Source organism: Streptomyces sp. ADI95-16 (genome assembly GCF_003721495.1).
GTDB lineage: Bacteria > Actinomycetota > Actinomycetes > Streptomycetales > Streptomycetaceae > Streptomyces > Streptomyces goshikiensis.
Map to the genome: position 1 here is coordinate 3,405,001 of NZ_CP033581.1, position 57,059 is coordinate 3,462,059.

At 72.7% G+C, this 57,059-nt stretch carries 50 protein-coding genes (2 of these 50 only partly in view); 20 read left to right on the plus strand and 30 right to left on the minus strand.

Annotation, left to right across the window (positions count from 1 at the left end):
- Positions 1 to 771, minus strand: partial view of a stage II sporulation protein M gene (locus EES41_RS14910; RefSeq protein WP_123078726.1) — the 5' portion only. The gene continues 237 nt to the left of window position 1, outside the view; only the first 771 of its 1,008 coding nucleotides appear in the window; its start codon is at positions 769 to 771; the stop codon falls past the left edge of the window.
- Between the two features lie 114 nt (positions 772 to 885).
- Between EES41_RS14910 and EES41_RS14915 the strand changes: the two genes are divergently transcribed.
- The gene (locus EES41_RS14915; RefSeq protein ID WP_123078728.1) at positions 886 to 1,806 is read left to right on the plus strand and encodes an RDD family protein; all 921 of its coding nucleotides are present in this window, start codon (positions 886 to 888) and stop codon (positions 1,804 to 1,806) included.
- Between the two features lies 1 nt (position 1,807).
- On the opposite strand, the gene EES41_RS14920 is transcribed toward EES41_RS14915, so the two are convergent.
- The 8 genes from EES41_RS14920 to EES41_RS14955 all read right to left on the minus strand — a co-directional run bounded on the left by EES41_RS14920 (position 1,808) and on the right by EES41_RS14955 (position 9,802).
- Entirely contained in the window at positions 1,808 to 2,428 is a 621-nt protein-coding gene (locus tag EES41_RS14920) for a hypothetical protein (RefSeq protein WP_123078730.1), read from the minus strand.
- Positions 2,429 to 2,517: 89 nt separating this feature from the next.
- A complete protein-coding gene (gene ahcY / locus EES41_RS14925; protein ID WP_123078732.1) occupies positions 2,518 to 3,954 on the minus strand; it encodes an adenosylhomocysteinase in 1,437 nt (478 codons plus the stop codon).
- Between the two features lie 255 nt (positions 3,955 to 4,209).
- The gene (locus EES41_RS14930; protein ID WP_037797705.1) at positions 4,210 to 5,145 is read right to left on the minus strand and encodes a cation diffusion facilitator family transporter; all 936 of its coding nucleotides are present in this window, start codon (positions 5,143 to 5,145) and stop codon (positions 4,210 to 4,212) included.
- A 93-nt stretch (positions 5,146 to 5,238) separates the two neighbouring features.
- A complete protein-coding gene (gene manA / locus EES41_RS14935) occupies positions 5,239 to 6,396 on the minus strand; it encodes a mannose-6-phosphate isomerase, class I (RefSeq protein WP_123078734.1) in 1,158 nt (385 codons plus the stop codon).
- Positions 6,397 to 6,447: 51 nt separating this feature from the next.
- Positions 6,448 to 7,581, minus strand: a complete 1,134-nt coding sequence (locus EES41_RS14940) for an SIS domain-containing protein (protein ID WP_123078736.1) — start codon at positions 7,579 to 7,581, stop codon at positions 6,448 to 6,450.
- 57 nt (positions 7,582 to 7,638) lie between these two features.
- Positions 7,639 to 7,824, minus strand: coding sequence for a Trm112 family protein (locus EES41_RS14945; protein ID WP_037797711.1), 186 nt, complete (start codon positions 7,822 to 7,824; stop codon positions 7,639 to 7,641).
- 86 nt (positions 7,825 to 7,910) lie between these two features.
- Positions 7,911 to 9,281, minus strand: coding sequence for a phosphomannomutase/phosphoglucomutase (locus EES41_RS14950; RefSeq protein ID WP_123078738.1), 1,371 nt, complete (start codon positions 9,279 to 9,281; stop codon positions 7,911 to 7,913).
- A 77-nt stretch (positions 9,282 to 9,358) separates the two neighbouring features.
- Positions 9,359 to 9,802 (minus strand): DUF3499 domain-containing protein, encoded by a 444-nt coding sequence (locus tag EES41_RS14955; protein ID WP_214352746.1) that lies wholly within the window; start codon positions 9,800 to 9,802, stop codon positions 9,359 to 9,361.
- A 287-nt stretch (positions 9,803 to 10,089) separates the two neighbouring features.
- On the opposite strand from EES41_RS14955, the gene EES41_RS14960 reads away from it, so the two are divergent.
- Positions 10,090 to 10,473 (plus strand): metallopeptidase family protein, encoded by a 384-nt coding sequence (locus EES41_RS14960; protein WP_073778638.1) that lies wholly within the window; start codon positions 10,090 to 10,092, stop codon positions 10,471 to 10,473.
- A gap of 87 nt (positions 10,474 to 10,560) precedes the next feature.
- Here EES41_RS14960 and EES41_RS14965 read toward each other — a convergent pair whose 3' ends face one another.
- From EES41_RS14965 to EES41_RS14975, 3 genes are all read right to left on the minus strand, one after another.
- Positions 10,561 to 12,066, minus strand: coding sequence for a DUF5719 family protein (locus EES41_RS14965; protein ID WP_123078742.1), 1,506 nt, complete (start codon positions 12,064 to 12,066; stop codon positions 10,561 to 10,563).
- Positions 12,063 to 15,734, minus strand: a complete 3,672-nt coding sequence (locus EES41_RS14970; RefSeq protein ID WP_123078744.1) for a glycosyltransferase family 2 protein — start codon at positions 15,732 to 15,734, stop codon at positions 12,063 to 12,065. The genes EES41_RS14965 and EES41_RS14970 overlap by 4 nt, the downstream gene beginning before the upstream one ends.
- A 228-nt stretch (positions 15,735 to 15,962) precedes the next feature.
- Entirely contained in the window at positions 15,963 to 16,226 is a 264-nt protein-coding gene (locus tag EES41_RS14975) for a WhiB family transcriptional regulator (protein WP_003983763.1), read from the minus strand.
- A gap of 653 nt (positions 16,227 to 16,879) precedes the next feature.
- Here EES41_RS14975 and EES41_RS14980 point away from each other — a divergent pair.
- Genes EES41_RS14980 through EES41_RS14990 form a run of 3 tightly spaced genes read left to right on the plus strand, consistent with a single transcriptional unit; the run spans position 16,880 to position 19,682 of the window.
- On the plus strand, positions 16,880 to 17,395 hold the full coding sequence (locus EES41_RS14980) for a cysteine dioxygenase family protein (protein WP_123078746.1): 516 nt from the start codon (positions 16,880 to 16,882) through the stop codon (positions 17,393 to 17,395).
- A gap of 23 nt (positions 17,396 to 17,418) precedes the next feature.
- Positions 17,419 to 18,378 (plus strand): 2-phospho-L-lactate transferase, encoded by a 960-nt coding sequence (cofD, locus tag EES41_RS14985; RefSeq protein WP_123078748.1) that lies wholly within the window; start codon positions 17,419 to 17,421, stop codon positions 18,376 to 18,378.
- Positions 18,375 to 19,682 (plus strand): coenzyme F420-0:L-glutamate ligase, encoded by a 1,308-nt coding sequence (locus EES41_RS14990; RefSeq protein ID WP_123078750.1) that lies wholly within the window; start codon positions 18,375 to 18,377, stop codon positions 19,680 to 19,682. Before cofD ends, EES41_RS14990 begins: the two co-directional genes overlap by 4 nt.
- 15 nt (positions 19,683 to 19,697) lie before the next feature.
- On the opposite strand, the gene EES41_RS14995 is transcribed toward EES41_RS14990, so the two are convergent.
- Entirely contained in the window at positions 19,698 to 20,732 is a 1,035-nt protein-coding gene (locus tag EES41_RS14995; RefSeq protein ID WP_123078752.1) for a DNA-3-methyladenine glycosylase, read from the minus strand.
- Between the two features lie 51 nt (positions 20,733 to 20,783).
- Positions 20,784 to 22,193: a peptidoglycan recognition protein gene (locus tag EES41_RS15000; RefSeq protein ID WP_123082466.1), complete on the minus strand. Its 1,410-nt coding sequence runs from the start codon at positions 22,191 to 22,193 to the stop codon at positions 20,784 to 20,786.
- Between the two features lie 140 nt (positions 22,194 to 22,333).
- On the opposite strand from EES41_RS15000, the gene EES41_RS15005 reads away from it, so the two are divergent.
- From EES41_RS15005 to EES41_RS15020, 4 genes are all read left to right on the plus strand, one after another.
- Complete coding sequence (locus EES41_RS15005; protein ID WP_123078754.1) at positions 22,334 to 23,083, plus strand: TIGR03089 family protein; 750 nt, start codon at positions 22,334 to 22,336, stop codon at positions 23,081 to 23,083.
- 168 nt (positions 23,084 to 23,251) lie between these two features.
- A complete protein-coding gene (locus tag EES41_RS15010) occupies positions 23,252 to 24,460 on the plus strand; it encodes an LCP family protein (protein WP_123078756.1) in 1,209 nt (402 codons plus the stop codon).
- A 223-nt stretch (positions 24,461 to 24,683) separates the two neighbouring features.
- The gene (locus tag EES41_RS15015; protein ID WP_123078758.1) at positions 24,684 to 26,420 is read left to right on the plus strand and encodes an LCP family protein; all 1,737 of its coding nucleotides are present in this window, start codon (positions 24,684 to 24,686) and stop codon (positions 26,418 to 26,420) included.
- A gap of 75 nt (positions 26,421 to 26,495) precedes the next feature.
- Positions 26,496 to 28,163 carry an LCP family protein gene (locus tag EES41_RS15020; RefSeq protein ID WP_123078760.1) on the plus strand — a complete coding sequence of 556 codons (1,668 nt, stop codon included), beginning with the start codon at positions 26,496 to 26,498 and terminating at the stop codon, positions 28,161 to 28,163.
- Positions 28,164 to 28,286: 123 nt separating this feature from the next.
- Here EES41_RS15020 and EES41_RS15025 read toward each other — a convergent pair whose 3' ends face one another.
- The gene (locus EES41_RS15025) at positions 28,287 to 29,324 is read right to left on the minus strand and encodes a glycosyltransferase family 2 protein (protein WP_073798125.1); all 1,038 of its coding nucleotides are present in this window, start codon (positions 29,322 to 29,324) and stop codon (positions 28,287 to 28,289) included.
- Between the two features lie 286 nt (positions 29,325 to 29,610).
- On the opposite strand from EES41_RS15025, the gene EES41_RS15030 reads away from it, so the two are divergent.
- On the plus strand, positions 29,611 to 31,005 hold the full coding sequence (locus EES41_RS15030) for an LCP family protein (RefSeq protein ID WP_123078762.1): 1,395 nt from the start codon (positions 29,611 to 29,613) through the stop codon (positions 31,003 to 31,005).
- 35 nt (positions 31,006 to 31,040) lie between these two features.
- Here the strand turns inward: EES41_RS15030 and EES41_RS15035 are convergent, their stop codons facing one another.
- Complete coding sequence (locus tag EES41_RS15035; RefSeq protein WP_123078764.1) at positions 31,041 to 31,577, minus strand: acyl-CoA thioesterase; 537 nt, start codon at positions 31,575 to 31,577, stop codon at positions 31,041 to 31,043.
- Positions 31,578 to 31,684: 107 nt separating this feature from the next.
- On the opposite strand from EES41_RS15035, the gene EES41_RS15040 reads away from it, so the two are divergent.
- Positions 31,685 to 33,043, plus strand: a complete 1,359-nt coding sequence (locus EES41_RS15040) for an LCP family protein (RefSeq protein ID WP_123078766.1) — start codon at positions 31,685 to 31,687, stop codon at positions 33,041 to 33,043.
- A 90-nt stretch (positions 33,044 to 33,133) separates the two neighbouring features.
- Here the strand turns inward: EES41_RS15040 and EES41_RS15045 are convergent, their stop codons facing one another.
- Positions 33,134 to 34,216, minus strand: a complete 1,083-nt coding sequence (locus EES41_RS15045; protein ID WP_123078768.1) for an NDP-sugar synthase — start codon at positions 34,214 to 34,216, stop codon at positions 33,134 to 33,136.
- A gap of 328 nt (positions 34,217 to 34,544) precedes the next feature.
- On the opposite strand from EES41_RS15045, the gene EES41_RS15050 reads away from it, so the two are divergent.
- The 4 genes from EES41_RS15050 to EES41_RS15065 all read left to right on the plus strand — a co-directional run bounded on the left by EES41_RS15050 (position 34,545) and on the right by EES41_RS15065 (position 36,422).
- Entirely contained in the window at positions 34,545 to 34,736 is a 192-nt protein-coding gene (locus tag EES41_RS15050) for a hypothetical protein (RefSeq protein WP_123078771.1), read from the plus strand.
- Entirely contained in the window at positions 34,720 to 35,244 is a 525-nt protein-coding gene (locus tag EES41_RS15055) for a DUF6879 family protein (RefSeq protein ID WP_123078773.1), read from the plus strand. The genes EES41_RS15050 and EES41_RS15055 overlap by 17 nt, the downstream gene beginning before the upstream one ends.
- The gene (locus EES41_RS15060; protein WP_164495837.1) at positions 35,241 to 36,071 is read left to right on the plus strand and encodes a helix-turn-helix transcriptional regulator; all 831 of its coding nucleotides are present in this window, start codon (positions 35,241 to 35,243) and stop codon (positions 36,069 to 36,071) included. The genes EES41_RS15055 and EES41_RS15060 overlap by 4 nt, the downstream gene beginning before the upstream one ends.
- An 87-nt stretch (positions 36,072 to 36,158) precedes the next feature.
- Complete coding sequence (locus tag EES41_RS15065; protein WP_254211451.1) at positions 36,159 to 36,422, plus strand: hypothetical protein; 264 nt, start codon at positions 36,159 to 36,161, stop codon at positions 36,420 to 36,422.
- Between the two features lie 228 nt (positions 36,423 to 36,650).
- On the opposite strand, the gene EES41_RS15070 is transcribed toward EES41_RS15065, so the two are convergent.
- Positions 36,651 to 37,823, minus strand: coding sequence for an acyl-CoA dehydrogenase (locus EES41_RS15070; RefSeq protein ID WP_008741779.1), 1,173 nt, complete (start codon positions 37,821 to 37,823; stop codon positions 36,651 to 36,653).
- A gap of 216 nt (positions 37,824 to 38,039) precedes the next feature.
- Here EES41_RS15070 and EES41_RS15075 point away from each other — a divergent pair, with 216 nt between their 5' ends.
- The 3 genes from EES41_RS15075 to EES41_RS15085 all read left to right on the plus strand — a co-directional run bounded on the left by EES41_RS15075 (position 38,040) and on the right by EES41_RS15085 (position 41,157).
- Positions 38,040 to 39,383, plus strand: a complete 1,344-nt coding sequence (locus EES41_RS15075) for a UDP-glucose/GDP-mannose dehydrogenase family protein (RefSeq protein ID WP_123078785.1) — start codon at positions 38,040 to 38,042, stop codon at positions 39,381 to 39,383.
- Between the two features lie 127 nt (positions 39,384 to 39,510).
- Complete coding sequence (locus tag EES41_RS15080) at positions 39,511 to 39,873, plus strand: VOC family protein (RefSeq protein WP_123078787.1); 363 nt, start codon at positions 39,511 to 39,513, stop codon at positions 39,871 to 39,873.
- Positions 39,874 to 39,897: 24 nt separating this feature from the next.
- Complete coding sequence (locus EES41_RS15085) at positions 39,898 to 41,157, plus strand: glycosyltransferase family 87 protein (RefSeq protein ID WP_123078789.1); 1,260 nt, start codon at positions 39,898 to 39,900, stop codon at positions 41,155 to 41,157.
- On the opposite strand, the gene EES41_RS15090 is transcribed toward EES41_RS15085, so the two are convergent.
- The 4 genes from EES41_RS15090 to EES41_RS15105 all read right to left on the minus strand — a co-directional run bounded on the left by EES41_RS15090 (position 41,154) and on the right by EES41_RS15105 (position 45,401).
- Positions 41,154 to 42,275 (minus strand): membrane dipeptidase, encoded by a 1,122-nt coding sequence (locus tag EES41_RS15090; RefSeq protein WP_123078791.1) that lies wholly within the window; start codon positions 42,273 to 42,275, stop codon positions 41,154 to 41,156. The two genes, EES41_RS15085 and EES41_RS15090, sit on opposite strands and share 4 nt — an antisense overlap.
- Before the next feature lie 251 nt (positions 42,276 to 42,526).
- A complete protein-coding gene (locus tag EES41_RS15095; protein WP_123078793.1) occupies positions 42,527 to 43,717 on the minus strand; it encodes a dipeptidase in 1,191 nt (396 codons plus the stop codon).
- Positions 43,714 to 44,265: a 5-(carboxyamino)imidazole ribonucleotide mutase gene (gene purE, locus EES41_RS15100; RefSeq protein ID WP_073778595.1), complete on the minus strand. Its 552-nt coding sequence runs from the start codon at positions 44,263 to 44,265 to the stop codon at positions 43,714 to 43,716. Before purE ends, EES41_RS15095 begins: the two co-directional genes overlap by 4 nt.
- Complete coding sequence (locus EES41_RS15105) at positions 44,262 to 45,401, minus strand: 5-(carboxyamino)imidazole ribonucleotide synthase (RefSeq protein WP_123078795.1); 1,140 nt, start codon at positions 45,399 to 45,401, stop codon at positions 44,262 to 44,264. Before EES41_RS15105 ends, purE begins: the two co-directional genes overlap by 4 nt.
- Positions 45,402 to 45,611: 210 nt before the next feature.
- Here EES41_RS15105 and EES41_RS15110 point away from each other — a divergent pair, with 210 nt between their 5' ends.
- Positions 45,612 to 46,166: a GtrA family protein gene (locus EES41_RS15110; protein WP_123078797.1), complete on the plus strand. Its 555-nt coding sequence runs from the start codon at positions 45,612 to 45,614 to the stop codon at positions 46,164 to 46,166.
- Positions 46,167 to 46,188: 22 nt separating this feature from the next.
- On the opposite strand, the gene EES41_RS15115 is transcribed toward EES41_RS15110, so the two are convergent.
- Positions 46,189 to 47,457, minus strand: a complete 1,269-nt coding sequence (locus EES41_RS15115; protein ID WP_123078799.1) for an ATP-binding protein — start codon at positions 47,455 to 47,457, stop codon at positions 46,189 to 46,191.
- A gap of 13 nt (positions 47,458 to 47,470) precedes the next feature.
- A complete protein-coding gene (locus EES41_RS15120; RefSeq protein ID WP_008741769.1) occupies positions 47,471 to 48,148 on the minus strand; it encodes a response regulator transcription factor in 678 nt (225 codons plus the stop codon).
- A gap of 445 nt (positions 48,149 to 48,593) precedes the next feature.
- Between EES41_RS15120 and EES41_RS15125 the strand changes: the two genes are divergently transcribed.
- Positions 48,594 to 50,108, plus strand: a complete 1,515-nt coding sequence (locus tag EES41_RS15125) for a peptide MFS transporter (protein WP_123078801.1) — start codon at positions 48,594 to 48,596, stop codon at positions 50,106 to 50,108.
- 99 nt (positions 50,109 to 50,207) lie between these two features.
- Here EES41_RS15125 and EES41_RS15130 read toward each other — a convergent pair whose 3' ends face one another.
- From EES41_RS15130 to EES41_RS15155, 6 genes are all read right to left on the minus strand, one after another.
- Positions 50,208 to 51,626 carry a hypothetical protein gene (locus tag EES41_RS15130; protein ID WP_164495838.1) on the minus strand — a complete coding sequence of 473 codons (1,419 nt, stop codon included), beginning with the start codon at positions 51,624 to 51,626 and terminating at the stop codon, positions 50,208 to 50,210.
- Complete coding sequence (locus EES41_RS15135) at positions 51,623 to 52,720, minus strand: hypothetical protein (protein ID WP_123082469.1); 1,098 nt, start codon at positions 52,718 to 52,720, stop codon at positions 51,623 to 51,625. The genes EES41_RS15130 and EES41_RS15135 overlap by 4 nt, the downstream gene beginning before the upstream one ends.
- 77 nt (positions 52,721 to 52,797) lie before the next feature.
- The gene (locus EES41_RS15140) at positions 52,798 to 53,853 is read right to left on the minus strand and encodes a hypothetical protein (protein ID WP_302186158.1); all 1,056 of its coding nucleotides are present in this window, start codon (positions 53,851 to 53,853) and stop codon (positions 52,798 to 52,800) included.
- Positions 53,854 to 53,870: 17 nt separating this feature from the next.
- Positions 53,871 to 54,560 (minus strand): LPXTG cell wall anchor domain-containing protein, encoded by a 690-nt coding sequence (locus tag EES41_RS15145; protein WP_123078803.1) that lies wholly within the window; start codon positions 54,558 to 54,560, stop codon positions 53,871 to 53,873.
- A 157-nt stretch (positions 54,561 to 54,717) separates the two neighbouring features.
- Complete coding sequence (gene hutI / locus EES41_RS15150; protein ID WP_123078805.1) at positions 54,718 to 55,896, minus strand: imidazolonepropionase; 1,179 nt, start codon at positions 55,894 to 55,896, stop codon at positions 54,718 to 54,720.
- A 174-nt stretch (positions 55,897 to 56,070) separates the two neighbouring features.
- Positions 56,071 to 57,059, minus strand: partial view of a formimidoylglutamate deiminase gene (locus EES41_RS15155; RefSeq protein ID WP_123078807.1) — the 3' portion only. Its footprint extends 352 nt past the window's final position; only the last 989 of its 1,341 coding nucleotides appear in the window; its start codon lies off the right edge, out of view — the gene reads right to left on this strand; its stop codon occupies positions 56,071 to 56,073.

Here is a 57,059-nt window from a genome sequence, read left to right on the forward strand (position 1 = left end):
GCCCTGTTCGGCGAGGGCGGCGCGGCGGGTGCGGGGGCCCGGGTCGATGACGGTCCAGCCCAGGCGCAGGCCCGTACCGGCCGCGACGAAGACCGCCGTCAGTTCGAGCAGGCCGTGCGGAAGGATCAGGCCGAGGAAGACGTCGAGGCGGCCGGCCGAGGCCATCAGGCCGATGCCGACGCCGAGGTTGGCCATGTTCAGGAACAGGATCCAGAGCACCGGCAGCCCGAGGAACGCGCCCAGTACCAGGCACATCGCCGCCGCCTGGGCGTTGTTCGTCCAGACCTTGGCCGCGAAGGAGGCCGCGGGGTGGCTGGAGTAGTACGTCTCGTACTCGCCTCCGGGCTTCGTCAGCTGCTTCAGCTCCTGGGGAGCCGCGATGGCCGACTGGACCTCGGGGTGGGTGGCGATCCACCAGCCGATCAGCACGCCGACCGCCACCGAGAGCAGCGCCGTCGGTATCCACCAGCGCCGGCTGCGGTAGACGGCGGCGGGGAACCCGGCGGTGAAGAAGCGGGCCGCGTCGCGCCAGCCGGCCCGGCGGGCGCCGGTCACGGTGGCGCGGGCCCGGGCGACGAGCTGGGTCAGACGGCCGGTGAGCATCGGGTCCGGAGCGCTCGACTGGATCAGGGAGAGGTGGGTGGAGGCGCGCTGGTAGAGCGAGACGAGTTCGTCGGCCTCGTCGCCGGTCAGGCGGCGGCCGCGGCCCAGGAGCTGCTCCAGGCGGTCCCATTCCGCCCGGTGGGCCGTGACGAAGACGTCGAGATCCATGCTGGTTGCCGCTCCCCTGCCCCAGGTCCCCCGCGCTGCCTGCGCTTGCCGTGGTCAGCTTGGCAGACTGGACGTCTCAAGGGGCGGGGCAGGTCACGGGAAAGGTGCGCAGCGGTGAGCGATCTGGTGACGGGGGACGCGGTCGTCCTGGGGCTGAGACCGGCGAGGGTGCCGAGCCGCGCGCTGGCGTTCGCGCTCGACCTGTTCGTGTACCTGACCGGGTATTTGGTCGTCTCGGTCGGGCTGCTCGTCGCGACGGCCTCGCTGGACGAGGCGGCGGCCGCGGCGGTGACCGTCGCGAGCTTCGTCCTGGTGCTGGTCGGGGTGCCGATCGCGGTGGAGACGCTGAGCCACGGGAAGTCGCTGGGCAAGCTGGCGTGCGGGCTGCGGGTGGTGCGGGAGGACGGCGGGCCGATCCGGTTCCGGCACGCGCTGGTGCGCGGGGCGATGGGGGTCGTGGAGCTGCTGGCGACCTTCGGGTCGGTGGCGTGCATCGCCTCGCTGGTGTCGGAGCGGGGGCGCCGGCTCGGGGACGTGTTCGCGGGGACGCTGGTGATACGGGAGCGGGTGCCGGGGGCGCGGGTGATGCCGGTGCCTGCGCCGCCGCCGTGGCTGGCAGGCCGGTTCGCGGGGCTGGACCTGTCGGCGGTGCCGGACGGGCTGTGGCTGGCGGTGCGCCAGTACCTGACGCGGATGAACCAGCTGGACCCGGCGATCGGCGCCGCGATGGCGGCGAAGCTGGCGGACGAGCTGGTGCTCCGTACGGGCGCGCCGCCGCCGGCGGGGGTGCCGGCCGCCGCCTATCTGATGGCGGTGGTGCACGAGCGGCAGTCGCGGGACGCCGCCCGGGCGTTCGGCCGCCCCCAGTGGCAGGAGCATCAGCAGCAGGGGGTGGCCGCTTCCCTCCCCTACCCGGCGCCGGTGCCGTACGCCGCGCCCGCCGAGGCCGCAGCACCCGTCGCGCCCGCCGCTCCGCCGCCGGAGGCGGCGCCCGTACGGCCGGCGGGCGGGAGCGGGTTCGCGCCGCCCTCCTGAGTCACGCGTCCTCGAACACCGAGGGCGGGGTCTCCAGGTGTTCGAGCTCGATGCCGGGGGCGGAGAGCACCACGTCCCCCGCGATGTGGACGGTGTGGACCTCGCCGGTGTCGAGGGCGCTGATCCGGTACTCGTCCACCAGGAGCGGGCCGCTGTCCGTGGGGTGCTCTTCGCGCCCCAGGAGGGCCCAGGCCTGGTCGACCGTACGGGGTGCGAGGACCGGGTCGGTGAGGGCGACGAGCCGGACGCGGGTGGCGGGGGCGCCGGGGGTGAGGCGCAGCAGCCGGGCGGTGGCGATGAGGAAGGCCGGGGAGGTCCCGGTGAAGCCGGGGGCCCGGACGTTGCCTTCGGTGGCCTCGGCGCCGGTCGGGTCGGTACGGACCCAGGTGACGCCGTCGATGGCGGCGCCGCGGACCTGCCAGCTCGACGCGTTGGCTTCCAGGCGGATGGGGCGGCCGAGTTCGTCGATCGCCAGGTCGAGGGAGCCGCGGTGGTCGCCGTCGGGGCCGGTGAGCTGGGCGACGTAGCGCCAGCCGGAGGGGCCGGGGGCGCAGTGGAAGTGTTCCTCGCCGAGCGGGGTGTGGTCGTGCGGGTCGTGGAGCGAGTAGCGGCCTCGGGGCATCGTGTCGGTCCTTGCCTGGGTACGGGGCAGGCCCCCGGCATTGTGCGCCGGGGGCCTGCGTGACGTGCTGTCGCCGCTGCCGCGTGGGATCAGTAGCGGTAGTGGTCCGGCTTGTACGGGCCCTCGACCTTGACGCCGATGTAGGAGGCCTGCTCCGGGCGGAGGGTGGTGAGCTTGACGCCCAGGGCGTCCAGGTGGAGACGGGCGACCTTCTCGTCGAGGTGCTTGGGCAGCACGTAGACGTCGGTCGGGTACTCCGCCGGCTTCGTGAACAGCTCGATCTGGGCCAGCGTCTGGTCCGCGAACGAGTTCGACATCACGAACGACGGGTGACCGGTCGCATTGCCCAGGTTCAGCAGACGACCCTCCGACAGCACGATCAGCACCTTGCCGTCGGGGAACTTCCACGTGTGGACCTGCGGCTTGACCTCGTCCTTCACGATGCCCTCGACCTTGGCCAGCCCCGCCATGTCGATCTCGTTGTCGAAGTGACCGATGTTGCCCACGATCGCCTGGTGCTTCATCTTGGCCATGTCCGCGGCCATGATGATGTCCTTGTTACCGGTCGTCGTGATGAAGATGTCCGCCGTCTCCACCACATCGTCCAGCGTCGCGACCTGGTAACCGTCCATCGCCGCCTGGAGCGCGCAGATCGGGTCGATCTCGGTGACGATGACCCGCGCGCCCTGGCCGCGGAGCGACTCGGCGCAGCCCTTGCCGACATCGCCGTAACCGAAGACGACCGCGACCTTGCCGCCGATGAGGACGTCCGTCGCACGGTTGATGCCGTCGATCAGCGAGTGACGGCAGCCGTACTTGTTGTCGAACTTCGACTTCGTCACCGCGTCGTTCACGTTGATCGCCGGGAACAGCAGGGTGCCCTCGGACATCATCTCGTAGAGACGGTGCACACCGGTGGTGGTCTCCTCGGTGACGCCGCGGATCTCGGACGCGAGCTGCGTCCACTTCTGCGGGGCCTCACCGAGGGTGCGGTTGAGGAGCGTGAGGATGTGCGCGTACTCCTCGGAGTCCGCCGTCGACGGGTCCGGAGCGGCACCGGCCTTCTCGAACTCGACGCCCTTGTGGACGAGGAGGGTGGCGTCGCCACCGTCGTCGAGGATCATGTTCGGGCCGCCGGTGGGGGTGTTCGGCCAGGTCAGCGCCTGCTCCGTGCACCACCAGTACTCCTCCAGCGTCTCGCCCTTCCAGGCGAAGACGGGGACGCCGGCCGGGGCCTCGGGGGTACCGGTCGGGCCGACGGCGATGGCGGCGGCCGCGTGGTCCTGGGTGGAGAAGATGTTGCAGGAGGCCCAGCGGACGTCGGCGCCGAGGGCGACGAGGGTCTCGATCAGGACGGCGGTCTGCACGGTCATGTGCAGGGAGCCGGTGATGCGGGCGCCGGCCAGCGGCTGGGTGGCCGCGTACTCCCGGCGGATCGACATCAGACCCGGCATCTCGTGCTCGGCGAGGGTGATCTCCTTGCGGCCGAAGGCGGCAAGGGAAAGGTCTGCGACCTTGAAGTCCATGGGTGCTGCTCCTCATGGTTCGAGAGGGTGGGTACGGCTGGTCCGCGCACCGGCCGTGCCTGGGCAGGGCGGCGCACCGAGCACAGTCCGTCGGGGGCCCTCTCTCCCCTCGGCCGGTCACGAGGACCGCCCGACCGCCATCAGCAGCGACGCCTGACACTGCCTACGAATCTACACCGATCGGCGGTGCCGACCCCAGTGGGTCGGGGGAGAAGTGGGCCACCCGCGGGGCCTTCTTACGTGTGCCCGGTCGGGTCAGGGCTTCGCGGTGGTGTCCGTCTCCGCGTGGTAGATGTCCGGCTCCAGGTAGATCACGCGGGCGATCGGGACCGCCGCGCGGATGCGGGCCTCGGCGGCGTTGATGGCGTCCGCCACCTCGGTCGCCGTGTCGTCGTGCTGGACGGCGATCTTGGCGGCGACCAGCAGTTCCTCCGGCCCGAGGTGGAGGGTGCGCATGTGGATCACGCGGGTGACGACGTCGCCGTCGACGAGCGCGGTCTTGATCTTCTCGACGTCCTCCGTGCCGGCGGCCTCGCCGAGCAGCAGGGACTTGGTCTCGGCGGCCAGCACGATGGCGATGACGATCAGCAGGACGCCGATGCACAGCGTTCCGATGCCGTCCCAGACGCCGTCGCCCGTGGCGAGCGCGAGGCCGACGCCGCCGAGGGCGAGGACCAGACCGACGAGGGCGCCGAAGTCCTCCAGGAGGACGACCGGCAGTTCGGGGGCCTTGGCGCGCTTGATGAACTGGCCCCAGGACAGGCCGCCGCGGATCTCGTTCGACTCCTTGATCGCCGTGCGGAAGGAGAAGCCCTCCGCGACGATCGCGAAGACGAGCACGCCGACCGGCCAGTACCAGGCCTCGATGGGGTGCGGTTCCTTGATCTTCTCGATGCCCTCGTAGATGGCGAACATGCCACCGACGGTGAAGAGCACGATGGAGACGAGGAAGGCGTAGATGTAGCGCTCACGCCCGTAGCCGAAGGGGTGTTGGGGCGTGGCCTCGCGCTGGGCCTTCTTTCCGCCCAGCAGCAGCAGTCCCTGGTTTCCGGAGTCGGCCAGCGAGTGGACGCTTTCCGCGAGCATCGACGAGGAGCCGCTGAAGATGAATGCCACGAACTTGGCTACAGCGATGGCGAGGTTGGCGGCGAGTGCCGCCACGATCGCCCTTGTACCGCCCGACGCGCTCATGGGTCTGGATGTCCCTTCCCTCGGTACGGCGGCCCAGGCCGGAGCGCCGCGCTACGGGCGGACATTGTTGCAGCCGCCGGCGCGGGTGCCGCCTCAGACCACCACCGTCGCACGGAATACCGTACCCGCTCCGGACAGTTCGGGCTTTTCGCCCGCCGGGACGAAGACGGACTCCCCGGGGGCCAGGGTCAGTTCACCGGCCTTGGGGCTGCCCGCCGTGCAGAGCAGGATCTGCGGGGCGCCGGACGGCAGGACGCGGGGCTCGCCGCCGGGCGCGAGGACGAACCGGGAGAGCCGGAACTCGTCCGTGGGGGTCTCGTAGACCTCCTCGGCATCGCCCTCGGGGCGCAGTACGGCCGGGTCGCCCGCCTCGAACCTCACGACCTTCAGCAGTTCCGGTACGTCGACGTGCTTGGGGGTGAGCCCGGCGCGCAGCACGTTGTCGGAGTTGGCGAGCAGTTCGACGCCGAGGCCGTCGAGGTAGGCGTGCGGGACGCCCGCGCCGAGGAACATGGCCTCGCCGGGCTGGAGTTCGACGTGGTTGAGCAGCATGGCGGCGATCACCCCGGGATCGCCGGGGTACTCGTGGACGAGCGAGGCGTACGGCTCGTACGGGCCGCCGAGCCGCTCGGCGGCGGTCGCTGCCTCGTGGACCGTACGGGCCATCTCCGCCCGGTCGCCGCCCAGGACGGCGGTGAGCATCTCCCGCAGCGCCGCCTCCTCGGGGTGGGCGTGCAGCAGGTCCACGTACGGCTTGAGCGAGTCGACGCCGAGGCCGTCGAGGAGGGCCGCGGCCTCCGGGGGCCGGCGGAATCCGCACAGCCCGCTGAAGGGGGTGAGCGCGCAGATCAGCTCGGGCTTGTGGTTGGGGTCCTTGTAGTTGCGGTGACCGGCGTCCACGGGGATGCCGCGCGCCTCTTCGTCGGCGAAGCCGGCGCGCGCCTGGGCGAGGTCGGGGTGGACCTGGAGGGAGAGCGGGGCGCCGGCGGCGAGGAGCTTGAGGAGGAAGGGCAGCCGGGGGCCGAACTTGGCGACAGCCGCCGCGCCGAGTTCGCGCTCGGGGTCGGCGGCGATGACGGCGGGGAGGGTGGTCTCGCCGGTTCCGCGGTCGAGGCGGGAGGGGGCTCCGGGATGGGCGCCCATCCACATCTCGGCCTGGGGTTCACCGCTGGGCTCGACCCCGAGGAGGGCCGGGATGGCGGTGGTGGAACCCCAGGCGTAGGGGCGGATCGTGTTCGTCAGGCGGTCCATCGTCATCTTCCTGGAAGAAGGGCCGGGCGCACGGGCGTGCCCGAACAGGCCCTAACCGTGTCCCCTGGAGGCCAACGCCAGGTAAGCGGTAGCGAAATCCGTGACGGCGAGGAGTTCGGCGAGCTGTTCCAGCTCGGCGCCCTCCTCCGGTTCGAGTTCGCTGATCGCCGTGTCGTGGCTGAGGGCGAGTTCGCGCGCGGCCGGGGCGGCGGTGAGGCCGCCGGTCGGCCGGTCGCGCAGCAGGACGATGCGGGCCCGGAGGGCCTGGGGCTCTTCCACCCGGTCGCGGAAGAAGTCTTCGGGGTCGGCGCCCGCGGCGAAGGCGCCGGCGAGGAGGACCCCGTGGGCGGGGAGCGCCTCGGGGAGTTCGGCGGCCAGCGCGGGGCGGCCGGCGAGCTCGGCGAGGGTGGCGGCGAACCGGCGGCCGGCGGGGCCCGCTCCGGCGCCCTCGCTCCAGATGAGCGGGAGGGAGTCGGCGAGCTCGGCGGCGAGGGTCTTGGCCGGGTTGGAGTACGTGGCGATGGCGGGGCCGCAGCGCTCGGCGGTGCGGTCGAGCCGGTCGGCTACGCGCTGGAGGGTGTCGGGGGCGGCGCTGATCAGCCCGACCTTGTCGAGGAGCACCAGCAGCGGCGTCAGCAGCGCCCACAGGGCGCCGGGACCGGCCGCGGCGGACTCGTCGTACTCCTGGTACGGGGCCTTGGCCATGGGTACGAGGACCCCGTGGGCGCCCTCCACGGCCTCGCTCAGGGGTGAGCGTTCGGGAGCGACGGCGACGACGGCGCAGCCGCGCCGGTAGGCCTGCTCGACGAGGACGGCGAGGCCGGGTTCGGTGCCGTCGGTGGTGGCGAGGAGCAGCAGGTCCACGGGGCCGGCCCAGCCGGGCAGCATCCAGCGCAGCGCCCCGGCGGCGTGCGCCACGCCGGTCGGGTGCAGCCGGGTCACCGGGGCGGAGGCCCCGGCGAGGGCGCCGAGCAGGTCGGCGACTCCGGTCGCGGCCGTCCCGGGCCCGGCGATGAGCACGGAGCGGGGCCTGCCGTCGGGGCGCAGGTCGGCGAGTCCGGCCTCGGTCGCGTGCCGGGCGGCGGTGCGGACCCTGGCTCCGGCCTCGGCGGCGCCGCGGAGCAGGCCGCGGCGGTCGGCGCGGGCGAGATCCTCCGGTGCGTCGAGGAGCGACTCGTCGAGCATGGCGGCCTCCGGCCGTGGTGGTGACGGACCCAGGGTGGACGGAACCGGTGGTCGGTGTCAGGCGGGGCGGCGGGCCTCGTCGACGAGGAGCACCGGGATGCCGTCGCGGACGGGGTAGGCGAGGCCGCAGTCCTGGCCGGTGCAGATCAGCTCGGGGGCCGTCTCGTCGGCCGACTTGTCCTCAAGGGGCGAGTGGCAGGCGGGGCAGGCGAGGATCTCCAGAAGACCGGCTTCGAGCGGCATGGCGCTTCCCTTCAGACATACGGATTCGGCGAGGTCAGCGTACCGCCGGGCCGCGGCGGGCGGGGCGCGGCCCGGGGTGCGCGGGGTCAGGCGCGGACGAGCGCGAGGACCTCGTCCTTGACCTTGGCCAGGGTGGCCTCGTCGCGGGCCTCGACGTTGAGGCGGAGCAGCGGCTCCGTGTTGGAGGGGCGCAGGTTGAACCACCAGTCGGCGGCGGTCACGGTCAGGCCGTCCAGCTCGTCGAGGGTGACGCCCTCCTGGTCCCCGTACGCGGCCTTCACGGCGGCGAGGCGGCCGGCCTGGTCGGCGACGGTCGAGTTGATCTCGCCGGAGCCGGCGTAGCGGTCGTAGGAGGAGACCAGCTCGGAGAGCGGGCCCTCCTGGCCGCCGAGGGCCGCGAGGACGTGGAGCGCGGCGAGCATGCCGGTGTCCGCGTTCCAGAAGTCCTTGAAGTAGTAGTGCGCGGAGTGCTCGCCGCCGAAGATGGCGCCGGACGTGGCCATCTCCTCCTTGATGAAGGAGTGGCCGACGCGGGTGCGGACCGGGGTGCCGCCGTTCTCGCGGACGACCTCCGGGACGGACCAGGAGGTGATCAGGTTGTGGATCACGGTGCCCTTGCCGCCGTTGCGGGCGAGCTCGCGGGCCGCGACCAGCGCGGTGATCGCGGACGGGGAGACGCCCTCGCCGCGCTCGTCGACGACGAAGCAGCGGTCGGCGTCGCCGTCGAAGGCGAGGCCGAGGTCGGCGCCCTCGGCGCGCACGCGGGCCTGGAGGTCGACGATGTTCTTCGGGTCGAGGGGGTTCGCCTCGTGGTTCGGGAAGGTGCCGTCGAGCTCGAAGTACATGGGTACGAGGTCGAGCGGCAGGCCCGCGAAGACGGTGGGGACGGTGTGGCCGCCCATGCCGTTGCCGGCGTCGACGACGACCTTGAGCGGGCGGATGCCGGTCAGGTCGACGAGGCCCTTGAGGTGGGCGGCGTACCCGGGGAGGGAGTCCTCTTCGGTGACGGCGCCGGGGGCGGTGCCGGCGGGGACCGCCGGGGCGCCCTGGTCGGTCCACTTCTCGACGAGTTCGCGGATGGCGGCGAGGCCGGTGTCCTGGCCCACCGGCGCGGCGCCGGCGCGGCACATCTTGATTCCGTTGTACCGGGCCGGGTTGTGGGAGGCCGTGAACATCGCGCCGGGCAGGTTCTTCGATCCGGAGGCGTAGTACAGCTGGTCCGTGGAGCACAGCCCGATGAGGGTGACGTCCACGCCGCGGGCGGCGGCGCCGCGCGCGAAGGCGCCGGACAGGCCGGGCGAGGAGGGCCGCATGTCGTGGCCGACGACGATGGCCGTGGCTCCGGTGACCTCGACGAACGCAGCGCCGAACAGCTCTGCCAGGGACTCGTCCCACTCATCCGGTACGACGCCGCGTACGTCGTACGCCTTGACGATGTTCGAAAGATCTGCGGCCACTGGCCTGCCCTCCTGAGGTCATGTGCGCTGGAGCAAACCTACCGTGCGGGGGGCGGCGTCATTCGAATGAACAGGCGTCAGGAATCCGGGGAACGAAGGACGCGCAGGTGACCGCGGCGGGCCTGACCGGTGGCGGGGCCGTTGCCGGTGGGTCCGTTCGGGCCATTCGGTCCGCTGCCGCGGGCCTCGGCGGCGCGGTCGTGCGGGCGCGCCGCCTCGCGGACGGCGTTCGCCAGGGCTTCGAGGTCGTCGCCGCTGGGCCTGGACGGCGCGGAACCGTCGGACAGGCGTACGACGTCCCAGCCGCGCGGGGCGGTCAGGCGCTCGGAGTGCTCGGCGCACAGGTCGTAACAGTGGGGTTCGGCGTAGGTGGCGAGCGGGCCGAGAACTGCGGTCGAATCGGCGTAGACGTACGTCAGTGTTGCGACGGCAGGGCGGCCGCACGCGGTGCGCGAACAGCGACGTACAGGGCTCACGACGTTGGACGGTACCGCACTCTTGACCGGGCCGCGACGACTCACCCCCCGGTCACTCGCCCGTGTCGTGGTGCCAACTCGGCCAGGGGGGCCGGAAAGCGAGGGATCCATGGCCGGAATGTCCCGGGTCGGAGGGCTACGCTGCGGGAGTGACGGACAGCCCTCTGCCTTTTTCGAGCCCCGCCGGACCCGCTGGACCTGCCGGATCCGCCGGATCTCCCGGCCCCGGAACCGGACCTGACGGACCTGCCGGAACCGCCGGACCCGCCGGATCCGTCCCCGGCGCCGGCACCCAGCCGAGGACGCGGCGGCGGGACCGCCACGGGCGCGGGATGCGGGGGCCGGTGGCGCCGCCGCAGGTGCCGCTGTCGGCGAGCCGGGCCGAGTTGTTCGGGGACCTCGTACGGGATTCCGTGGAGCGGCTGGAGCGGCGCTGGCCGCAGCTGGCGGAGGTCGAGTTCGTGGTCGCGGACGTGCCGGGGCCGCCGGGCGGGCCGGACGGCGGCTGGAACGACGAGGCCGTGCCGCTCGGCGGGCTGGTCGAGGCCGCCGGCGGACGGCCGGCCCGGATCGTGGTGTTCCGGCGACCGGTGGACATCCGGACGAAGACGCGGGACGAGAAGGCGCTGCTCGTGCACGAGATCGTGGTGGAGCAGGTGGCGGAGCTGCTGGGGCTGTCGCCGGAGACCGTGGATCCGAGGTACGGGCAGGACTGACGGCGGTCCGGGCCGCCGGACGGCCCGGACCGACGAACGGTCCGGGCCGACGGACGGGCCGGTCCGGGCCGACGGACGGGCCGGGGGCTACTCGGTCGGGACCGAGAGGTCCTGGACGGCCTTGGGGACCAGGACGGTGGAGCGGTCGTCCGTGAAGGGCTGGACGGTGAACATCGGGATGCCCTCGTGCGGCAGGGTCAGGGTCCGGGAGGCGTGGACCGGGCCGCCGGAGAGCGTTTCGAGCGTCAGGGCGTAGGAGCCCTTGCCGCCCGAGGGCGCCGGGGGCGGTGACACCGCGAGGGTGGTGCCCGCCTTGACCTGGATCTCCTTGGACTCCGGTTCGCCGCCCTCGGTGCCCGGCGAGGCCGTCACCCGGACCTTCGCGTCGGCCTTGCCCGGCGCCGTCACGTACAGCACCGTCGCGTTCTCGCCGGTCCGGTTGTCGGCGACGGTCGCCCGCGCCCCGACCGGGCCGCTCGCCGGGATGAAGCCCAGCTCCTGCTTGGCGCCGCTGCCGCGGACCACCCGCAGCGCGGCGACGACCGGGACGGCCTTCTTCGCGTCCGTCGGGGCCAGCAGCAGCGAGCCCGCCTCGCCCCGGGTGACGTCCTTGAGGTCCACGCCTGCCGTCATCCCGGCCTTGAGGTGCAGGGCCTCGCTGCCCGCCGGACTGAGCGAGCCGCCCGGGCCGGCCAGCCGGATCGACAGGTCGGCGTCCTCCTCGCCCGGCGCGAACGCGACCAGCCGTACGGAGGTGGCGTCCGACGGGATGCCGGGGAGCACCAGCGAGCCCGCCGGATCGGTGGAGGGCGCCAGCCAGTCGGTGCCGACGCCGTCCTCGGCGACCTGCACCGAGGCGCCGATCCGGCCCGAACGGGTCGTCACGTGCGCGGTGACGTCCGCGAGCTGGGTGTCCGGCGCGAGCGTGGACAGCAGCAGCCGCTGGCTGGACTTCGGGGCGATGGTGATCCGGTCGCGGCCGGGCTCGGCCTTGACCGGGCCCTCGGGGCCGAACAGCTTCACGTCGACCTCGGCCGCCGTGTCGTCCGGGTTGGTGAGGTGGACGTAGTCCTCGCGGCCCTTGCTGGTGCCGACCGCGGGGAACCAGAAGTCGGTGCCGGGCACGCCGCAGGCGGTGCCGAGGACTCCGCGCGCCCGGCCGACCGCGACCTTGGTGGTCTGCTGGACCGTCCAGCCGGGGGCGAGGGTGCCCTCGGCGGTGCCCGTCAGGGCGGGCGCCTCGGCGCCGGAGGAGGTGGCTCCGACGGGCTTGCCGGGCTCCTTGGGCTCCAGGACGGCCTTGGCGTCCTTGGTGGCGCCGGTCAGCCGGGCGGCGCCCTTGCCGGCGCCCTTGGCATCGGCCTTGGCGCCCGGGGCGGCGCCCGGGGTGTACGAGGTGTACGCGGTGTCGGCGATGTCGGAGGAACTGGGCGCCGGGCAGACCAGCGTGGAGCGCTCCACCGGCATCCGGGCCGCGGCCGTCTTCTTGCCGTCGGCCGCCGGGGCGGCGGGGGCGGTGAGGGAGGCGATGCCGGTGACGGCGGCGAGCGCCGCGGCGACGGCCGCCAGCGTGAGGGGTGCGCGCTGCTTCACTGCTGGGGGCTCCCGTCCGGACGCTGCTGGTGCTGCTGGTGCTGCTGCTGTTCGTGCTGCTGCCCGTAGGTGTCGTCGTAATTCTCGTACGTCCCGTACTGCTCGTACTGCCCGTACTGCTCGTACGGGTACTGCTGCTGCCCCGGCTGCGGCTGGGCCTGGCCCTGGCCCGGGTCGTACGGGTACTGGCCGTAGCCTTCCTGGCCGCCGTACTCGTACTGCTGGGGCTGGGGCTGGGACGGGGCCGGGGCCGGGGCCGGCTGCTCGTAGCCGTAGCCCTGGTACGCGTACGCGTCCTCCCCGTACGCCTGCTGCGCCGGGATCTGGGCGTACGGATCGGCGGCCGCGGCCGCTTCCACGGGCGTCGGCGCGGCCGGGGCCTGTGCCTCGGCGCGCAGCCGGCGGGCGCGGCGGCCCTCGCCGGCCTCGCCCGGGCCGGGCTGGGCCGGGATGGCGGCCTCCTCGTCCGGCAGGTCGTCGTCGAGCCGGGCCCGGCGGCCGGGCAGGGCCATCACGAGCAGCACCAGCGCGAGGACGCCCTGCGCCCAGTGCCAGGCGGTCCGGGTGAAGGCGTCCTCGTGGACGAGGTCGAGGCGGCCGGCGGCGGCGGGCAGCTCGAAGCCCTGCGCCCAGCCGTCCACCGTCTTCGGCTTGAGCGGCTTGCCGTCGAGGGTGGCCCGCCACCCGGCGTCGGCGCGGTCCGCGATGCGCAGCACCCGGCCCTGCTCGCCCGCCTCGATCTTGGTGTGGGCCTCGACGGGCCCGGAGGCGACCGGGATCGGGGCCTGGCCGTCCTTGCCGGAGAGGATCACGGCCCGGGGCAGCGGCGGGTCGACGGCCCACAGGGCGGTGCCGTCGGGCTGGTGGCGCCGGGTCAGGCCGGGGGTGGCGTCGAGGGTGCGGCGGACCTGCTCCTGGGCGCCGGCGCGGATCATGACGTAGCGGATGGCGAAGCCGCCGAGCTGGTCGGACTGGTCGGCTCCGGAGCCGGAGACCAGGCCGGAGACGGCCTTGTCGAGGCGGGCCTCGCTGCCCGCCTCGGTGGCGAGTTCGGCGTCGCCGAGGCGGACGCCGGAGCCGCGGACCAGGGTGTAGGAGACGGTGGCGGGCGAGTCGCCGCCGAGGATGAGGGTGCGGTTCTGGTTGCGGTCGCCGCTCTCGTCGGCGACGAACGCCGGGACCTGTACGGGGTCGCGCCGCTCCAGGGGTCCGGAGGCGCCGCTGACCATCCAGCCGGCCGCGCCGAGGACCGGTCCGACGGCGGCGGCGAGCCCGATGAGCGCGGCGAGCGGCTGGCGCCAGCCGAAGCTGCTCGCGGCGACCCGGTGCTTGGCGCCGTCCGCGCCGAGCAGGGCGGCGGCCAGCAGGGCGAGCCCGTAGACGAGGGTGGCGGGGCCGGCCCAGCCGGTGCGGTTGACGAGGACGGCGAGCAGCAGCGCGGCCAGGGCGGTGGCCCAGGCGGTGCGGATGGCGAACTGCCGCTCGGCGCGCAGCAGGGCGGCCAGGGCGGCGAGGACGATGCCGATCAGCAGCAGGCCGCCGGCGGTGCGGGGTCCGCCGGGGCTGATGCCGAGGAGGTCCAGGGCGGTGGCGGAGCCGGCTCCGAAGGGCAGTCCGGCTTCGCGCAGGAAGCGGCCGGGGTGCGTGAGCAGGCCGAGGGACCAGGGCGCGAGGACGAGGAGCGGTACGGCGAGGGTGGCCAGGAGCCGGGGCGCGTACGTCTTCCAGCGGGCCCGGCGCACCACCACGGCGGCGCCGCCGAGGGCGGCTGCGAGCGGCCACACGACGGGGGTGAAGGCGGTGGCCAGGGTCAGCAGCAGGGTGTACGTCCACACCGCGCGCCAGGTTCCGCGCTTGTCGGCACCCCCGTCGGTCCCGCCGAAGCCGAAGGCGGCGACCGCCGAGCGGGCGATGAGCGGGAGCAGGATCGCGAGGACGGCGGTGCCGAGGCGGCCTCCGGCGAGGGCGCCGGTGACGGCGGGGAGGAAGGCGTAGGCGATGGCGGCCCAGGCGCGCAGCAGCCGGGACACGACGAGCGGCCGGGAGGCGAAGTAGGCGGTGAGTCCGGCGAGCGGCACGGAGCAGACGAGCAGCAGGGTCAGCGCGTACTGGGTGGAGCCGAACAGCAGGACGGAGAAGGCGCCGAGGACGGCGAGGTACGGGGGCGCTCCGGCGGTGGAGCCGGCGGCGACGGTCTGCCAGTCGCCGGTGTAGCCGCGCCAGAGGTCGAGTCCGCTGTCGGGGGCGGGCAGCAGGGCGCCGCCCATGAGGGCGCCGCCGAAGAGCAGGCCGCGGCAGGCGGCGAGGGAGACGAGGAGGAGGAGGGCGAACAGGACGGGCGCGGGGTTGCGGGCGATCCGCTTGAGGCGCGCGAACTGCTCGATCTCCAGGTAGTCGGCGTCGTCGCCACCGGGGCCGGACTCGATGGCTCCGCCGTGCCGGCCGGCGGTGGCGGTCTCGGTGTCGCGGTCGCCGCCGAAGTACCCGGCGAGCTGTTCGGCGTTGGCGCGCAGGGTGGCGCCGGGCGGCGGGAAGAGCGGGCGCAGTTCCTTGGCGGGGACGGCGGCGCGGCCGCGGGCGCGGCGGGCGCCGAGGATCCGGCCGGGGCGCAGCAGGGTGGCGAGGAGGCCGGCGAACTCGTCGACGGCCTGGCCGGGGGCTTTGCCGATGAGGTAGGCGAGGGTGCGGAGCACCGTGCCGACGAGGAGGCGCAGCAGGACGTACGGGAGGGCGGCGCCGGAGCTGTTGGCCAGGATCGTGTAGACGGCGCCGGCCTTGTCGACGCGGTGCGGGCTGGTGGCGCCGCGGCCGGCGCAGTCGACGGTGCGGCGTTCGCGGGCGGCGGCCTCGGCGTGGCGCAGGACGGCGTCGGGGGCGACGAGGACGGTGTGGCCGGCGCTCTGGGCGCGCCAGCACAGGTCGATGTCGTCGCGCATGAGGGGCAGTCGGCGGTCGAAGCCGCCGAGGGCCTCGTACACGTCGCGGCGCACGAGCATGCCGGCGGTGGAGACGGAGAGGACGGGGCGGACCTGGTCGTGCTGGCCCTGGTCCTGTTCGCGGCGGTCGAGGCCGGTCCAGCGGCGGCCGCTGCGGGCGATGGTGACGCCCGCTTCGAGGAGCTGCTTCTTGTCGTACCAGCCGCGCAGTTTGGGGCCGATGACGGCGGCTTCGGGGTTCTCGTCGGCGACGCGCAGGAGTTCGGTGAGGGCGTCGGGCTCGGGGGCGCTGTCGTCGTGGAGCAGCCAGAGCCACTGGACGGGTTCGCCGTGGGGGAGTTCGGGGAGGTCGTAGGCGTCGTCCTGCCAGGTCCGGCTGACGGGGTCCCAGCCGCTGGGGCGCCTCAGGTACGGGAGGTCCTCGGCGGTGAGGGTGCCGGCGGCTCGGACGGCTTCCTCGACCGCGGTGCCGAATCCGGCGCGGCGGGCGAGGTGGAGGACGCGGTCGTCGCCGAGGGCCTCGCCGAGCAGCCGTGCGGAGTCGTCGGCGCTGCCGGTGTCGGCGGCGATGAGGTTCTGCGCGGGGCGTTCCTGGCCGAGGAGGCCGGCGAGGGTCCGGGGCAGCCAGCGGGCGCCGTCGTGGGCGACGAGGACCGCGGTGACGACGTGCCGGGGGAACTCGGGTGTGGCGGCAGCCTGGGGGGAGGCCGCCGACTGGCTGTGCAGGGACATCGCTCTACTGGCCCTCCGGCCTGGGGGTCCTCCCGGACGCGTCGGGAGGAGGGTCCGGGGGTGGTGTGCCCCCGGAGGCTGCTGGACAGCGCCCCACACTAACGGCTGGGAACACGACGGTCCGCCTCCTGCGGGGAAGGTGCGGGAGGCGGACCGTTTGCTCTGCGCGATATCTCGATGTGTGGCGTGCCGCGCCGTCGGCGTCGGCCGGGAGGCGCCGGAGGTGTCTCAGACCGCGGCCTTTTTCAGGCGCCGGCGTTCGCGTTCGGACAGTCCGCCCCAGATGCCGAAGCGCTCGTCGTTGGCAAGGGCGTACTCAAGGCATTCGGAGCGGACTTCACAGGCGAGGCAGACCTTCTTGGCCTCGCGGGTCGAGCCGCCCTTCTCGGGAAAGAACGACTCGGGGTCGGTCTGGGCGCAGAGGGCACGCTCCTGCCACCCGAGCTCCTCGTCCGCTTCCTCGACCAGCAGTTCCTGAAACAGCTCGGTCATGTGCGCCCCTCGCTCTGTCTGTGCGTCCCCGTGCGTGTTGCCGTTACCGATGGATATGTAACGACACGAGTGAAATTACAAGTGTGGGGCTCCGGCGCAGTCAAGCCGAGATCTGCTATTGGGCCCCTTATTCACTCTGCGGAACCAAGCGTATGCAGAAAGTGTTCATATCGCCAAAAATCGTGACAGAAGGCATGGCCTCCCCGCCGCCCGCCCACGCCCCTAGTCGACGCACCCCTCCGGGAGGGGGGTTCCGATCCGGCCGATCTTGCGGCGCAGATCACATTCAGGTCACGAGCTGACATGGAGAGGTTTGAACGCCGCGCAAGCGGGTGCGCAGCGCCGTTCGGAGCGCACATCCCCCGAGCCGTACTGCACAAACCTTTCTCCGGGCACGGTAACCGGATGAGGTGAAACTTTTGCCCTAAACCGGACATTGGGTTGACAGTCCGACCCTCCGCCCGTTCTCCTTGTCTTCATGTCAGCGACCGCAGCCACCACCCGGACCCCCATTCGTGGGTTCCTGTGCGCTGCCCAGGTTCGCTGTTGCTGTCGCGGCTGTTGATGTCTCCGGAGCTCCGGCTCCGTCGAGCTCCGGCCACTCCCCGCAGCGACCACCAGCACCACTGACATCCGTCGAGGACTCCCCCACGATGAACAGCGACACCACCCCCCTCGCCGTCGAGAGCGACCTCCAGATCGCCGGCGACATCCTCTCCGTCCAGCACCTCCTCCAGCCCGCCCGCGAGCACCCGGCCACCGTCGCCGAGTTCGCCGGCCTCTCCCGCTCCATCGCCGAGGACCGCGCGAGCTGGGAGCACCTCGTCGAGTACGACGCCACCACCCGCTGGTACCACCGCCTGCGCACCGGCCCCGGCTACGAGGTCTGGCTGCTCAGCTGGGTCCCCGGCCAGGGCAGCGGCCCGCACGACCACGGCGCCTCCTCCGGCGTCATGACCGTCCTGGAGGGCGAGCTCACCGAGCACGGCCGGCGCGGCCCCCGCACCCTCGCCGCCGGCGCGCAGCGCGTCTTCGCCCCCGGCTACGCCCACGACGTCGTCAACGACAGCCTCGACGGGGCCGTCAGCCTGCACGTCTACTTCCCCGGCCTCACCGAGATGCCGATGCACCACTGCTCCCCGGCCCGGCCCGAGTCGCTCTCCGTCTGACCGGGCCTGACAGACTGCCGTGCATGCGCATTGTTGTTCTGGCAGGCGGCATCGGCGGCGCCCGTTTCCTCCGCGGCCTCAAGGCCGCCGTCCCCGACGCGGACATCACGGTCATCGGCAACACCGGTGACGACATTCACCTGTTCGGGCTGAAGGTGTGCCCCGATCTGGACACGGTGATGTACACCCTCGGCGGTGGCATCAACGAGGACCAGGGATGGGGCCGCACCGACGAGTCCTTCACCGTCAAGGAGGAACTCGCGGCGTACGGGGTCGGACCCACCTGGTTCGGCCTCGGCGACCGCGACTTCGCCACCCACATCGTCCGTACACAGATGCTCGGCGCCGGCTACCCGCTCAGCGCCGTCACCGAGGCGCTCTGCGACCGCTGGCAGCCCGGGGTCCGGCTGCTGCCCATGTCCGACGACCGGGTCGAGACGCACGTCGCGATCACCGACGCCGACTCCGGCGAGCGCCGGGTCATCCACTTCCAGGAGTACTGGGTCAGGCTGCGCGCCTCGGTGGACGCCGAGGCCATCGTCCCCGTGGGCGCCGAACAGTCCAAGCCCGCGCCCGGCGTGCTGGAGGCCATCGCGGCCGCCGACGTCATCCTCTTCCCGCCCTCCAACCCGGTCGTCTCGATCGGGACGATCCTGGCCGTGCCCGGCATCCGCGAGGCCGTGGCCTCCGCCGGGGCGCCCGTGATCGGCCTGTCCCCCATCGTCGGGGGCGCGCCGGTGCGCGGGATGGCGGACAAGGTGCTCGCCGCCGTCGGCGTGGAGACCACCGCCGCGGCCGTCGCCCTGCACTACGGGACGGGACTGCTGGACGGCTGGCTGGTGGACGGCTCCGACGCGGGCGCCGTCGCGGAGGTCGAGGCCGCCGGGATCACCTGCCGGGCGGTGCCGCTGATGATGACCGACCTCGCGGCCACCGCCGAGATGGCCCGGGCGGCCCTGGAGCTGGCCGAGGCCTCACGGTGAGCGCCGCCGGGGACGTTCCCTCGTACGAGGTGCGCGCCGTCTCCGGGATCCCGGAGGTCCGGCCCGGTGACGACCTGGCGGCGCTGATCGCGGCCGCCGCGCCCGGTCTGCGGGACGGGGACGTCCTGCTGGTCACCTCGAAGATCGTCTCGAAGGCGGAGGGGCGGATCGTCCGCGCGGACTCGCGCGAGGACGCCATAGACGCCGAGACGGTACGGGTGGTCGCGCGCCGGGGTCCCCTGCGGATCGTCGAGAACCGGCAGGGGCTGGTGATGGCCGCGGCCGGGGTGGACGCCTCCAACACCGAGCCCGGCACGGTCCTGCTGCTGCCCGAGGACCCGGACGCCTCGGCCGCCGCGATCCGCGCGGGGCTGCGGGCGGCGCTCTCCGTGGACGTCGGCGTGGTGGTGACGGACACCTTCGGGCGGCCGTGGCGCACCGGGCTGACGGACGTGGCGATCGGCGCGGCGGGCGTACGGGTCCTGGATGACCTGCGGGGCGGCACTGACGCGCACGGCAATCCGCTGAGCGCGACGGTCGTGGCGACGGCCGACGAGCTGGCGGCCGCCGGGGACCTGGTCAAGGGCAAGGCGGCGGGGCTGCCGGTGGCGGTCGTGCGCGGGCTGGCCCACGTGATGGGCGAGGGCCGGACGGCGGCGGAGCTGGTGCGCGCGCCCGGCGACGACATGTTCCGGCTGGGCACCTCGGAGGCGGTACGGGAAGCCGTGACGCAGCGCCGTACGGTACGGGCCTTCACGGCCGAACCGGTGGACCCGGGCGCGGTCCGGCGGGCGGTCGCGGCGGCGGTGACGGCGCCGGCGCCGCACCACACGACGCCGTGGCGGTTCGTGCTGCTGGAGTCGGCCGCGGCGCGGCTGGAGCTGCTGGACGCGATGCGGGACGCGTGGGTCGAGGACCTGCGGCGGGACGGCAAGTCCGCCGAGTCGATCGCGAAGCGGGTGCGGCGCGGGGACTTCCTGCGCGAGGCCCCGTACCTGGTCGTGCCGTGCATGGTGACGGACGGCTCGCACGACTACGGGCACGCCCGGCGGGACACCGCCGAGCGGGAGATGTTCGTCGTCGCGATGGGCGCCGGCGTGCAGAACTTCCTGGTCGCGCTGGCCGGGGAGCGGCTGGGGTCGGCGTGGGTGTCCTCGACGATGTTCTGCCGGGACGTCGTACGCAAGGTGCTGGATCTCCCCGACGGCTGGGACCCGATGGGCGCGGTGGCCGTGGGTCACGCGGCGGGGGCGCCCCGGGAGCGGCCGGCGCGGTCCGCGGAGGCGTTCATCGAGGTGCGGTGACGCCCGGTACCCCTCTCAGATCCTGCCGATGTCGCTCCGGTACATGCGGGGCGCGCGGCGGGGCGGGGTGTGGCCGGCGAGCAGGATGAGGCGCGCGGCGCGGTGGCGCTGGCCGGCGTACGGGGCGAGGAGCTCCAGCATGGCCGCGTCGTCCGCGTCGCGGTCCCCGGCGAGGGCGTAGCCGACGATGCCGGGCAGGTGCAGGTCGCCGGTGGTGACGGCGTCGGCGGCGCCGTTGCTGCGCTGGAGGGTTTCGGCGGAGGTCCAGGGGCCGATGCCGGGAACGGCCTCCAGCCGGTGCGCCGCCGCGGGCAGGTCCATGGCGGCGGCCTCTTCGAGGCGGGCGGCGACGCGGGCGGCGCGGACGATGGTCGCGGAGCGTTTGGCGTCGACGCCGGCCTTGTGCCAGTCCCAGGAGGGGATCAGCGCCCAGGTGCGGGCGCAGGGCATGACGTAGAGCCCCTCGGGGACGGCGGCGCCGGGGGCCGGCTCGCCGTACTGCCGGACGAGGCGGCGCCAGGCGCGGTAGGCCTCGTCGGAGGTGACCTTCTGCTCCAGGACGGTCGGGATCAGGGACTCCAGGACCAGTCCGGTGCGGGTGAGGCGCAGGCCGGGGCGGCGGCGGTGGCTGGCGTGCACGAGGCGGTGGCGGGCGACGAAGGCCGAGGGGTCGTCGGCGGCTCCGAGGAGGGCGGGGAGGGTGTCGAGGGCCCAGTCGGCGCCGGGACCCCAGGCGGTCGCGGCGGCCCCGCCGGTGCCGCTGCCGGTGCCGCTGCCGGTGCCGGTTCCTGTTCCGGTGATGCGGAGGGTGGCGGGGCCGGCGGGGGTCCGGGCGGTCTTCCACACCGCCCCGTCGGGCGCGACCCGGAAGGTCGGGTCCCCGGGGCCGCGCCGCAGCGGCCCGAGCGTGAGCCCGAGGTCCAGGGGCCCGTCGGGCGCCCACACCCGCTGCTTCCCCCCGCCCTGCCCGGGGCCGCGCCCGGGGGCGGGCACGTCGACGCGGCCGCCGCGGGAAGCGGTGCGGGTGAGGGGGTCGAAACGGCCTGCCATGCCTTCGAGCGTAACCGCGCGGCGCGGGGAGCACCGGCGCTCCGCCGGAGGCTACGGGCGGCCCTGGAGCTTCGCCGAGGAGGTTCGGGTCGGGGGGAGCTTGTCGTACAGCCGCTTGCCGGGACATTCGGTGGCGAAGCCGTCGCGGTGGCCCGAGATGACGTTCAGCCTCACCTTGGCGCCCTTCGGGAAGCGGTTCGCGCCGCCCGACTTCAGGGTGGTCTTCGCCCGCGGGTCCACGCCGAACAGGCCGAGCTTCCAGGCGGTCAGGCGGGCGATCGCCGTCACCGCCGCCGCCGGCGGGGGCGTCGCCGTGTGGGAGCCGATCACGGCGATGCCCATGCTGTCCGTGTTGAAGCCCATGGTGTGCGCGCCGAGCACCGGCCTGGTGACGCCGCCCGCCCGGCCCTCGTACACGGTGCCGCACTTGTCGACCGCGAAGTTGTAGCCGATGTCCCGCCAGCCGCTGCTGAGCACGTGGTACCGGTACAGGCTGCGGAGCACCGCCGGGGCGTCCTTGCAGGCGTAGTTGTTGCCGGAGGCCGTGTGGTGGACGAACGCCGCCTTGACCGTCTTCGTGTAGACGAAGCCCTTCTCGCGCAGGGACTCGTCCGCGCCCCAGCCCTTCCGCGTCACGATCCGCGGCCGCGGTCCGATGTACGGGGCGGCCGCCGCCGCGAGGGTGCCGTCGGCGGCGAAGACCGCGTCGGCCGTGGAGTCGGCCTTGTCGAGCTCGGGGATCTCGTCCGCGCCGAGCGCGACGTGCGGGAGGTTGGCCGCGGAGGCCTCGGCCATCTCCATGGTCATCCCCGGGGCGGCCGCCGGCTTCCCCTTGTCGCCGTCAGCGGGGTCATCGGCCGGGCCGCTGTTCTTGCCGTCGGCCGCCGCCGGCGCGCTCTCGCCCGGGTCGACGAGCTCGATCCGCATGCCCTGCGGGAGCCGGACCGCCGAGCGGGTGGCGCCGGGTTCCGCCTGGACGCGCACCTCGACGCCGTCGGACTCCCCCACCCACAGCGGGGCGGTGCTGCCGCGGACCCTGCCGGTGCCGCGTTCCGCGGAGTCGGGGTCGGCGGCGTGCTCGCTGTTGTGGGTCTCGACGTCCTGCCAGTCGGACCACACGGCCGTCCGCTTGGCGCGGGTACGGACCTGGACGCGGCCGAACAGCTCGGTGCTCGCGTCGTCCCAGACGACACCGACGAGCGAGAACGACTTGACCTCGCGCGCGGTCAGGCCCCGCGTCTCGGGCAGGCGGGGCGAGGCGCTCATGCCGGGGACGCCGGGGCTCCGGTCCGCCGACGGCCCCAGCGGGACCAGCGGCAGCGACTGGGTGGACCCGGCGGGGGCCACGGCGGCGACCGCGCTCAGGGACGGGATCGCCAGGGCCGGAGAAGAGAGCGCGAGCGGCAGGGCCAGTGCGGCAGCCGTCGCGACGCCGATCGAGGAAGCAAGGAATGCACGCATGACAAGGATGCTGAACACCCGGGCCGGGGCGCGCCATCCGAGAACTGACGCTCCGTCCGCTTCGGGGCCCGATACCCCTCCCCCGTACGGGGGAGCGCGTGCCCGCCGGACGGGGGAGCGGCCCGCGTAACCTGGGCCGGGTGAACGCCACTGACCGCACCCCTGCCGACCTGCTGCGATCCGCGCTCGCCGCCGATCCGGGCCGCCCCCTCGTCACCTTCTACGACGACGCCACGGGCGAGCGCGTCGAATTGTCCGTCGCCACCTTCGCCAATTGGGTGGCCAAGACCGCCAACCTGCTCCAGGGCGACCTGGGCGCCGGACCCGGCGACCGGCTCGCGCTGCTGCTGCCCGCGCACTGGCAGAGCGCCGTGTGGCTGCTCGCCTGCGCCTCGGTCGGGGTCGTCGCCGAGGTGGGCGGGGATCCGGCCGACGCCGATCTCGTCGTCAGCGGACCCGACACCCTGGAGGAGGCCGCGGCCTGCTCCGGGGAGCGGGTCGCGCTCGCGCTGCGCCCGCTGGGCGGGCGGTTCCCGCAGCCGCCGGCCGGGTTCGCGGACTACGCGGTGGAGGTGCCGGGCCAGGGCGACCGGTTCGCCCCCTTCGTCCCGGTCGACGCGGACGGCCCGGGGCTGCTGGTGGGCGGCGAGGAGCTCTCGTACGCCCGGATCGTCGAGCGGGCCCGCGAGGACGCGGCGAAGCGGGGCCTCGGCGAGGGCTCGCGCGTGCTGTCCGGGCTCGGCTACGACACCTGGGACGGCCTTTCGGCCGGGCTGTTCGCCGCGCTGGCGACCGGCGGCTCGGTGGTGCTGGTCCGGGGCCAGGGGCAGCTCCCGGCGGACGGGCTGGCGCAGCGGATCGAGAGCGAGCGCGTCACGCACACCGCGTAGCGGGGTGCCCGCCCGCACCCCTGGGCTGCGATAACGCGCGATTTGTCACCCACATGGCCCTATCCAGGGGCCTGCCCCCGGGCCGCTCCGGCCTCCCGGGGGCACGATCGGCGAGAGGCCCGTACCCACCCGTACGGCCGACGGTCGCGGCGAGGGGACGGAACGCGAGTGACGGACAGCGCAGGCATACCGAGCGGCGCGGGCGCGGCCGGGGGCTCCTCGAAGCCTCCCCGCGACCGCGGCCGCAGGGTGCTGCGCAGGCTCGCCCTCGCCATGGTGCTGCTGGTCCTCGTGGGGGCGGGCGCCGCCTGGTGGGTCTACCAGAAGCTCGACGGGAACATCACCGAGGACACCTCGGCGGCGGCCGAGCTGCGCCGCTTCGAGCGGGAGCGCCCGACGCACCTCGTCGACGGCTCGCAGAACATCCTGCTGATCGGTTCCGACTCGCGCTCCGGCGCGGAGAACCGGAAGTACGGGCGGGACCGGGGCGGCGAGCGCTCGGACACCACGATCCTGCTGCACCTGCCGGCGGACCGGAAGAGCGCGACGGCGGTGTCGATACCCCGGGACCTGATGACGGACATCCCGAGCTGCCTCCAGCCTGACGGGAACCGCACGGCCGCACGGTTCGCCCAGTTCAACTGGGCGTTCCAGTGGGGCGGGGCCGCCTGCACGATCCGCACCGTCGAGAAGCTGTCGGGGATCCGGATCGACCACCACATGGTGGTGGACTTCGGCGGCTTCAAGAAGATGGTCGACGCGATCGGCGGGGTGGAGATCTGCCTCAAGCAGCCGGTGAACGACGCGGAGGCCAAGCTGAGGCTGCCCGCCGGCCGGCAGATCCTCCAGGGCGAGAAGGCGCTCGGGTTCGTCCGCGCCCGCTACAGCCTGGGCAACGGCAGCGACACCGAACGCATGGCCCGCCAGCAGCAGTTCCTCGGCTCGCTGGTCAACAAGGTGCAGAGCAACGGGGTCTTGCTGAACCCGGGCCGGCTGTACCCGCTGCTGGACGCGGCGACCTCCTCGGTGACCACGGACCCGCAGCTGGCCTCGCTGCGCGGCCTCTACGAACTGGTCCGGGGCGTGCGGGACATACCGACGGAACAGATCAGGTTCCTGACCGTGCCCCGGCGGCCCTACGTGGCCAATCCCAACCGGGACCAGCTGCTGGAGCCGGACGCCGCCCTGCTGTTCCAGCAGCTGCGGGGGGACATGCCGGTGACGGTGACCCCGCCGAAGCCGTCGCCGAGCACGCCGCCGTCGTCCGACCCGGCCGGTTCGACCGTGCCCCGGGAGACGCCCACGGGAACCGCTCCCACGCCCACACCCGTCCCCACCTTTACGGGAACCACAGCCGACAGCGCCGATTGCCGGTAAAGCAATCTCAAAAGGCAGTGCCCGAACCGACCTTGTTGGGCGTTTTGCCCCGCTATAAGGGGAGTGGAATTTGTCACCAGCATGGTTTGCAGCTGACCAGGGCGGATAGGGTGAGCGATCCGGTGCCCCGGCCAGCCAGAGGTCGTGCACCAGCAGCCGGATCGTTGACCGAGCGCCTGGGGGGAGGCGCTTCGCGAGGCACCGACGGAGGATTCGAGCAACCGTGGATGCACAAAGCCGTAGGCGGGCGGACGAGATCGACCCCGCAGACCAGTGGGTCCTCAATCCCCGCACCGGCAACTACGAACTGCGACTGGACAGCTCCGCTGCGCAGCAATCGCAGCAGCAGCGGCCGTCCGTGGGCGCCCCCCGCAGAACCCGCAAGGCACCCGCCGCCCCCGCGGCCCCCGAGACCCCGTCACCGGTGGTGCCCGGGCCGCGGCGCGGCGACGGCCCGCCCGGCGGCAGGCGCGGCGGCCGTTCGCGCAGGATCGGCGGCGGCGGCCGCAAGAAGGCCCTGATGATCACCGGCGGGACGCTGGCGTTCCTGTTGGTCGGCGGCTCGGTCGCGGCGTACCTCTACTACGACCACCTCAACGGCAACCTCAACGTCACCGACATCGGGAACGCGGGCAGCGGCGGTTTCAAGAAGGACCAGCCGATCAACATCCTCGTCATCGGCACCGACAAGCGCAGCGGTGCGGGCAACGAGGGGTACGGGGACAAGGACAGCGTCGGCCACGCCGACACCACGATCCTGTTCCACGTCTCCAAGGACCGCAGCAACGCGACCGCGCTGTCGATCCCGCGCGACCTGATCACCGCCGTCCCCGACTGCCCGACGAAGCAGCCCGACGGATCGACGAAGAACATCCCCGGCGAGAAGGGGACGCGCTTCAACACCAGCCTGGGACAGGCCGGCCGCGACCCGGGCTGCACGATGCGCACGGTCAAGGAGATCACCGGGATCCAGGTCGACCACTTCATGATGGTCGACTTCAACGCGGTGAAGAACCTGAGCACGGCGGTCGGCGGAGTGCCCGTCTGCCTGGAGAAGGACGTCAACGACAAGGACTCCAAGCTCAAGCTGTCGGCCGGTGAGCACCGGCTGTCGGGCGAGGACGCGCTGGCCTTCGTACGCACCCGGCACGCCTTCGGCAACCAGAGCGACCTCGACCGCATCAAGACCCAGCAGCAGTTCCTGGGTTCGATGATGCGCGAGATGAAGTCCAAGGAGACGCTGACCAGCCCGAAGAAGTTCCTCTCCCTCGCGGAGGTCGCGACCAAGTCGCTGACCGTGGACTCGGGCATAGGAAGCATCGACAAACTCACCGATCTCGCGGGCGAGTTGAAGGACATGAACCTCAAGAACATCTCCTTCACCACCCTTCCGGTGGTCGACAACCCGGCCGAGAAGGTGAAGGCCACCGTCGTCGTGAACCAGGCCCAGGCCGATCCGCTGCTGCAGATGATCCGGGGGGACGTCTCGCTCACGGAGGTCGAGAAGAAGGAGAAGGCCGCCAAGGAGTCCGCCGAGGCGCAGGACAAGGCCAAGCAGGACGCGCTGCTCCAGGGCGAGAAGGCTCCGGCCGGCGACGTCCGGGTGGACATCCGCAACGGCGGCGGCCCCGCCGGTTCCGCGTCGACCACGCTGAACTGGCTGCAGAACAGCAAGGGCGTCAACAAGGCCAGCAATCTCGGCAACGCACCGGCCAAGATCTCCGCCACCCAGCTGGAGTTCGCCCCCAACCAGGCGGCCCAGGCCCGTGCGCTGGCGGACATGATGGGCCTGCCGGCCACGGCGCTGAAGGTCGCCGCGGCGGACGCCGGACCGAAGACGCCGATGAAGCTCACGCTCGGCGCCGACTTCAAGGGGGCGGGGATCGCCCTGAACGCACCGCAGGAGGCCCCCGAGGGCGTCCAGCGGGTCGAGGCGGACAAGGCGATCTGCGCGAAGTGACCGTCGGCTGACGACGGACCGCGGCCGGCGGGACCGGCCCAACCACCGAGGCATCAGGACTTTGAGGGGGGACACGTGAGGCACAGCAGCGTGCGCGGGGAGGGGGCGCCCGAGTCGGCCGCCGGAGGCATATCCGGCGGCGGCGGCCCGGGCGCGTCCGGTGCGGTGCCTGAACCGCAGGGGGAGGCCGACGGGACGTCCGCGGGCCGCCGCCGGCGGCGGGGCAAGCGGCGGATCCTGCTCTGGACGTCATCGACCATGGCGTTCCTGATACTCGGGACGGCCGGCGCCGGTTACCTGTACTACCGCCATCTCAACGGCAGCATCCAGACGGACACGCTGAACCTCGGCGACAACAAGCTCGGCGGTCCCAAGCCGAACGCGTTCGGGCAGACCCCGCTGAACATCCTCCTGATCGGCTCCGACGCGCGCAACGACAAGGAGAACCAGGACCTCGGCGGGGGCAGGGACACCTTCGGCGGACAGCCGCTCGCCGACGTCCAGATGCTGCTGCACCTGTCCGCGGACCGCAGCAACATGTCGGTCGTCTCCATGCCGCGCGACACGCTGATCAAGATGCCCAAGTGCACCGAGCCCGGCCCCGACGGCAAGGTGCACCCGGCCAGCAAGGGCCTCGTGCAGGTCAACGAGTCGCTCGGCCGCGGCGGCCCCGGCTGCACCGTCGCCGCCTGGCAGGAGCTGACGAAGATACCGATCAGCCACTTCATGATGATCGACTTCAAGGGCGTGGTGTCGATGGCGGACGCCATCGGAGGCGTCCCGGTCTGCGTCCAGGAGAACGTCCACTCGCGCACCCGGGCCGGCAAGGGCTCCGGCCTCAAGCTCCCCAAGGGCGAGAGCGTCATCCAGGGCGAGCAGGCCCTGCAGTGGCTGCGCACCCGCTACGGGTTCGAGGACGGCACCGACCTCGGCCGCACCCACGCCCAGCACATGTACATGAACTCCATGGCCCGCGAGTTCCGCAAGAACGCCAAGCTCACCAACCCGGTGAAGCTCAACAGCCTGGCGAAGGCGGCGATCGACGCGATGGTCGTGGACCCGGGCCTGAACAAGATCGACCGGCTGTACGACCTCAGCATGGAGCTCAAGAAGGTCCCCCCGGGCCGGATCACCATGACCACCATGCCGTGGATCCAGAGCCCCAACGACAGGGACCGGGTCGAGCCCAAGCCGGGCGAGGCCGAGGACGTGTTCCGGATGGTCCGCGAGGACATCGCGCTCGACGGCCAGGACGCCAAGCAGCCCGGTGGGTCCGCCTCGGCTCCGGCCGCCTCCGCCTCGCCGTCGGCCTCCGCCACCGCCACGCCGCCCGCGAAGATCCCGGTCGCGGTCCGCAACGCCACCGGCGGCAAGGACGAGGCCCAGGTCAAGGTGAAGGGCCGGGCCTCCGACGTCGTGGCGCTGCTCGTCGGCAAGGGCTTCACCAAGGCCACCGCCGACCAGCTGACCGGGGCCGAGGACACCACCGTGATCCGCTACGCCAAGCCGGAGCAGGCCGCCGACGCGGCCGCCGTGGCCACCGCCTTCGGGCTGCCGGCCGACGCGGTCCAGCAGTCGGCCGAGGTCCCCGGGATCACCCTGTTCGTCGGCAAGGACTGGCGGACGGGCGCCGCGCCGCCCGCGGCGCCGCCCGCGCCGACCAAGGCCCCGGACTCGGCGCGCCCGCTCAACGGCGACGACGACAAGGCCTGCATGAAGATCCAGGAAGGCTTCACCTGGTAACGGCGTAACGGCCGCGTACGCGAAGGGGCCCGGCGGAGATCCACTCCGCCGGGCCCCTTCGCGTACGCGGTGACCGCGAGGCCTGGCCGCCCGGCTGCCTCGCAGGCCGGCCCGCCTCGCCGGCTAGCCGCCCTGGGCGGCCGGGGCGGTGTCCGCCTGGACCGCGGGGCGGCGGCTGGCGATGACCTTGTTCGCGAGCGAGCGCGGGCTGGTCAGGAAGCCGAAGCCCCAGCACATGTGCATGGTGGCGAGGGCCACCGGGATCTGCGCCCGGGCCTTCAGCGAGAGCCCCTTGCCGGCCGGGACGGAGCCGGCGGTGATCGCCGCGAGGTAGCCCGCCGGGATCACGAGGGCCCACGGGGTGAGCACCGCGCCGGCGACCAGACCGGCCGCGATCGCGCAGACGGCGGTCGGCGGGGCCAGGTAGCGCAGGTTGATCGAGCCGGAGTGGTAGCGGGCCACCACGTGCCGCCAGCGCCCGTAGTCCTTGTACTGCTTGGCGAGTGCCCGTACGGAGGGCCTCGGGCGGTACTGGACCTTCAGCTCGGGCGAGAACCAGATCAGCCCGCCGGCCTCGCGGATGCGGAAGTTCAGCTCCCAGTCCTGGGCGCGGATGAACTCGACGTTGTAGCCGTCCTGCTGCTCCAGCGCCTCGCGGCGGAACACGCCGAGGTAGACCGTCTCGGCCGGACCGGCCTGGCCGCCGGTGTGGAAGGCCGCATTGCCGACGCCGATCTTCGAGGTCATCGCGGCCGCGACGGCGTCTTCCCAGGCGTTCTCGCCCTCGGCGTGCATGATGCCGCCGACGTTCTGCGCGCCGGTCTCCTCCAGGAGGCGGACGGCGGTGGCGATGTAGTTCGGCGAGAGCATGCCGTGGCCGTCGACGCGCACCACGATGGGGTGGCGCGAGGCCTTGATGGCCGCGTTGAGGGCGGCTGGGGTGCGTCCGGTGGGGTTCGGCACGGTGTGGACCCGAGGGTCTTCGCGTACGAGCTCGGCGGCGATCTCGTCGGTGCGGTCCGTGGACGGCCCGAGCGCGATCACCACCTCCATCTCGCCTGCGTACTCCTGTCCGAGGATGTGCCGGACGGAGTCGCGCAGGTGGCGCTCCTCATTGAGCACCGGCATGATCACCGAGACTGCGGGCTGCTGGGCGGGCATGTCGTCCTTCAAGGTCGGGTATCGGTGTCACGTTACCGCGTACGGGGGAAACGGGTGCGCGCCGGACGAGCGGTACGGACAGACGCTGATCGTATGGGCCTACTGTTCTGAAAAATCCCATCCGGCGAGCCTGACCACTGCCGTTCTTGCCCCTGCTGCTCCCGCGGAGGTGTCCACCGTGCCCCAGCCGCACCGTCCCACCCGTCCCGCCAGGCCACCTCAGCCGCAGCGTGCGCGGCGCAGCGGCGGCCGGGACCGGCGCCGGGGTGACCGGCCCCGGTGGGGAGTGCGGATCGCGGCCGGGCTGTCGCTGGTGGTGCTGGTCTCCGGCGCCGTCGGGCACGCCGTGATGACCGGCCTGGACACCGGGATCGAGCGGGTGGACCCGTTCAAGGACATGAAGAACCGCCCGCAGGCCGGGCACGGGGTGAACTTCCTGCTCGTCGGCACCGACGGCCGCGAGAAGATCACCCCGGAGGAGAAGCGCGAGTACCGCCTGGGCGGGGCGCCCTGCCACTGCACCGACACGATCATGCTGGTGCACATCTCGGCGGACAAGGAACGGGCCAGCGTGGTCAGCCTGCCCCGCGACAGCTACGCGGAGGTGCCCGCGCACCGGGACCTGGTGACCGGGAAGGACCACAACGCGCACCCGGTGCGGCTCAACGCGGCGTACGCGGAGGGCGGGCCCGGGCTGACGGTGCGCACGGTCGAGAACATGACCCGGGTGAAGATCGACCACTACCTGGAGGTCGACTTCACCAGCTTCATGAAGACGGTGGACGCGATGGGCGGCGTGGACATCTGCACCGTCAAGACCATGCGCGACCCCAACACCGGCCTGGACCTGCTGCCCGGCGCCCACCGGCTGAGCGGCGGCCAGGCCCTGCAGTACGTGCGCTCGCGCCATGTGGACGGGGCCTCGGACCTCGGCCGGATGCAGCGCCAGCAGCGGTTCCTCGCCGCCCTGATCAAGGAGGCGACGGGCGGCGGCATGCTGCTGAACCCGGTGAAGTTCAAACAGGTCAGCTCGACGCTGCTGGGCTCGGTGCGGGCCGACCGGGGCTTCGGGTCGGAGCAGATGCTGGCGCTCGGGCAGGCGATGCGGGACTTCACGCCCTCCTCGTCGGAGTTCGCCTCGGTGCCGGTCGGCGACCCCTCGTACAAGGTCAAGGGCATCGGCTCGACGGTGAAGTGGGACGAGCCGAAGGCCGCGAAGCTCTTCGAGTCGCTGCGGAGCGACCGGCCGCTCGCCCCCGTCCGGCCGGGGCGGGCCGCCACCGCGGCCGCTGCCGCCCGGCCCGTGGCGGTCCCCGTGGACGTCGCACCGCAAGCGATCCGGGTGCAGGTGGAGAACGGCACCCGGATCGACGGGCTGGGCGGCCGGGTGGACGAGGCCCTGCGCACCACCGGCTTCGACACCACCCGGACCCCGGGGAACGGGGCCGGCCGGGACGTCAAGCGCACGGTGATCTCGTACGACCCGCGCTGGGACCGCTCGGCCCGTACGGTGTCCACCGCGCTGCCGGGCAGCGAGCTACGGGCGGTGACGGGGCAGGGCCGGACGGTCCTGGTGATCGCGGGCGCGGACTACAAGAAGGTGGTCCCGGTGCGCGCGCAGGACCCGTACCAGGGCCAGGTCGGCGTGGTCACGGGCGACCAGGTCGTCTGCGGGGGCTAGGCAGTGTCTTCCGGGCGGACGGCGGCGGCCGTCCGTCAGTCGTCGAGCCCCTCCGCGGACCGGCGCTCGCGCAGCTCCTTGATCGCCTGGCGCCGGGCGAGCCGGTGCGTACGGCGGATCTGGGCCTCCTGGTAGCGGCGCTTGTCCTGCTCGGTCTCGGGCAGGACCGGCGGGACGGTGCGGGGCTTGCCGTCGGCATCGACCGCGGTGAACACGAGGTAGGCGCTGCCGACCTGGGTGGGCGGGGTGGACTCGTTCCAGCGCTCCGCGAGGACGCGCACTCCGATCTCCATCGAGGAGCGGCCGGTCCAGTTGCACTGCGCGCGGACGTGGACCAGGTCCCCGACCCGGACGGGGGCGAGGAAGGCCATCTCGTCCATGGACGCGGTGACCGCGGGCCCGCCGGAGTGGCGCCCGGCGACGGCACCGGCCGCGTCGTCCACCAGCTTCATGATCACGCCGCCGTGCACGGTGCCGAGGAGGTTGGTGTCGCCCGCGGTCATGATGTGGCTGAGCGTGGTCCGCGCGGCCGAGGTCGGCTTGCCGGGGACTTCGCCCGGTATTTCTGTCATGGCTCCACCCTAGGGGGTGTCCCGCGTGCATCAGCTCTGCAACAGCCCCGGTACGAACTTCCCCCCGGGCTGTCGGCCGGCCGTCCCGGCCAGGCATCCTTGGGCGCATGAATGACTGGCCAGAAGGGTGGGCCGACGACCGCGGCCGCCGCGATGACGGGTACGGACGCGGCAGCGCCCAGGCGGAGCCGGAAGGCCCGCAGCGGATGCGGCACGTCCAGCGGCAGCAGCCGCCGCAGGCGCCGCAGCCCCCGCAGCAGCGCGCCGCGCAGCCGGTGGGACCGCCGCCGGTCCGGCGCCCCGGCGTGCCGCCGCAGCAGGCGCAGAGCCCCGACACGTACGGCGGCTACGACAGCGGCTACAACACCGGCCAGGTCTACGGGAACCCCGCGGGCGCCCCGGGCGGTCCGGGCGGTCCGTCGGACCCCGGCGGCCCCGGCGGCCCGCAGCGGCCGCGGCCCGGCGGCGGCAGGCCCGGCGCGGCCCCCGACTGGGGCCGGCGGATCAAGATCGGCTCCATCGTGCTGGTCTCCGCCCTGCTGGTCACCGGCATCGGCACCTACTTCTGGGCCGACTCCAAGGTGCGCCGCGAGGTCGACCTCGCCAAGGTCATCGAGCGCCCCAAGGAGGGCGACTGCACCACGTACCTGATCGTCGGCTCCGACAGCCGCGAGGGGCTGTCCGACGAGGACAAGAAGAAGCTCCACACCGGCTCGGCCGAGGGCAAGCGCACCGACTCGATGATGATCCTGGCGGCCTGCTCCAGCGGGAACACCATGGTCTCGCTGCCGCGCGACTCGGACGTGGAGATCCCCTCCTTCGTCGGCTCCGAGTCCGGGAAGAAGTTCGCGGCCAAGGGCAAGCACACCAAGCTGAACGCGGCGTACGCGGACGACGGCCCCGAGCTGCTGGTGCGGACGGTGGAGTTCAACACCGGCCTGCGCATCGACCACTACGCGGAGATCGGCTTCGCCGGCTTCGCGAACATCGTGGACGCGCTGGGCGGCGTGGAGCTGGACATCGACAAGGGCTTCAAGGACGAGAAGTCGGGCGCCGACTTCAAGTCCGGCAAGCAGACGCTGAACGGCGAGCAGTCCCTGGCGTACGTCCGCACCCGGTACGCGTTCGCCGAATCGGACCTCCAGCGGACGAAGAACCAGCAGAAGTTCCTGTCGGCCCTCGCGAGCCAGGCGGCCACCCCGGGCACGATCATCAACCCGTTCGCGCTCTACCCGACGCTGGGCGCGGGCCTGGACACGCTGATCGTCGACAAGGACATGGGCCTGTTCGACCTGGGCGAGATGTTCTTCGCGATGAAGGGCATCAGCGGCGGCGACGGCGTCTCGATGAACATGCCGATCAGCGGCGAGCGCGGCGGCAACCTGATCTGGGACAAGACGAAGGTCCAGGAGCTGGTGAAGCAGATCCAGAACGACCAGAAGGTCACGGTCACGGCGACCCGCTGAGCACTGGCCGTCGGCCGTCGGGCGGGGCCGGCTCTCCGCGAGGGAGCCGGCGCCGCGCCGCGCGACGTGGCGTGGCGTGGCGTACGCGGGTCAGCGGTCCGAGGAGAAGCGGACCGATCCCGCCGGCAGCTCGGTCTCGCACCACACGCGCACGCCGGCCCGGAGTTCGTTGTCGGAGCCGACGACCGCGCCGTCGCCGATGACCGCGCCGTCCAGGACCGTACGGGAGCCGACCGAGGCACCGGCGCCGATCAGGCTCGCCGTCACCCGGGTGTCCGGACCGACGACCGCGCCGTCCAGCACGATCGAACCCGCCACCACCGCGCCCGCCTCGACACGGGCGCCGACGCCGACCACGGTGCCGCCCGAGAGCAGCGCCCCGTCGGCCACCTTCGCGCCCGGGAGCACCAGGGCCTCGCCGCGCGGGCCGGGGACGGCCGGGGAGGACACGACGCCGCGCACCAGGTCGGCGGAGGCCTGGACGAAGGACTCGGGCTTGCCGAGGTCCAGCCAGTACGTGTCCTCGGTGACCCCGTGCAGCCGGGCGCCGGAGGCGAGCAGGCCGGGGAAGGTCTCGCGCTCGACGGAGACGGGACGCCCGTCCGGGATCGAGTCGATGACGCCGCGCCGGAAGACGTAGCAGCCGGCGTTGATCTGGTCGGTGACGATCTCCTCGGGGGTCTGCGGCTTCTCGGTGAAGGCCAGCACCCGCCCCTCGGGGTCGGTGGGGACCAGGCCGAACGCGCGCGGGTCCTCGACCCGCACCAGGTGCAGGGTGACGTCCGCGTCGACCGCCCGGTGGGCTTCGACCAGGCCGGCGATGTCCAGGCCGGTGAGGATGTCGCCGTTGAAGACCAGGACGGGCTCGTCCGGTCCGCCGGTCAGGCGGCGCGCAGCGTTGCGGATGGCGCCGCCGGTGCCGAGGGGCTCGTCCTCGACGACGTACTCCAGGCTGACGCCGAAGGCGGAGCCGTCACCGAAGTAGGGCTCGAAGACCTCGGCGAGGTAGCAGGTGGCCATCACGATGTGCGTGACACCGGCGGCAGCGGCCCTGGCTATCTGGTGGGCGAGGAACGGGACACCGGCCGCCGGAACCATCGGCTTGGGGGTGTTCACCGTGACGGGGCGCAGGCGCGTCCCCTGCCCGCCGACCAGCAGGATCGCTTCCGTCATAGGTATTCCCCCCAAGCGGATCGGTCGTAAGGAGCCCCAAACTTAGCCCATCCCCAGGACGGCGCGAGGCCGGAGGCGGCTGCTGGAGCCGCTCCCGGCCTCGCGTCGTACCGATGGACCCGTCCGGGACGGGTTGAAGCAGGTCAGAGCAGGTTACGGCCATGCCGATCCGCCACACCCAGCGGGTGCCCCCGTAGCCGCCCGGCGAGGTCGGGCGGCCTCACCCGCGCCGGTTTCCAGTTCCGGAAACTCGAACCCCTTGCCCTGCCCCTCGGGCAATCGGGAGCATGAGCGAGACACAGCGGCAGGAGGAGGGGCGGGCACGGGTGTGAAAGTCGCCAAGCTTGTGAGCACCTGCGAGAACGGGGACTGTCCGACGCTGTACGCAACGGACAGGGACACCCTGCTGGTGCAAGGCGAAGCACCGGCCGACCACGGGCTGGAGATTCCGGCAAAGGAAGCCGTGGTCGAGATCCCCATGGAACTCGTTCGGAAGGCCATTCGTGATCAGCTCATCTAGCAGCTTGGCGGAGCGCTTCAACACGTTCGAACGGGAAGCCTTCCGCCTCGAAATCCTCGACGAGTACAACATCCCTTCGAGCGCCGACAGCCTTCGGGCATTCCTGGCAGGTGAGCCCCAGCCGGCAGAGTACAACGCGGGGTGGGTTGAGACCGTGCGTGCCGCAACCCAAAGGGGTAAGCGCATGTACCGGGTGCACATCGTTTCCCGTCCGCTCACGGACTACCTTCGCTACGAGCTCGGGTGGGGATACGTGAGGAACATGACGGGTGGGGAAGAGTTCTTCATCCTCGACGTCACGGAGCAGCCGAACCCATTGGAAGGGGTCCCGGAGTTCTGGATGTTCGACGAGACTTCACCCGTCGTCATGAACTACGACGAGAGCGGGGCGTTCATCGGCCCTGAGTTCCTCTCTGCGGATCGGGCGGCGGAGTTCATCGGTCATCGGGATACGGCTCTGGCTCACGCTGAGCCGTTCCCCGAATGGTGGGCCAAGCACGGCGAGTGAACAAGACAGAACTCGGCGCGGCGCTGCGGGCATTGCGGCAGGCCTCCGGGAAGGAAGCCAAGGCCGTGGCTCGCAGCGCTGTCATGTCTACGGCCAAGCTGTCGAAGATCGAGAACGGCCGCGTGGCGCCGAGCGTTGCGGACGTGGACCGCATCCTTTCGGCCGTGGACGTGTCGGCGGAGATCAAGGCCGAGTACATGGCGGTGGCTCGGTCGCAGGCGACGGAAGCCACGGCATGGCGTCTGTATCGACGGCTCGGATTCCACCGGAAGCAGGAGCAGATCCGGGCGCTGGAACAGTCCATGACCCTGCTGCGCCTGTTTCAACCCTCATTGGTTCCCGGCCTGCTGCAAACACCCGAGTACGTGAGGGCCGTACTTCAGCGGAAGGGCCTGGGAGAGGAGCAGTTGTCCCGGACCATCGGAGCCAGGATCGAAAGGCAGCGAGTCCTCTACGACACCGACAAGACCCTGCGCTTCATCATGACGGAACCTGTCCTGCGTTGGCGCATCCTCCCCGCCGCCATGCTGGCGGGCCAGGTGGACCGAATCGTTTCCGTCTCGCGCTTGCCGAACGTGGACATCCGAGTCGTACCCCTTGACGCCGCGCAGCCAGATGTACCCGGGCATTCTTTCGTGATTCGCGATGACCGGGTGGTCACGGTGGAAACGACCCACGCTGAAATGGTCGTGACCGACCCCAGAGACGTTGCCCTCTACGTGGACAAGTTCGAGCGGTTTTCCGGCGTGGCGCTTTCCGGTGGCGACATGCGCGCCATGCTCGGTCGCATCCGGGACGAGCTATTGCGGGAACAGGAAACCGGCTAGAACTCGACCTCGCCCCCCGGTCACCATTGGCTGTCGATTCCCGGACACAGCGCCGAAGGGGTGCGCAATGGCAATCAGGACGGACAGTTGCGTCAGCGCGGACGGGGCGCGCCGGTGACGCGCTCGGTCATCCGGTACGCCGAGCACCGGATCGTCAGAGACCCCGAGTGCACGCCCAGCACGGTTGCGAGCTGCCTGTACGAGGGGTGCGGATGGGCTGCCGTGCCCGGCCCCGACGTGGCCGAGGTGGATCGGCAGTGCATGAAGCACACGGGCCTGCACGCCGGCCACGGACGATTCCTCCGGGGGTTCGAGGACATCGCCCTCGTTCACCGGGTCGACGCGCCCTGACGCGTACTCCCGCCCCCGCCAGGGCGGGCAGTCAAGCCACGCGGGCGGGGCGCCGTACGACCGTGTCAACCGGGGGTCTCTTGTTCGCGCGCCCGGCGCGGACGGCGAAAGGCCCCCGGCATCATGCCGGGGGCCTTCTCGTTCATGCGGGTCAGCGCCTGTTCCGTGCCCGGGGACGGCCGGTCATCGGGGGAGGCGGTTGACCTGCGAAACCCTGCTACGGCAGGGCTACGGCAGGTTCCTCGCCATGACGATGCGCTGCACCTGGTTGGTGCCCTCGTAGATTTGCGTGATCTTCGCGTCGCGCATCATGCGCTCCACGGGGTAGTCACGGGTGTAGCCGTAGCCGCCGAGGAGCTGGACGGCGTCCGTGGTGACCTCCATGGCGACGTCGGAGGCGAAGCACTTGGCCGCGGCGCCGAAGAAGGTCAGGTCTTCCTTGTCGCCTCCGGCGGAGACGCGCTCCGACTTGGCGGCGGCCGAGTACGTCAGCTGACGGGCGGCCTCGATCTTCATGGCCATGTCCGCGAGCATGAACTGGACGCCCTGGAAGTCGCCGATCGGCTTGCCGAACTGCTTGCGCTCCTGGACGTAGCCCTTGGCGTAGTCCAGGGCGCCCTGGGCGATGCCGAGCGCCTGGGCCGCGATGGTGATGCGGGTGTGGTCCAGGGTCTTCATGGCGGTGGCGAAGCCGGTGCCCTCGGCGCCGATCATGCGGTCGGCGGGGATGCGGACGTTGTCGAGGTAGACCTCGCACGTCGGGGAGCCCTTGATGCCGAGCTTCTTCTCCGGGGCGCCGAAGGAGACGCCCTCGTCGCTCTTCTCGACGACGAAGGCGCTGATGCCCTTCGAGCGCTTCTCCGGGTCGGTGACGGCCATGACCGTGTAGTACTCGGAGACGCCGGCGTTGGTGATCCAGCGCTTGACGCCGTTGAGGACCCAGAAGTCCCCGTCGCGCACGGCGCGGGTCTTCATGCCGGCGGCGTCGGAGCCCGCGTCGGGCTCGGAGAGGGCGTACGAGAACATCGCGTCGCCCTTGGCCAGCGGGCCGAGGTACTTGGCCTTGAGCTCCTCGGAGCCGGAGAGGATCACCGGGAGGGAGCCGAGCTTGTTCACGGCCGGGATGAGGGAGGAGGAGGCGCAGACGCGGGCCACTTCCTCGATCACGATCACGGTGGCGAGGGCGTCGGCGCCGGCGCCGCCGTAGGTCTCGGGGACGTGGACGGCGTGCAGGTCGTTGGCGACGAGCGCGTCGAGGGCCTCCTGCGGGAAGCGGGCCTCTTCGTCGACCGCGGCCGCGAACGGCAGGATCTTCGCCTCGGCGAGAGCGCGGACGGACTCGCGGAGCATGTCGTGCTCTTCGGCCGGACGGTACAGGTCGAAGTCGGCAGAACCCGCCAAGATCTCTCACTCCCCAGGTGGTGACTGATGCTAACTACCGTTAAGTAACCCAAATCTTAGTGTCCGGGGTCCCGGCAGCGATATCCAACGCCTACGTGAGCTGCGTGACAGCGCCGCACGCGGCCGTGCTGACGAGGGGATTCCCCGGCCGCGTCCCCCCGCGCGGGGCCGACTATGCTCGGTTGCCGCAATCGCCCCGCCACCTCTGGAGCACGCATGGCCCTCAAGATCACCGTGATCGGCACCGGCTACCTCGGCGCGACGCACGCCGCGGCGATGGCGGAGCTGGGCTTCGAGGTGCTGGGCCTGGACGTGGTGCCGGAGAAGATCGAGATGCTGGCCTCCGGCCGGGTCCCGATGTACGAACCCGGGCTGGAGGAGCTGCTGGCCGCGCACGTGGCCGGGCTGCCGGGCTCGACGGGGCGGCTGCGGTTCACGACGTCCTGGGAGGAGGTCGGCGCCTTCGGTGACGTCCACTTCGTGTGCGTGAACACGCCGCAGAAGCACGGCGAGTACGCGTGTGACATGTCGTACGTGGACTCCGCGATCGAGTCGCTGGCCCCGCACCTGACGCGGCCGGCCCTGGTCGTGGGCAAGTCCACCGTGCCGGTCGGCTCCGCGGAGCGCCTCGCGGCGAAGCTGGCCTCGCTGGCCCCGGCGGGCGACGAGATCGAGCTCGCGTGGAACCCGGAGTTCCTGCGGGAGGGCTTCGCGGTGCAGGACACCCTGCACCCGGACCGGCTCGTGATCGGCGTCCAGGGCGAACGCGGCGAGAAGCTGCTGCGGGAGGTCTACGCGACGCCGATGGGCGAGGGCACCCCGCTGGTGGTGACGGACTTCCCGACCGCGGAGCTGGTGAAGACCGCGGCGAACTCCTTCCTCGCGACGAAGATCTCCTTCATCAACGCGATGGCGGAGGTGTGCGAAGCCGCCGGCGGTGACGTGGTCAAGCTCGCGGAGGCCATCGGGTACGACGAGCGCATCGGGGCGAAGTTCCTGCGCGCCGGGATCGGGTTCGGCGGCGGATGCCTGCCGAAGGACATCCGCGCCTTCATGGCGCGCGCCGGCGAGCTCGGCGCCGACCAGGCGCTGACGTTCCTGCGGGAGGTCGACTCCATCAACATGCGGCGCCGCGGGCACATGGTCGAGCTGGCGCGCGAGGCGGTCGGCGGCTCCTTCCTGGGGAAGCGGGTGGCGGTCCTCGGCGCCACGTTCAAGCCGGACTCGGACGACGTGCGGGACTCCCCCGCCCTGAACGTGGCCGGGCAGATCCACCTCCAGGGCGGCCAGGTCACCGTCTACGACCCCAAGGGCATGGACAACGCGCGCCGCGTCTTCCCGACGCTCGGGTACGCGGACTCCGCGCTGGCGGCGGCGCGGGGCGCGGAGGTCGTGCTGCACCTGACCGAGTGGCGGGAGTTCCGCGAGGACCTCGACCCGGCCGCGCTGGGCGAGGTCGTCACCGACCGCCTGATGCTGGACGGACGCAACGCGCTGGACCCCGCCGCCTGGCGCGCGGCCGGCTGGACCTACCGCGCGATGGGCCGCCCCCGAGCCTGACCACCGGCCCCGGGACCGCCCTTCCACCGTTCCCCGGGCTCCGCCCGGACCCGCGCCTCGAACGCCGGCGGGGCCGAATGGGCGGGTGCGGCCCGGGGATCGGGGGTGGGGTGCGTAGGGTGGGGTCATGGTTGTCGCCAAGCTCGGGGCCGTCGTCGTCGACTGTCCCGATCCGCTCGCCCTCGCCACCTTCTACGGCGAACTCCTCGGCGCGACGCCCGTCGTCGACGACGAGACCTGGGTGGACCTCGCCGGGTACGAGGGGACTCCCCTCGCGTTCCAGCTGGCTCCCGGCCACGTCCCGCCCCGCTGGCCCTCCCCGGACGGGTCCCAGCAGTTCCACCTCGACCTCACCGTCGAGGACCTCGACGCCGCCGAGGAGCGGATCCTGGCCCTCGGCGCCACCCCCCTCGACGCCGACGACAAGTCCCGCACCTGGCGGGTGTACGCCGACCCCGCGGGCCACCCCGTCTGTCTCTGCGCCGGCTGAAAAGCCATGGGTAGACTCCGGCCGGTGACCACGACCAGCGGCCTCCGGCCCACCCCCCGCGCCGCCGCCGCACGCCCGGCATCGAGAGCGCCCCGCCCCGGCACCCTCGTCGCCGTCGCCGGCGTCTGGGCGGTCACCCGGGTCGCGATGGCGCTGATGCTCGTCCACGGCTTCCACGGCTCGGACATAGTCCGCGTCGAGGTCTCCGTGACCTACCACAACTGGTACAACGTGCTGGCCACCGGCACGATGCCGCACAACGACATCATGTGGCAGTACCCCCCGGCGGCCGCGGCGATCTTCCTCTCGCCCGACCTGCTGCCCTTCCTCACCTACTTCCAGGCCTTCGTCGCGCTCACCGTGCTCTGCGACGGCCTGATCCTCCTCGGCCTGTGCCGCGCCGCCCGCCGCTCCGACGGCAGCATCGCCGGCGCCCTGCTCTGGCTCGGCGCGCTGCCGCTGCTGATGGCGACCCCGTTCGCCCGGTACGACGTACAGGTCACCCTGCTCGCCGTCGGCGCGCTGCTCTGCCTGCGGTTCCGGCCCCGCCTCGGCGGCGTGGTCGCCGGCATCGGCGCCATGGTCAAGGTGTGGCCCCTGCTCACCCTGCTCGGCACCCCGCGCGGCAAGTCCACGCGGGACGCGTTCGTCGCGGCCGCCGTGTCCTGCGTCGCGCTGCTCGTCGTGTTCTCGCTGCTCTTCCGCGACACCCTCGGCTTCCTCGGCAACCAGGGCGACCGCGGCATCCAGATCGAGTCGCTCGGCGGTTCGGTGCTGATGTTCCTGCGGGTCGTCGACCTCTGGCCCGGCGAGATCACCTTCCAGTACGGGGCCTTCGAGTACACCGGCCCGTACGTCAGCGCCATCGCCCGGGCCTCGCTCGCGCTGACGGTGGCCGGCTTCCTGCTGCTCCTGCTGTGGCGCGTCAAGGCGCGGCGCTGGACCACCGCGACCCCGCTGGACGCCGCGTTCTGCGCGATCATGGTGTTCACCGTCACCAGCCGCGTGCTCAGCCCGCAGTACCTGATCTGGCTGCTCGGCCTCGCGGCGGTCTGCCTGACCTGCCGGCACACCACGCAGCGCCCGATCGCCTGGCTGGTCGTGGTCGCCACCGCGCTCACCAACCTGATCTTCCCGGTGATGTACGGGACGGACATCCTGGCGAGCACGCCGCTGGGCACCTTCCTGCTCTGCGCCCGCAACGGCATCCTGCTCTACGCGACGCTCTGGTCCGGGATCCGGCTCTGGAAGGCCACCGTCCCGGCGCCCACCGCGGTGCTCTAGGCCGTCCGCCGGCGCTGGGCCGCCCGCGCCGTGAACTCCGCGTCCCGGAGCACCCGCTGTGCGTTGCCCCAGGTCAGCAGCGAAAGGTCGGCCTCCGACCAGCCCCGGTCGAGCAACTCGGCGATCAGTCTCGGGTAGCCCGAGGGGTCGGCCAGCCCGGCAGGGCGGGGGCGGCCCGGTTCGCTGCCGAAGGCCGCTCCGAGTCCGACGCCGGCCGGGCCCGCGACGGCCCGTACGTGGTCAACGTGGTCCGCGACCGCGTGCAGGGAGTCCCCGGTCCGGGCGGTGTCGAAGGTGACCATCGCCAGCCCGCCCGCCGCCCGCAGCGCGAGCAGCACCTCGTCGGTCACGTTCCCCGGGTGCGGGTTGAGCGCGGCCGCCGCCGTATTGGAGATGATCACCGGGGCCTTGGAGGCGCCTGCGAGCCGGCAGGCCACCCCGGGCGGGCAGCCGGTCAGGTCCACCAGCATCGAGAGCCGGTTCATCTCCTTGATGACCTCGTGGCCGAAGGCCGTCAGGCCCTCCTCGGCCCAGGGCGCCCCGGCGGGCGCGACGATCCGTACGCCCAGCGCGTGGAAGGCGCGCAGCGCGCCGAGCGAGTCGGTCAGCGTACGGCCGGGGACGGGGCCGAGGAACGAGGCGATGCGGCCCCGGTTGCGGGCGTCCGCGAGGTCGTCGGCGGTCAGCGCCAGGCCCAGGCTGTCGGGGTAACGGCGCATCAGGGTCAGCGCCACGTCGATCTGTTCCAGGGTGTCGGACACCACCTGGTCGGGGGCCGCGGCCTCGCGCGGCGTCAGCAGCGACCAGAACTGGGCGCCCACTCCCCCGGCGCGCAGCCTCGGGATGTCGGTGTCGACGCCCGCGTCCGGGGTGTCGATGTCGTGGTACGGGCTCTGGCGAAGGGTCCAGACAAGGGTGTTGCACCCGTCCGCGACGGGGTGGACGGACAGCAGCGTGGCGGCACGTTCGAGGGAGCCGCGCGCCGCGGTGGGCGCGGGGACGTCTTCGACTCCGAGGGAGCCCGGTCCCACGGCGGCGGTGGCCGTGTGGGGGTCATCCTGCAGGTCGGCCATGGCGTTCGCTCCGGTCTCGGCGGCAGCGGGGAGAGATGCTGCCACCGTGACATGTGGGATGCCGGGGCCGCCCGGCGGATGTGGCGTTCGGGTGAAACCCGCAGGTCAACCACCAGGTCAACCACCAGGTCACCGCCCAGGTCACCGCCCAGGTCACCGCCCAGGTCACCGCCCAGGGCGGCCGCAGCGTCGCACCGGGCCGCCACCCCCGCCGGGCGCCCCCGGCGGGGGCGCTCGCCAGGGGCGCCCGCCGCTCACCCCGCGGCGACCCGCCGCGGGGTGAGCGGCCGCGGCCCTCAGGCGGTGCCGGCCAGTACCGCGTTCGACGGCCCCCGGGACGCCGCCTGCTCGCGCGCCACCGCTTCCGCGTCGCGCAGCGCCCGTACCGCGTTCGACCAGGTCAGCTTGGCCAGGTCCGGCTTCGACCAGCCGCGCTCCAGCAGCTCCGCGATCAGGTTCGGGTAGCCCGAGACGTCGTCCAGCCCGGCCGGGGTGAAGGCCGTGCCGTCGTAGTCCCCGCCGATGCCGATGTGGTCGACGCCGGCGACCTCGCGCATGTGGTCCAGGTGGTCGGCGACCGTCGCGGCCGTCGCCACCGGGCGCGGGCGCTCCGCCTCGAAGGCCCGGTGCAGGGCCATCGCCTCGGGTCCGGTGTCGAGGTGGTGCAGGCCGTGCGCGCGCAGGTTCTCGTCCGCGGCCAGGGTCCAGGCGACCGCCGCGGGGAGGATGAACTTCGGTACGAAGGTGGCCATCGCCACGCCGCCGTTGACCGGCAGCAGCTCCAGCACGTCGTCCGGGATGTTGCGCGGGTGGTCGCAGATCGCCAGCGAGGACGAGTGCGAGAAGATCACCGGCGCGGCCGAGACCGCGAGGGCGTCGCGCATCGTCGTCGCCGCCACGTGCGAGAGGTCGACGAGCATGCCGACGCGGTTCATCTCGCGCACGACCTCGCGGCCGAAGTCCGTCAGACCGCCGTGCCGGGGCTCGTCGGTCGCGGAGTCCGCCCAGTCGATCGTGTCGTTGTGCGTGAGCGTCATGTACCGCACGCCGAGGCGGTGCAGGGCGCGCAGGGTGGCGAGCGAGTTGTTGATGGAGTGGCCGCCCTCGGCGCCCATCAGCGAGGCGATCCGGCCGTCCGCCCGGGCCGCCTCCATGTCGTCCGCCGTCAGCGCCCGCACCAGGTCGCCGGGGTAGCGGGCGATCAGCTGGTCGACGGCGTCCATCTGCTCCAGCGTGGCGCTGACCGCCTCGTCGCCGGTCAGCTCGGCGGCGACGTACACCGACCAGAACTGGGCGCCGACCCCGCCGGCCCGCAGCCGGGGGATGTCGGTGTGCAGGTACGCCGACTGGTCGCCGGCGATGTCGCGCCGGTCGAGGTCGTAGCGGACCTGCTTGCGCAGCGCCCAGGGGAGGTCGTTGTGGCCGTCCACGACCGGGTGCTCGGCCAGCAGCTCACGCGCCTCGCCCAGGCGCCGCGCCGCGCTCACTTGCCGAATCCGAAGGACTCCGCGCCCGCCACCTTCGCGCGCAGCCGCTTGCCCTTCTCGGTGGCCTGGTCGTTCAGCTCCTGCTGGAACTCCCGCATCCGGCCGAGCAGCTCGCCGTCGTGCGCCGCCAGCATCCGTACGGCGAGCAGGCCCGCGTTGCGCGCGCCGGCGACCGAGACGGTGGCGACGGGAACCCCGGCGGGCATCTGGACGATCGACAGCAGCGAGTCCATGCCGTCGAGGTACTTCAGCGGGACCGGGACGCCGATGACCGGCAGCGGGGTGACGGAGGCGAGCATGCCGGGCAGGTGGGCCGCCCCGCCCGCGCCGGCGATGATCGCCTTCAGGCCGCGGTCGGCGGCCCGCTCCCCGTACTCGACCATCTCGCGCGGCATCCGGTGCGCGGAGACCACGTCGACCTCGTAGGGGATCTCGAACTCGTCCAGGGCCTGGGCGGCGGCCTCCATGACCGGCCAGTCCGAGTCCGAACCCATGACGATGCCGATGACGGGCGGCCGCGGGGAGCCCGCGGTGCTGGAGGTGCTCATGCGGTGATCGTTCCTCTGAGGTAGCCGGCGGCGTGACGTGCGCGCTCCAGCACGTCGTCCAGGTCGTCGCCGTAGGTGTTGACGTGGCCGACCTTGCGGCCGTGTTTCACGTCCTTGCCGTACATGTGGATCTTGAGCTGCGGATCGTGCGCCATGCAGTGCAGGTACGCCGCGTACATGTCGGGGTAGTCCCCGCCGAGCACGTTGGCCATGACCGTCCAGCGGGCCCGGGGGCGCGGGTCGCCGAGGGGGAGGTCCAGGACCGCGCGGACGTGGTTGGCGAACTGGGAGGTGATGGCGCCGTCCTGGGTCCAGTGGCCGCTGTTGTGCGGGCGCATGGCCAGTTCGTTGACGAGGATGCGGCCGTCGGTGGTCTCGAACAGCTCGACGGCCAGGTGGCCGGTCACGCCGAGCTCCTGGGCGATGCGCAGGGCGAGGGCCTGGGCCTCGCCCGCCAGGGCCTCGGAGAGGTTCGGGGCGGGGGCGATGACCGTGTCGCAGACCCCGTCCACCTGGACGGACTCCACCACGGGGTAGGCCACCGCCTGGCCGTGCGGGGAGCGGACGATGTTGGCCGCGAGCTCGCGGACGTAGTCCACCTTCTCTTCGGCGAGGACCGGGACGCCCGCCTTGAAGGGCGCCTCGGCGTCCTCCGCGGTGCGGACGAACCACACGCCCTTGCCGTCGTACCCGCCGCGGACGGTCTTGAGGATGACGGGGAAGCCGCCGACCTCCTCCGCGAAGGCCGCCGCGTCCGCCGGATCGCTCACGATCCGGTGGCGGGGGCTGGGCACGCCGATCTCGTCGAGCTTGGCGCGCATCACCCCCTTGTCCGCGGCGTGCACCAACGCGTCGGGCCCCGGACGGACGGGGATGCCGTCCGCTTCCAGGGCCCGCAGGTGTCCGATGGGCACGTGCTCGTGGTCGAAGGTGATCACATCGCAGCCGCGCGCGAAGGCGCGCAACGTCTCCAGATCGCGATAGTCGCCGATGACGACATCGCTCACGACCTGGGCCGCCGAGTCCTGTGGTGTGTCACTGAGGAGCTTGAATCTGATGCCGAGGGGGATACCCGCCTCGTGGGTCATGCGGGCGAGCTGTCCGCCGCCGACCATGCCGACTACCGGGAACGTCACTCCTCCAGGGTATCCGGCGGTATTGCGCCATCCGGACATGACCCTGGCGCGGACCCGCCCCCGGGCGGCGTGTGCCGTGTGTCGCAGGCGGTCCGAAGGCACAGACGCGGTCGCGGGGCGACACTTAGCATGGGTGGGCTGAGGTACACGAGCGACGCCCGGCAGCGCAGCACCGAAGCATCCCCTACCGGACAGGGACCGAACCGACTCATGAGCACCCCGAAGCACGGACCCGCCCTCGACCGCGTGCGCGCTCTCGTCAGGGAAGTCGCCAAGTTCGGGGCCGTCGGCGGTCTGGGCGTGCTGGTCAACCTGGGTGTCTTCAACCTGATCCGGAGCACGACCGACCTCCAGGTGGTGCGCGCGAGCGTCATAGCCACCGTCGTCGCGATCGCCACGAACTACCTCGGCTTCCGCTACTTCGCCTACCGGGACCGCGCCCAGTCGGGGCGCACCCGTGAGCTGGCCCTGTTCGTCGCGTTCAGCGTGGTCGGCCTGGTCATCGAGAACGGCGTGCTGTACACGGCCACCTACGGGTTCGGCTGGGACGGCAAGCTGGAGACCAACGCGTTCAAGTTCATCGGGATCGGTGTCGCCACCGTCTTCCGGTTCTGGTCCTACCGGACCTGGGTCTTCAAGGCCCTGCCCGCCCCGGCCGCGGTGTCGCTGGTCGTCGGGCAGCGGGACGGACAGGCCGAGGGCCAGGGCGGCGGGGCGCCCGGCGCGCCCGCCGCCCCCCGTACGCCCGAGCCCGCCGGCAAGTGACCGGCCCCCGCCGCGCCCGCCGCTAGCGGACCGTCTGCTCCGCCTCCACCGGCGGCTCCGGGGTGGTCATGCTCAGGAACAGGGCGAACACCGGCGGCTGCGTCTGGAGCAGCTCCAGCCGTCCCCCGTCCGCCTCCGCGAGGTCCCGGGCCACGGCCAGGCCGATCCCGGTGGAGTTGCGGCCGCTGATGGCCCGCTCGAAGATCCGGTTGCCGAGGTCCGGCGGAACGCCGGGACCCTCGTCGGTGACCTCCAGGACCGCCTGGTTGCCGATCACCCGCGTGCGCAGCGCGACCGTGCCGCCGCCGTGCATCAGGGCGTTCTCCACCAGCGTCGCCAGCACCTGCGAGACCGCGCCGGGCGTGCCGACGGCCCGCATGCCGGTCTTCCCGGAGCGCACGATGGCCCGCCCGGCGCTGCGGTAGGCCGGCCGCCACTCCTCGACCTGCTGTTTGACGACCTCGTCGAGGTCGAAGGGGACGGCCGAGCCGGTCCGGGGGTCGCGGGAGTTCGTCAGGAGCCGCTCCACCACGTCCGTGAGCCGCTCCACCTGGGTGAGGGCGATGGTCGCCTCCTCCCGTACGGTCTCCAGGTCGTCGGTGACCGTGATCTCCTCCAGCCGCATCGACAGGGCCGTCAGAGGGGTCCGCAGCTGGTGGGAGGCGTCCGCGGCGAGGCGCCGCTCGGCGGTGAGCATGCGGGCGATCCGCTCGGCGCTGGAGTCCAGTACGTCCGCGACCCGGTCCAGCTCGGGCACCCCGTACCGCTTGTGGCGCGGCCTGGGGTCGCCGGAGCCCAGCCGCTCGGCGGTCTCCGCGAGGTCGGTGAGCGGGGAGGCCAGCCGGTTGGCCTGGCGTACGGCGAGCAGGACGGCCGCCACGACGGCCAGCAGGGCCACCGCGCCGACCACGGCCAGGGTCCGCCCGACCTCGCGGGTCACGGTGGAACGGGACTCCTCGACGACCACGAGCTCGCCCTGTTCACCGCGGGCGCTGCCCCGGATGACGCTGTCGGGGATCCGCTCCCCGACCTCGACGGAGACCCGCCCGGGGACCTGGACGCGGGCGTACCGGCCCGCGTCCAGCTGCTCGGCGAGGGCCTGGGCGTCGATCGGTTTCCTCTCCAGGATGTTCGCCTCGACGATGCCGACGAGCCGCAGCGCCTCGGACTCGATGCGGTCCTGGGCGCTGCTGGTGATGGTGCGGGTCTCGACGATCACCAGGGAGACCCCGAAGACGGCGATCACGACGAGCACCACGGCGAGCGTGGAGTTGATCAGGCGGCGGCGCATGGCTCAGTGGGCACTAGCTCTTCTCGAAACGGAAGCCGACGCCCCGGACGGTGGCGATGTAGCGGGGGTTGGCGGCGTCGTCGCCGAGCTTCTTGCGCAGCCAGGAGATGTGCATGTCGAGGGTCTTGGTGGAGGACCACCAGGTGGTGTCCCAGACCTCGCGCATCAGCTGGTCGCGGGTGACGACCCGGCCGGCGTCCCGGACCAGGACCCGCAGCAGGTCGAACTCCTTGGCGGTGAGCTGGAGCTCCTCCTCCCCCATCCAGGCGCGGTGCGACTCGACGTCGATCCGTACGCCGTGGGTGGCCGGGGACTGGGCGGCCTCGGTGGCGCCGCGCCGCAGCAGGGCCCGGACCCGGGCGAGCAGCTCGGCGAGCCGGAACGGCTTGGTCACGTAGTCGTCGGCGCCGGCGTCCAGGCCGACGACCGTGTCGACCTCGTCCGCACGGGCGGTGAGGACCAGGATCGGGAAGCCGTGACCTTCGGCACGCAGCCGGCGGGCCACCTCCAGGCCGTCCATGCCCGGGAGGCCCAGGTCGAGGACGACGAGGTCGACGCCGCCCTGGAGTCCCGCGTCCAGGGCGGTGGGGCCGTCCTCCCGGACCTCGACCTCGTACCCCTCCCGGCGCAGGGCGCGGGCCAGGGGTTCCGAGATGGATGCGTCGTCCTCGGCGAGCAGTACACGCGTCATGTGGGTGATGGTAGTCCGCACGGACTGAAAGCAGAGGCGCGCTTTCGCACCCCTGGGCATCGAGCGTGCTGAACTACTAACGGCCTTCGAATGTGGTCGAACGGTTCCCGCCAAGCCTGTGATCCATATCTCAAGTCCTTCCATATGCCGCAGTGTCGTGTCGTATGGTGGCGAGACGCCTGATGCACTACCCAGGGGACCTTTGTGCCGAAAAGCGAGCACGAGGCCTCTACTTGTGTTCGGTGAATGACCTGTGGGCCGGGCTCTGCGCGCGAAGCTGTGCGACAGGGCGTGGATCCCGGTCGCGGACCTTCCTTCGCTCCCGCACCCCTGTGGGGCGAGCCCCCGGGCGTGGGGCAGGAGGTGCGTCGCCGGTGCCGGCCACCCCCCACCGGGCGCTGATGAGCTCACGAAGCGCAGCGTCCCGATCAAGCAAGGATCGACCATGGCTTCCAGCCTGACGACGGCTTCTCAGAGCCCCGCTCACGAGAAGACCTTCCTCGGCCACCCGATCGGCCTGGCCACGCTGTTCATGACCGAGATGTGGGAGCGCTTCTCCTACTACGGCATGCGTGCGCTTCTCGTCCTGTACCTGGTCTCCGGCGGCGTGGACGCCGCGACCGGGAGCCAGGGCGGCGGCCTCGGCTTCAAGATGGGCGTGGCCACGGCGATCTACTCCGTCTACGTGGCCATGGTCTACCTGATGGCCATGCCCGGCGGCTGGTTCGGTGACCGCGTCTGGGGCGCCCGCAAGACCGTCGCCATCGCCGGCTTCGTGATCATGGCCGGTCACGTGGCGCTCGCGCTGCCCGGCCAGCTCGCCTTCTTCGGCGGTCTGCTGCTGGTCGCCGTGGGCTCCGGTCTGCTGAAGGCCAACATCTCCACGATGGTCGGTCACCTGTACAAGGGTGCGGACGACCCGCGTCGTGACGGCGGCTTCACGCTGTTCTACATCGGCATCAACCTGGGTGCCTTCGGTGCGCCGTTCCTGATCGGCACCGTCGGCGAGGTCGTCAACTGGCACCTCGGCTTCCTGCTCGCCGCCATCGGCATGGGCCTCGGCCTCACGGTGTTCCTGGTCTTCGGCCGCACGCTGAGCCCGCGGAGCAGCATCGTCCCGAACCCGCTGTCGGCCACCGAGCGCAACGGCATCATCGTCAAGGCCGTCGCCGCCTTCGCGATCGTCGCGGCCTTCTACGGCGCCGTGACTGCCATGGGCATGTTCACGATCAACTGGGCGCTGTACCCGATCACCATCGCCGGTCTGATCATCCCGGTCGTCGTCCTGGTCCGCATCAAGCGCGACAAGGACCTCTCGGCTCCCGAGCAGTCGAAGATGACCGCGTACATCTGGTTCTTCGTCGCCGCCGCCGTCTTCTGGATGATCTACGACCAGGGTGGTTCGACCCTGTCGCTGTTCGCCGACTCCAAGACCGGCGGCATCCTCGGCTGGACCCCCTCGACCACCTGGTACCAGTCGCTGAACCCGCTGTTCGTGATGGCGCTGGCCCCGGTCTTCGCCTGGATGTGGCTGTGGCTGGCCCGCAAGAACCAGGAGCCGAACACCATCGTGAAGTTCGCGATGGGCCTGGTCCTGGTCGGCGCGTCCTTCTTCGTCTTCGTCGTCCCGATGGGCATGGCGGGCGACGGCACCAAGGTCTCGCCGATGTGGCTGGTCTCGATCTACATGATCCAGACCATCGCCGAGCTGTGCCTCTCCCCGGTCGGCCTCTCCGTCACCACGAAGATGGCCCCGCAGAAGTACGCCTCCCAGATGATGGGCGTCTGGTTCCTCGCGGTCACCGCCGGTGACTGCACCACGGGTCTGCTGTCGCTGGCCGGCGTGGACCTGAACGGAACCGGGATCATCGGCATGCAGGCGGCCCTCGCCGCCGCCGCCGGTCTCGCGGTGTACATGTACCGCAAGAAGGTCCAGTCCCTGATGGGCAGCGTCCACTGACGCACCCCGCACGCGAGGAGCGGCCCGGCACACCGTGAGGTGTGCCGGGCCGCTCTCTTGTACGGGCTTGCGGACTTGCGGGCGTACGGGCCTACGGACCTACCTGGTGCCGCGCAGACGGCGCCAGGGGGTGAAGGTGAACACGGCCGCGCCCAGCAGGACCACCGTGCCGGCGACCAGGGCGAGGGCCCGGACGCCGCCCGCGTCCCGCGCGCCGGTCTCGGCGAGGTTGCCGGTGGTGTTGTCGGTGCTGCCGGTGGTGCTGCCGGTGGTGGACGGCGAGCCGGAGCCGCCCGGCTGGGCGGTGGTGTCCAGCTCCAGCGAGACGCCGCTGCTGGCCGCCTTGCAGGGCACGTTGATGGGCGTGGCGCCCGGGGCCATCGTGACGTCGATCGTCAGCTGGTCCGGGCTCAGCGTGACCTTGCCGCTCTTGCCGGGCTTGTAGGTGCCGGTCATGTCGCTGAGGCTGACCGGGGCCTTGTCCGGGATGGGCTCCGCGTTGGCCGGGCCGGCCACCTTGACCGTGCCGGAGTCGGCGCCGCCGAGCTTGACGTTCATCGAGGGCTTGAGGGCCCCCGCCGGAAGGGCCATCGGGCTGGCCATCGCGCCCTTCGCCGTCTTGACGGTCAGGTCGTAGGCGCCGCCGTTCTTCTTGGCGCTGATGGTGACCGGGGTCTTGATGCCGCCGGGGACGACCGGGCCGCAGTCGAAGGAGACCTCCACGGGCTTGCCCGGGAAGTCGGTCTGACCGCCGCCGCCACCGCTCGTACCGCCGCCGGTCGAGCCGCCGGTCGAGCCGCCGGTGGAGCCGCCGGTGGAGCCGCTGGTGGAGCCGCCCGTACTGCCGCCGGTGGAGCCGCCGGTGGAGCCGCCGCTCGTCGAACCGCCCCCGCTGGTGCTGCCGCCACTGGTGCCGCCGCCACTGGTGGAGCCGCCACTCGTCGAGCCGCCGCCGGTGCTGCCGCCGCTGCCGGAGCCCGCCGTCACGTCGATGGTGGCCCCGGCGCCCACGCTGCCCGTCGGCGCGCACTTGGTGACGAAGGTGCCGAAGGAGAAGGTGACGGCCACCTCGTACTTGCCGGGGGTCAGGGTGATCTTGCCGGCTTTGGTGAGCTTCAACTTGCCCTTCATCGTCGACATCCGCATGGGGGCCTTCTTCGGGATCGGCGGGTTCTTCTTCTCCCCGACGACCTTCAGCTCACCTCCCCCGCCGCCCACCGTGATCCAGCCGGTGGGCTGGACCGAGTCCTGCGGGATGTCCATGAGGTCGGTGTTGTTCGAGGCGGGCTTCACCGTCTCCCAGGACACGTCGACCTCGTCGCCGACCTTGGCCGAGGCCGGGGCGTCGATCTTGGCGGTGGTCTCGCCCTCCACCGGGCTGCCGCCGCCGGCCGGCGGCACGCACTTGACCGTGAACGCGGTCTCGGCAGCCTGGGCAGGGGTGGCCCCCATGGCGATGCCGGCGCCGCCGAGCAGCAGCGCGACCACGGCCGCGCTCACCCTCCGTTGGGTCTTCACGAATGTCCCTTCGTCGTCGATCGGTTCTCAGACGGTGCGGACGTCTGTGGTGCTGTCTCCGGCGCGCTGTCCGGGGTGAACCACGGCAGGACCGCCGTGGGGGTCTCGGGGGGTCCGGCCGGCGGCCCGGTACGGGGCGGCGCGGAGCCCCGTACGGCCGGGAGCCCCGGCAGCCGGGCCGTCACCGCGGCCGCCCCCGCGGGGGAGTTCACGCCCCGGCGACGGTGGGCGGGCGGCGCCGGGCGCGGCCGGACCCGGTCCACGACGGCCATGCCGACGCGGAACACCGCGGCCGGGATCACCAGCAGGAGCAGGCCCCAGAACAGCACCACCCCGTACGGGCGGTCCACGCCCCAGGGCTGGGTCGCCATGACCTTGTCCCCGTACTTGAGGGAGACCGTGTAGTCCCCGTGGGCGCCGGCGGACAGGGTGACGTTCAGCTTGACCTCCGCCTTGCCGCCGGGCGGGATCGTGCCCTTCCAGCGGACCTCCTCCCACCCGGGGGCGAAGACTCCGTGGGCGGTGCCGAGCTGGAAGACCGGGTCCTTGACGGGGGCCGAGCCGAGGTTGCCGACGGTGACCGTGAACGTCCGGGCGGGCGGGGCGCCGAACCAGGTCAGCACCCCGTCCTCGCCCTGGAGCCGGACGCCGGTGAGCAGGGCGAGGCGGGCCGTGCCGCTCTCCTCGGGCAGCGCGGCCACCGGGTGGCCGGTGATCTTGACGGGGGCGGCGACCGTGGACTGGTCACCGTTGACCGAGGTGACGTTCACGACGCAGGGGCAGGGCTTGGGCGGCGCCACCACCCGCAGCCGGGCGGTGAAGCGCCCGTCGGCGGCGACGGCGACCGCGACGCCGTCGGAGTTGGCGCAGCTGTTGGTGCCGCCGATCATGTTCTGCCCGCAGACCAGCAGCATCACCAGCGTCTTGGCTGGCCAGCCGGTGCCGGTGACGCCGAGCTCCGTGCCCTTGGCGGCCTCCTGGAGCGAGAGCGCCACGGCCGGCTTGTCGGCGGCGGCGGCGGTGGCGGTGGCGGTGGCGGTGGCGGTGGCCGACGCCGGGGCCGCCGGGAGCAGGGCCAGGGCGCACACCGCCAGCCCCGCCGCGAGGAGGGCCCCGAGCCGGGACGCGGCGCCCGCCGCGCTCCCCCGGGCTTTCCCGTCGGCCTTGGCGCTCACCTGGATGCTCCCGTCAACTCGTGGTCCGGTGCTGGGGTCCGTACGGGCGCGGTCGCGGTCGCGTCGGCCGGCTCGCGCCGCGCGCGCCGGGTACGCCGGATCCGTACGAGGACCAGCGCGGCCGGGGTCGCCCCGCCGAGGGCGAGCAGCCCGGCGCCCGTGCGGCCGGCGATCCCCCAGGGCACGCACCACACCGAGGCGGCGGCCGTGGCCCGGGCGCCGCCGGGGGCGGTGACGGTGAGGGTGAGTTCGACCCGGTCGAGCACCGGCGCGCCGGGCCAGGGCTCGGTCAGCGCCACCCGCCGGCCGGGCAGGAGCTCCACGGGCACGGCGCGCGGGGCGGGCCCGGCGACCTCGCCGAACCGGCCCTCGGCGCGGATCGCGAGCCGCGGGGCGAGGGTCACGTTGCCCCGGTTGACCAGGGTGTACGAGATGGCGCGGCCCGCGCCCCGGCCCCGTACGGCCACGTCCTCGACGGTGAGGGCGGCCAGCGCGGGGCCGCTGACGCGCAGGTGGACCCGTACGCCCACCTCGCGGCCGGCCTCGGTGGCCACCACGGCGGCCGGGTGGTCCCCGGGCGGGGACGCGGGCGGCACGGTGACGGTGAAGGGGACCACGGCGCGGGTGCGCGGGGGGAGCTTCACGGTGGTCCCGGCTCCGAAGCTGATCCAGGAGCCGGCGTCGGTGGACTCCCGGGCGGGGCGCACCACGAGGGCGCCGCCCGCCGTGTTGTGGGCGTCGGCCCCGCGCAGGGTGACGGTGTGCTCCTGGCCGGTGGTGTTGACCAGGGCGAGCCGGTCCTCCAGGACGGTGCCGGGCGGGCCGGCCAGGTAGAAGTACGGGCGGACGGCGGAGCCCTCGCTCCCGGAGACGGGTTCGGCGCGCCAGCCGGGCTCCTCGGCGAAGGCGGCGGCGGGCACGGAGACGGCGGCGGCAGCGGGAGCGGCTGAGACGGCGGACGCGGCGGCGGCCGGGGGCGCGGGGACGGTGGGGAGAGCGGCGGCCGCCAGGAGCGGCGCGCCGAGCCGGAGGAGCGTGTGGAGCACGGGCATGGCCGGGGGTGCTCCGTTCAGGACCGGGCCCGCCCGCCGCGCCGGGTCAGCCAGAGCACCCCGGCCGCGCCGGTGAGCAGCACGGTGGCGCCGAGGGTGCCGAGGGCGAGGGCGGAGTCGGTGGGGCCGGTCTGCGGGAGGGCTTCGGGGGCCTCCGGGGCTCCGGGCGCCTCGGGGGCTCCGCCGGATCCGGTGACGTCCAGCTCCAGGGAGGGCCCCGGGCCGTTGCCGGGGGTGCAGGTGGTGGTGGTGCCCAGCGCCTTGATGGTGAGCACGCCCGCGGTGAAGGTGACCTTGCCGCTCTTCTTCGGGGTGTAGGTGCCGGACAGGTCGGTGATCTTGATGGGGGTGTTGGCGGGCACCGCCTCGGGGTTGGGCGGTCCGGTCACCGCCACCGTGGCCTTCTCGGCGCCGCCCACCTGGATGACGGCGCTGGGGCTCATCGCGCCCTTGCCGAGTTCGACGGGGCTGGACGAGACGCCCTTCTGGAAGGACATCGTCAGCTTGTAGCCGGCGCCTTCCTTGACGGCCTTGATGTCGATGGGCGAGACGGCCGACTTGTCCCCGATCGGGGTCACACAGGCGTAGGCGACGTCGACGACGGCCGCATGGGCCGCGGGGGCGGCCAGCAGGACCGCCGGTCCGGCCAGCGCCGAGGCCAGCGCGAGCGCGGGCGCCAGCGCGGTGGAGCGTTTCCGGTGGGACACCTTCGTCTTCCCCTCAGGCCACAAGTTACTGACGACACATCAGATGGTGGCTCAAGGTACGCCGGGGGCCTTACGGAGGGAAGACACGGGACAGGCCTGGATCCACGGCCTGTCGGCCGCCTGGATTCAGGCCATGTCCGTGCGGGGCGGGGGCGGTTCAGACGGCGCGGACACCCCGCTGCCAGACGGCGGAGACCAGCGGGACACCGGGCCGGTAGGCGAGGTGGACGTGGCTCGGGGCGTCCAGGAGCGCCAGGTCGGCGCGGGCGCCGGGGGTCACGACGCCCACGTCGGAGCGGCGCAGGGCGCGGGCGCCGCCGGCGGTCGCGGACCAGAGGGCCTCGTCGGGGGTCATCCGCATGTCCCGGACGGCGAGCGCGATGCAGAACGGCATCGAACTCGTGTAGGAGGAACCGGGGTTGCAGTCGGTCGACAGCGCGACGGTGGCACCCGCGTCGATGAGGCGGCGGGCGTCGGGCCACTGGGCGCGGGTGGAGAACTCGGCGCCGGGCAGCAGGGTCGCGACGGTGGTGTCCGCGGCCTGCGCGAGGGCGTCGACATCGGCGTCGGTGAGGTGGGTGCAGTGGTCGGCGGAGGCCGCTTCGAGCTCCACGGCGAGCTGGACGCCGGGACCGTACGAGAGCTGGTTGGCGTGGACGCGCGGGATCAGCCCGGCGGCGGCGCCGGCGGTGAGGATCGCGCGGGCCTGGTCGCCGTCGAAGGCGCCCTTCTCGCAGAACACGTCGACCCAGCGGGCGTACGGGGCGCAGGCGGTCAGCATCTCGCCGGTGACGAGGTCGACGTAGCCGGCCGGGTCCTCGGCGTAGTCCGGGGACACGATGTGCGCGCCGAGGTAGGTGACCTCCTCGGTGTGCGCGGCAGCGATGCGCAGGGCGCGGGCCTCGTCGGCGACGGTGAGGCCGTAGCCGGACTTGGTCTCGAAGGTGGTGGTGCCCTGGCGGCGGGCCTCGTCGAGGTGACGCACCAGATTGGCTTCCAGCTCCGCGTCGGTGGCGGCGCGGGTGGCGGCGACGGTGGTGCGGATGCCGCCGGCGGAGTAGCTGCGGCCGGACATCCGGGCGTTGAACTCGGCGGTGCGGTCGCCGGCGAAGACGAGGTGCGAGTGGGAGTCCACGAAGCCGGGGATGACGGCGCGGCCGGCCGCGTCGAACACGGTGTCCGCCGCCGGAGCCCCGTCGGCGGGGCCGACCCAGGCGACGGTCTCGCCGTCGATGACGACGGCGGCGTCCTGGATCAGGCCGAGGGGGCTGCCGTCTCCGAGGGCCGGGTCGTTGGTGACGAGGCTGCCGATGTTGGTGATTGCGGTGGTGGTCATGGTTCCTCTCCAGGTTGCTCTCCCCGCCCCGCCCTCTCTCCGTTTCCCGGGCTCCGCCCGGACCCGGTCCTCAAACGCCGGACGGGCTGAATTGCAGCCTCGCCGGCGTTTGAGGCGCGGGGTCCGGGGCGGAGCCCCGGTTTCGGGAAGGGGCGGGGTGGGGAAGCGGCAACGTCAGGCTCGCAGTGCCGCGATGGACTCGGACAGGGCGGACGGGACGTCCGGGACGAGGGTGTGGGCGCCGTCTCGGACGATGTGGCGGCCGCCGACGACGGTGTGGCGGACATCGGCGGCGGTCGCCGCGAACACCGCCGTCTCGGCGCCGAGCCGCGGCACCGCACCCGCCGTACGGACGGAGTCGAGGGCGATCGTGGTGAAGTCCGCGAGCGCCCCCGCCTCCAGCCGGCCCGCGTCCGCCAGGCCCAGCGCCGCGTGGCCGTCGGCGGTGGCGGCGGTCAGCAGCGCGTTCGCCGTCCAGTGGCCCCGGGTGCGGCTGCGCAGCCGCTCGTTGAGCTCCATCGCCCGGGCCTCCTCCAGCAGGTCGATCACCGCGTGGCTGTCGCTGCCGAGGGAGAGCGGGCTGCCCGCGTGCTGGAGCCGGCCGGCCGGGCCGATGCCGTCCGCGAGGTCGCGTTCGGTGGTGGGGCACATACAGGTGCCGGTGGTGGTGCCGCCGAGGAGTGCGATGTCGATGTCGGTGAGGTGGGTGTTGTGGACACCGGTGGTCCGCGGCCCGAGCACGCCGTGGTCGGCGAGCAGCTGGGTCGGGGTGCGCCCGTGGGCTTCCTGGCAGGCGTCGTTCTCGGCGGTCTGCTCGGAGAGGTGCACGTGCAGCGGGGCCCGCCGCTCCTCGGCCCATCCGGCGACCGTCGCCAGCTGCCCCGCCGGTACGGCGCGCACCGAGTGGATCGCGGCGCCGATCAGGGCGTGCGCGCGGGGCTTCAGGGCGCTGACGCGCTCGGCCCAGGCGTCGGCCGTCCCGTCGGAGAACCGCAGCTGGTGCGGGTTCGGGGCCTGGCCGAAGCCGGCCGACAGGTACGCCGTGTCGAGCAGGGTGATCCGGATGCCCGCGGCGGCGGCCGCCTCGATCAGGGCCTCGCCCATCGCGTTCGGGTCGGCGTAGGGGGCGCCGCCGGGCGCGTGGTGGACGTAGTGGAACTCGC

What these genes read in the sequence shown, in the direction of transcription:
- EES41_RS14980 (WP_123078746.1), top strand. Translation starts at nt 16,880, where the DNA reads ATGAACAGCGACACCACCCCCCTCGCCGTCGAGAGCGACCTCCAGATC.
- EES41_RS15045 (WP_123078768.1), bottom strand. Translation starts at nt 34,216, where the DNA reads ATGACGGAAGCGATCCTGCTGGTCGGCGGGCAGGGGACGCGCCTGCGC.
- EES41_RS14940 (WP_123078736.1), bottom strand. Translation starts at nt 7,581, where the DNA reads ATGCTCGACGAGTCGCTCCTCGACGCACCGGAGGATCTCGCCCGCGCC.
- EES41_RS15075 (WP_123078785.1), top strand. Translation starts at nt 38,040, where the DNA reads ATGGCCCTCAAGATCACCGTGATCGGCACCGGCTACCTCGGCGCGACG.
- EES41_RS15120 (WP_008741769.1), bottom strand. Translation starts at nt 48,148, where the DNA reads ATGACGCGTGTACTGCTCGCCGAGGACGACGCATCCATCTCGGAACCC.
- cofD (WP_123078748.1), top strand. Translation starts at nt 17,419, where the DNA reads ATGCGCATTGTTGTTCTGGCAGGCGGCATCGGCGGCGCCCGTTTCCTC.
- EES41_RS14945 (WP_037797711.1), bottom strand. Translation starts at nt 7,824, where the DNA reads ATGCCGCTCGAAGCCGGTCTTCTGGAGATCCTCGCCTGCCCCGCCTGC.
- manA (WP_123078734.1), bottom strand. Translation starts at nt 6,396, where the DNA reads ATGGACCGCCTGACGAACACGATCCGCCCCTACGCCTGGGGTTCCACC.
- EES41_RS15000 (WP_123082466.1), bottom strand. Translation starts at nt 22,193, where the DNA reads ATGCGTGCATTCCTTGCTTCCTCGATCGGCGTCGCGACGGCTGCCGCA.
- EES41_RS14920 (WP_123078730.1), bottom strand. Translation starts at nt 2,428, where the DNA reads ATGCCCCGAGGCCGCTACTCGCTCCACGACCCGCACGACCACACCCCG.
- EES41_RS15035 (WP_123078764.1), bottom strand. Translation starts at nt 31,577, where the DNA reads ATGACAGAAATACCGGGCGAAGTCCCCGGCAAGCCGACCTCGGCCGCG.
- EES41_RS14930 (WP_037797705.1), bottom strand. Translation starts at nt 5,145, where the DNA reads ATGAGCGCGTCGGGCGGTACAAGGGCGATCGTGGCGGCACTCGCCGCC.
- purE (WP_073778595.1), bottom strand. Translation starts at nt 44,265, where the DNA reads ATGAGCACCTCCAGCACCGCGGGCTCCCCGCGGCCGCCCGTCATCGGC.
- EES41_RS15025 (WP_073798125.1), bottom strand. Translation starts at nt 29,324, where the DNA reads ATGCCCGCCCAGCAGCCCGCAGTCTCGGTGATCATGCCGGTGCTCAAT.
- EES41_RS15140 (WP_302186158.1), bottom strand. Translation starts at nt 53,853, where the DNA reads ATGCCCGTGCTCCACACGCTCCTCCGGCTCGGCGCGCCGCTCCTGGCG.
- EES41_RS14970 (WP_123078744.1), bottom strand. Translation starts at nt 15,734, where the DNA reads ATGTCCCTGCACAGCCAGTCGGCGGCCTCCCCCCAGGCTGCCGCCACA.
- EES41_RS15040 (WP_123078766.1), top strand. Translation starts at nt 31,685, where the DNA reads ATGAATGACTGGCCAGAAGGGTGGGCCGACGACCGCGGCCGCCGCGAT.
- EES41_RS15110 (WP_123078797.1), top strand. Translation starts at nt 45,612, where the DNA reads ATGAGCACCCCGAAGCACGGACCCGCCCTCGACCGCGTGCGCGCTCTC.
- EES41_RS14975 (WP_003983763.1), bottom strand. Translation starts at nt 16,226, where the DNA reads ATGACCGAGCTGTTTCAGGAACTGCTGGTCGAGGAAGCGGACGAGGAG.
- EES41_RS15125 (WP_123078801.1), top strand. Translation starts at nt 48,594, where the DNA reads ATGGCTTCCAGCCTGACGACGGCTTCTCAGAGCCCCGCTCACGAGAAG.
- EES41_RS14960 (WP_073778638.1), top strand. Translation starts at nt 10,090, where the DNA reads ATGCGGGGGCCGGTGGCGCCGCCGCAGGTGCCGCTGTCGGCGAGCCGG.
- EES41_RS15080 (WP_123078787.1), top strand. Translation starts at nt 39,511, where the DNA reads ATGGTTGTCGCCAAGCTCGGGGCCGTCGTCGTCGACTGTCCCGATCCG.
- hutI (WP_123078805.1), bottom strand. Translation starts at nt 55,896, where the DNA reads ATGACCACCACCGCAATCACCAACATCGGCAGCCTCGTCACCAACGAC.
- EES41_RS14995 (WP_123078752.1), bottom strand. Translation starts at nt 20,732, where the DNA reads ATGGCAGGCCGTTTCGACCCCCTCACCCGCACCGCTTCCCGCGGCGGC.
- EES41_RS15115 (WP_123078799.1), bottom strand. Translation starts at nt 47,457, where the DNA reads ATGCGCCGCCGCCTGATCAACTCCACGCTCGCCGTGGTGCTCGTCGTG.
- ahcY (WP_123078732.1), bottom strand. Translation starts at nt 3,954, where the DNA reads ATGGACTTCAAGGTCGCAGACCTTTCCCTTGCCGCCTTCGGCCGCAAG.